A 55,539-nucleotide genomic window follows, 5' to 3' on the forward strand; every position below is an offset into this window, starting at 1 on the left:
TTACTGGCGAGCAGCTTGAGCAACTGCTGGGCGTGAAGAAATTCCGCTACGGCCTCGCCGAGCAGCAGGACCAGATCGGCCAGGTCACCGGCCTTGCCTGGACCCAGGTGGGTGGTGAGCTGCTGACCATCGAAGCTGTGGTCATTCCCGGCAAGGGCCAGCTGATCAAGACCGGCTCGCTGGGCGACGTCATGGTCGAGTCGATCACCGCTGCGCAAACCGTGGTGCGAAGCCGTGCCGCAAGCCTGGGGATCGCTGCAGACTTCCATGAAAAGCGCGACGTTCACATCCATATGCCTGAAGGTGCTACACCCAAGGATGGCCCGAGCGCAGGCATCGGCATGTGCACCGCATTGGTCTCGGCGTTGACCCAGATCCCCGTGCGCGCAGATGTCGCGATGACCGGCGAGATCACCCTGCGTGGTCAGGTTCTGGCCATTGGTGGCCTCAAGGAAAAACTGCTGGCGGCACACCGTGGCGGGATCAAGACGGTGATCATTCCCGAGGAGAATGTTCGCGACTTGAAGGAAATTCCAGAAAATATCAAACAGGATCTTCAGATCAAACCGGTCAAATGGATTGACGAAGTCCTCCAAATTGCGCTGCAATACGCCCCGGAGCCCTTGCCAGATGTGGCTCCGGAGATTGTCGCCAAAGATGACAAGCGCGACAGCGATGCTAAGGAAAGAATCAGCACGCATTAGTAAGTATTTCGCTGGGGGGCTTTGGTTGACAGCTTTTTCGGGCCCTTGCTATAAAGCGGCACGCCATTTTCAACAGGCCACCCAGCGCTCGTTACACACGCTTTTCATTACATACTTAGAAACAAACTCAATAGAGAAATAAGGGGACTTAGAGTGAACAAGTCGGAACTGATTGACGCTATCGCCGCATCCGCTGACATCCCGAAAGCTGTTGCCGGCCGTGCGCTGGACGCAGTAATTGACTCCGTGACCGGTGCCCTGAAAGCAGGCGACGACGTCGTTCTGGTTGGCTTCGGTACCTTCTCGGTCAAAGAGCGCGCCGAGCGCACCGGCCGTAACCCGCAAACCGGCAAGGCGATCAAGATCGCTGCCGCCAAGGTTCCAGGTTTCAAGGCTGGTAAAGGCCTGAAAGACGCCGTCAACTAAGTCGTCTCTTTCAGCCGGCCCAGGTTTCGGCCAGGGTCGACCGCGTGACGGGCGGGTTCGCAAACGTTCCCGCTGGTACGCAAGCTTCGAAAAGGGCGCATCCACTGGATGCGCCTTTTTTCTATCAGGATTCTACCCACGCTCCGCGGTTGTCGACGCAGTGGTACAGCCGTTTCTGGGGGACGCATGCTGCAGAATATCAGGGACAATTCACAAGGTTGGATTGCCAAGACCATTATCGGCCTCATCGTCGTGCTGATGGCATTGACCGGTTTCGAGGCCATCTTCCAGGCCGCAACCCACAGCCAGGACGCCGCCAAGGTAAACGGCCAGACCATCAGCCAGAACGAGCTGAGCCAGGCCGTGGACATGCAGCGCCGCCAGCTGATGCAACAGCTGGGCAAGGACTTCGACCCTGCGCTGCTGGACGAAAAGATGCTGCGCGAGGCTGCGCTCAAGGGGCTGATCGATCGCAAACTGCTGTTGCAGGGCGCCGAGGATGCCAAGTTCGCTTTCTCCGAAGCTGCACTGGACCAACTGATCCTGCAGACGCCTGAGTTCCAGGTCGATGGCAAGTTCAGTGCCGAGCGTTTCGATTCGGTCATCCGCCAGATGGGCTACGGTCGCATGCAGTTCCGCGAGATGCTCGCCCAGGAAATGCTCATCGGCCAGTTGCGCACCGGCCTTGCCGGCAGCAGCTTCGTCACCGACAAGCAGGTTGAGGCGTTCGCCCGCCTGGAGAAGCAGACCCGTGATTTCGCCGCCCTGACCTTCAAGGCCGACCCGGCTGCGGTCAAGGTCAGCGACGACGAGGTGAAGGCTCACTACGACCAGCACGCCAAGGAATTCATGACCCCCGATCAGGTGGTCATTGATTACATCGAGCTGAAGAAGTCGGCCTTCTTCGACCAGGTCAAGGTCAACGACGACGAACTCAAGGCGTTGTACGACAAGGAAATCGCCAACCTGGGTGAGCAGCGCCATGCTGCGCACATCCTCATCGAAGTCAACGACAAGGCCAACGATGCCCAGGCCAAGGCCCGCATCGAAGAAATCCAGCAGCGCCTGAACAAGGGCGAGGATTTTGCCAAGCTGGCCAAGGAGTTCTCTCAGGACCCAGGCTCTGCCAACACCGGCGGTGACCTTGGCTTTGCAGGCCCGGGCGTGTACGACCCGGCCTTCGAGGACGCGCTGTACAAGCTGAACAAGGATCAGGTTTCCGCCCCGGTGCGTACCGAGTTTGGTTACCACCTGATCAAGCTGCTCGGCGTCGAAGCGCCGGATGTACCTAGCTTCGCCAGCCTGAAGGACAAGCTGACCCACGAGCTGAAAACCCAGCAAGTGGAGCAGCGCTTCGTCGAGGCCACCAAGCAGCTTGAAGATGCCGCGTTCGAAGCCTCCGACCTGGGTCAGCCGGCTCAGGACCTTGGCCTGAAAGTGCAGACCTCTGCGGCCTTCGGCCGTGAAGGTGGCGAGGGCATTACCGCCAACCGTGCGGTGATCCAGGCTGCCTTCAGTGAAGAAGTGCTGGAGGAGGGCGCCAACAGCAACGGCGTCGAGCTGGACCCGGAGACCGTGGTCGTGCTGCGCGTCAAGGAACATCGCAAGCCTGAGCAATTGCCGCTGGAAGCCGTGGCCAAGAACATCAGCGCGCATCTGGCCAAAGAGAAGGCGACTGCCGAGCTCAAGGGCAAGGCTGACAAGCTGATTGCCGGCCTGCGTGACGGCTCGATCAAGGCAGCAAGCCAGAGCTGGAAGGTCCAGGAAGCCGCTACCCGTGGCCAGGACGGCATCGACCCTGCCGAGCTGCAGGCGGTGTTCCGCCTGGGCAAGCCGGCGTCCAAGGACCAGCCGGTGTACGGCAGTGTGGTGCTGGGCGACGGTAGCCTGGTGGTGTTGCAGCTCAAGGGTGTCAACGAGGGCGCTGCCGCCACCGACGAAGAGAAGGCGCAGATCCGTCGCTACCTCGCTTCGCGTGCCGGTTCGCAAGACTTCGCGGCCTACCGCAAATGGCTGGAAAGCAGTGCCGACATCACCCGCTACTGAGTGATGCAGCAATGACGAAACAGGCCGCGTATGCGGCCTGTTTCGTTTCTGCTGCACAGGCCCCTAACGGCGCACCCCCTCATGGCTGTCCAGCGTATCCCTGGCGACTTCGCGCCCCAGTGCGATCAGTTCAGGCGCCTTGTAGAACTCGAAGAACCGGCATACCCGCTTGGGTACGTTGATCAGCACATCCGGCGGATAACCGGCGATCTTGTATTGCGCCAGTGAGGTCTGCATCACCTCGAAGCTCTGGTTGATCAGGTCGAGCAGCGAAGCAGGGCCGACGTTATCGATGATGAACGAGCCGGTCGCGGACTTTGGCGCGCCTTCGGTCTCGGGCGCCGCGGCAGGCTGCTGGCCCTGTGGCCCGGCGCTTTCGCCCAGCCAGGGGTTGGACGTGGTCAGGCCGTCAGCGGTGATTTCCTGTTCGATGCGCATCAGCTCCTCGGCGGGTTTGCGGCGAAACGGCAGGTGCGAGCCGAGCGAGCTGATCAGTGAGTCGAAGCGCATCTTGAAGGCCGCCGGGCGTTCGATCACCGGCAACTGGTACTGCTTCTGGTTGGTGGCGTTGAGGTTGACCGCAATGATCAGGTCGCAGTGGCTGGACACCACCGGCACGATCGGCAGCGGGTTGAGGATGCCGCCATCGACCAGCATGCGATTGCCTTGCATGACCGGGGTGAACAGGCTGGGGATCGCCGCCGAGGCGCGCATCGCCTGATGCAGGCAGCCTTCCTGGAACCAGATCTCTTGCTGGTTGGTAAGGTCGGTGGCCACCGCCGTGTAGGGGATGCGCAGCTGCTCGATGTTGATTTCGCCAACGATCTTGCGGATCTGCCCGAACACCTTGTCGCCACGGATTGCCCCCAGGCGAAAGCTGACATCCACCAGTCTCAGCACGTCCAGGTAGTCCAGGCTTTCGATCCAGCTGCGATATTCGTCGAGCTTGCCGGCCGCGTAGATGCCCCCGATCACCGCGCCCATGGAGCACCCTGCAATGCAGGCGATTTCATAGCCACGACGCTCGATTTCTTCGATCACGCCGATGTGCGCGTACCCCCGGGCACCGCCCGAGCCGAGCACCAATGCCACGCGTTTGCTCATGGTCTTCCCCCTGCGTATTGTGCAACCACGGCCCTACAATGCGCCCATTGTTGCCTGTGCTTCAATGTAGTCCGCACTGGGCTACGCTGAGCAGGCAACTTTCTGCTCGCTGTGCCGTCGAACGACCACTTTTTCACCTTTGAGGTAACACCGATGAAAGCCTGGATCACCCTTCCTCTTATTGTCCTGGCCTTGGCCGGTTGCGCGGGCAAGACGGCCTATCGCGACAGTTGCGGGACCCAGCTCGATGCTGCGTGGAAGGAACTGGACCTGGCCAAGGCCGAAGGCTTCGCCGGTACTGTCAGTTATTCCAAGGCACTGTCACTGCTGACCGGGGCCAAGACCCAGCAGCAGTTCGAAGCGTTCGAAGGCTGTACCCACAAAGCCGAGAAGGCGCGCTTCTATATTCGTGAGTCCCGCGCCGGGCGTTGACCGAGGAGCGCGCCATGTCCGCCATGCTCGACCATGTGGTTTTTCAGGTACTGACGCTGCAGGTAAGGTTGCTGGCCTGTCGTGAGCGGCTGGCGGCCGATACCGACAGCGAGGCGCTGCATGACCTGCGTATCGCCCTGCGGCGTCTGCGCAGCCTCATGCGCCCGCTGCGTGGCTTGCCGGGGGTGGAGCAACTGGAGGACGCGGCGCAGGCGCTGGGTACCTTGACCACGCCGCTGCGTGACCGCGAGGTGCTGGCGGCGCAGCTCATCCAGCGCGGGCACCTGCAGGCCGGTCAGCGCCGCCTGGAGGGCAGGGCGCGTACGTTCGCCAGCGTGGCGCGTAGCCCTCAGCTTGCCCGCGTACTGGCGATTCTCGACGTGTTCCCGCTGTTCCTGCGTGCGGCCGACCGTGAAGGGTTGGTGCCGCGGCTGGAGCGGCGTGTCGACAGGCGCCTGGTCAAGCAGTGGCATACCTTGGCGCAGGCGCTGGAGGATCCGGCCCACGACCGGCATCGCTTGCGCTTGTTGATCAAGCGCGTGCGCTATGGTGACGAGGCTTACCCGCAGCTCGATCACGCCGGCAAGCAGCTGCAAAGGCTGTTGAAGAAAGCCCAGGGAGACCTGGGCGACTGGCATGACCGTTTTCAATGGTTGCTGCAAGTGCGTGAGCACAGCGACCTGGCAGGCTGCAAGGTGGCCTGGGAGCACGAACTGCATGCCGCCGAACGCACCTCCGATATCACCCTCGAGGTGTTGCGCAAGGCCGTGGCGCGTCGATAGCCCGGCAAATGACCGATATGCGGGCTGCCGCACCTGCGGGGGCTGGTTAAGATCGGGACTTTTGCGCAGGAGCCAGGGCACATGAACTTCACCGAATTGTTGGCGGCAGCACGCCTGCACCCTGAAGCGGTCAGTGTGCCGCCCAGCTGGGCGCAGGGGCGGGCGGTGTTCGGCGGCCTTATGGCCGCGATGGTGCACGAGGCGATGCGGCAGAAACTGGCTGACGACCGCCCGGTGCGTTCGCTGGCGATCACCTTTGTCGGCCCGGCGGCGCCGGATGTGCCTATCAGCCTGGAAGTGGAGGTGCTGCGCGAGGGCAAGGCGGTCTGTACCCTGCTCGGTCGTGCCGTGCAGGGCGGCCAGGTGGTGACGCTGGTGCAGGGCAGTTTCGGCGCCGGCAGGCCTTCGGTGGTCGCGGTCGATGCGCAACCCCCGATGGCGATCAAGCCATTGCAGCAGGCAGCGCCAGAGTTGCCGTACATCAAAGGGGTGACCCCGGAGTTCATGCGTCACGTGGCGCTGCGTTGGGCTATCGGTGGGCTGCCGTTCAGCGGCAACGATTCACGCCACATGGGCGGCTGGGTGCGTCTGCGTGACGTGCCCGATGCTCCCCTGGAAGTGGCGCATCTGCTGGCCCTGGTCGATGCCTGGCCGCCCAGCCTGTTGCCTTACCTGAAGCAGCCAGCCGCCGGTAGCACCCTGACCTGGACCATCGAATTCGTCCAGCCCACACCACGGCTTTCGACGCAGGACTGGTGCGGCTATTGCGTGGAGACCGAGTATGCGCGGGATGGTTATGGGCATGCCGCAGCCCGCCTGTGGACGGCTGACGGCGAGCTGTTGGCATTGAGTCGGCAGACGGTGACCGTGTTCGCTTGAGGCTGCTGGGGCGCGTGAAGCGTGCGGTCAATGCCGATGCTTGTGCCGCTCGCGCCAGGCGCGCCACCAGGCGCCGCTCAGCACGAACCGCGGGAAGGTGATGAATTGCTCGGTGAGCAGGCGTTGCACGGCGTCCTTGCGGTTGGCGAAGGGTTCCGGTTGTTCGGCCTCCAGCCGATGCCCCTGGCGTTGCAGGCCAAGGCCGGCGATCAGGGCGATGATGCCGACGGCGATCTGCGACAGGTCCAGGGCGAACAGCCCCGACAGCACCAAAAGCGCACCCAGGATGAACAGCGGCACGGCAATCAGGTGCAACACCAGGTTGGCGGGGTGGCGGTGATTATGGTGGTAGCCGCGCCATTGCCAGGCGGGCAGGTTGGGCAGTCGCTTGCTCATGGGCAGTTCCTCATGGAGATGCCCAAAGTCTAGTGCGGCCCCCGGGAGGGGGCCAATCGAGGCTGGCTATGCCGGCAATAGCTAGAGCTTGAGCTGGCCGATGGCTTTGCTCAATTCCCCAGCCAGGGTCGCCAGCTCGCTGCTGGTGGTGGCTGACCCCACAGTTTGCTGCACGGTCTGCTCGGTGACGTCACGGATGCTCACCACTGCGCGGTTCATCTCTTCGGCCACTTGGCTCTGTTGCTCGGCAGCCACCGCTATCTGGGTATTGTTCTCGCGCATCTGTGCCACGGCACGGGTGATCTCGGCAAGGGCCTCGCCAGCTTCCTGGGCCTGCTTGACACAGTCGTCGGCCTTGTACGAACTCTCCTGCATGAAGTCCACGGCATCACGGGTGCCGGCCTGCAGGTCAGCGACCATCGTGGTGATTTCGTCGGTGGAGGTTTGCACGCGCTTGGCGAGGTTGCGCACTTCGTCGGCGACCACCGCGAAGCCGCGGCCCAGGTCGCCGGCGCGGGCGGCCTCGATGGCGGCATTGAGGGCGAGCAGGTTGGTCTGTTCGGCGATGCTGTGGATCACCCCGACCACCCCGTTGATCTTCTGGCTGTCATCGGCCAATTGGCGGATCATCTCGGCGGTCTGCTGCACGCCGCTGGACAGCCCGGCAATCGAGTCCTGGACCCGGCTGACCACGGCCTGGCCGCTGCCGGCGAGGCCGTCGGCACTCTGCGACAAGTCACGGGTGGCACCGGCATGCTCGGCGATGTGGTGCACGGTGGCGGTCATCTCGTTGATCGCAGTGGCGGCCTGGTCGGTCTCGCTCTGCTGGCCGATCATGCCGTGGCGCACTTCGTCCATGCTCCCAGCCAGGCGAGCAGCACCCGAGTCGAGCTGCGCAGCGGTGCGCGCGACAGTGCTGACCACACGGTGGTAGGTGGTCTGCATGGCGTTGAACGCGCCGGCCATCTGCCCGACTTCGTCGCCACAGGCCAGCGGCACCCGGGCCGAGAGGTCGCCAGTTTTTTCCACGTGCAGCATCACGTCCTTCAACGTATTGAGCTGGCTGAGCAGGAAGCGGATCAACAACTGCGAAGCGCAGAGCATGGCCAGCATCAGCACCAGCACGCACACCGCATAGTTGCCGAAACGGTCGAAGAACACCTGGCGCAGGCTAGGCGCCTGGGCCAGCACGGCCAGGTGTCGATCGCCCTGGCGGAACACCTGGGCCCCCAGCACAGGGTTGTTACCTGCGATCCAGGCGCCGGGCAGCTCGACCCAGCCCTGGGCATCACGCAAGGCTTCGAGGGGTTCGCCTGCAAATTCAGGAGTCTGTCCGCTGCCCCAGGTAATCAGCCCAGGCTGGTCCGGAAGGTCTTTTTCGGCGGGCCAGGCGGCCAGCAATTCGGCCTGGCGCTGGGCCAGGGCCTGCGCGCCCGAAGCGCGCGCCTGCTGCTCCAGTGACACTGCATACAGCACCAGCAGCAGGGTGGTGACGAAGGCCACTGCGTTGACGGCCCAGAACTTGTACTTCAGGGAAATATTGCTAAGCCAGGCACCCATGGTAGGTCTTCTCTGAGTTGGCGGAAACATTGTTGGCAAGGTGCCATCATTGTGCCCGCCAAGGCCAGGACCCTCCTTGATATGCGTCAAGAAACCACAGGCAGCCCGAAGAACGCCTGCGCGCAGGCGGTGGTGTGGGCTGCGGTGGACTCGACGGTTTCGCCGCGATGCAGAGCCACCTCGCGCAGTACTTCGGGTAGATACGCCGGCTCGTTGCGGCCGTTTTTCGGTTTTGGCCGCAGGCTGCGCGGCAGCAGGTAGGGCGCGTCGCTCTCCAGCATCAGGCGGCCTGTCGGGATGTTGCCGACCAGCGGATGCAGATGAGTACCGCGGCGCTCGTCGCAGATCCAGCCAGTGATGCCGATGTGCAGGTCGAGGTCGAGGTAGGCGAACAGCGCCTCGCGCTCGCCGGTAAAGCAATGCACCACGGCGGCGCTCAGTTGGTCGCGGTAGCCCTTGAGGATTGCCAGCAGGCGCTCGCTGGCGTCGCGTTCGTGGAGGAACACCGGCAGGCGCAGCTCGACGGCCAGGGCCAGTTGGGCTTCCAGGGCTTTTTCCTGCTCCGGGCGAGGGGAGAAGTCGCGGTTGAAGTCCAGCCCGCATTCGCCGACGGCGCGCACCCGCGGTTGTTCGAGCAAGTGGCGCAACTGGCGCTCGCTGTCGCTGGTCCAGCTCTTGGCATCATGGGGGTGTACACCGGCGGTGCTGAACAGGCGCTGGCCTTGCTCATCCAGGCGCTGGCACAGTTCAAGGGCTTCTTCACTGACGCTCAGGCTGGTGCCGGTCAGCACCATCTGCGCCACGCCGGCCTGCACGGCGCGCTCGACCACAGCCGCCTGCTGGTCATGGAAACTGCTGTTGGTCAGGTTGACGCCGATATCGATCAATTGCATGGTGCTACCTCGTGCCGCGGGGCGGCCAGCATAGCAAAAACCGGGAAATCACGAAAAAACCAAGAACTTCAAACGTTTGCCGTGGTCTTTTGCCGTCAGTCATCACGGATCGATCATTGCACATGGTGCCCGCCAACCGCCCTCGGACCTCTTCCTCCATGCTGCGAACCCTGCTGACGACCTTGATGATGTTCGGGCTGCTGGCCGCCGGGCCGGCCACTGCGCGCGAGCCGGGGCCCCAGCAGCATGTGCCCGCCGGCCAGGCCCGCGACTTGGCGCAGATCCGCTCCAGCCAGGTGCTGCGGGTGCTGGTCAACCAGAGCCGCAACAGCTCCGGCGAGGTCAAGGGCGAACCGGTGGGCGTCGAGTACTACCGGCTGCGCGCCCTCGAGCACGCGCTCAATGCCCGGTTCGCCGACAATCAGCAAGTCACCTTGAAAATCATCCCGCGGGCCAAGGAGCAATTGCTCGGTGCCTTGCAGCGGGGTGAAGGCGACCTGGCCGCGCCAGGCGAGCTGCTCGATCCTGCCGGGGTGCGTGGCGTCGAGGCGAGTGCCCCGGTGCTTGACCAGGTGCCGCTGCTGCTGGTCGGGCGCAAGGGCGAGCGCAGCTACAGCCGGGCCGAGCAGTTGTCCGGGCGTACCATCGCCCTGACCAGTGCCAGCGCTGCCGGGGCCGCGATCGAGGCGATCAACCAACGCCTGGCGCTGCGCAAGCAAGCCCCGATCAAGGTGGAGTGGGTTGACCCGACCCTGGCGGTGGAGGATGTGCTGGAGATGGTCCAGGCCGGTATTTATCCGCTGACCGTGGTGGAGCGGCCCATCGCCCAACGCTGGGCGCGGGTGATGCCGCGCCTGCGCCTGGACAGCAAGCTGCAGCTGGCCCAACCGCAAGCACTGCGCTGGTATGTGCGCCCTGATGCGCCGATGCTGCGGGCGGCAGTGGATCGCTTCCTCGCCACTTACCGTGCCCCGGACAACCAGGATGCCGCCTTCGAACGCATCTACCGGCGCCAGTACCGGGTCCACAATCCGCTGGCGCGCCAGGACCGGCAACGCCTGGAGTCGTTGCGCCCGGTCCTGCAGAAGCATGCCGGTGACCAGCAGTTCGACTGGCTGAACCTGGCGGCCCTGGCATTCAAGGAGTCCACCCTCGACCCCAAGGCGCGTGGCACGGGCGGGGCCCATGGGTTGATGCAGATCACTCCGTCGGCGGCGCAGAGGGTGGGGGTGAGTAACACCGCCACGGTTGATGGCAATGTCCAGGCCAGTGCCCGCTATCTGGCGTTGATCCGCCGCAAGTTCTTCGCCAGCCCGCAACTCAACGAGCGCGAGCGCATGGCGTTCATCCTGGCGGCCTACAACCTCGGCCCGGAGCGGGTTCAGGCCATGCGCGCCGAAGCGCGGCGGCGCGGGCTCAACGGCAATCAGTGGTTCTTCCAGACCGAGCGCATCGCCATGGAACAAGTGGGGATGGGGCCGGTGAACTTCGTCAACAGTGTCAACAAGTACTACCTGGCGTTCAATCGTGAACGCGCTTCCCTGGAGCGGCTGGCCAGGCGCTGACAAATCTAAATAATCGATAGTTATTACACGATTATTGCGATTTTCTTATTCGATCAATCGATTAAGATGGCGCTCATCCAACACCTACCCGCTTAAACAAGGAAGCAACAACATGAACAACACCCTCAAAGCCCTGTTCGTTACCCGTGCCGGCTTCGGCCTGAGCGTCGTGCGCATCCTGGTCGGCGTCATCTTCATGGCCCATGGCGCACAGAAACTGTTCGGTCTGTTTGGTGGCTACGGCCTCGAAGGCACCGGCCAGTGGATGGAGAGCATCGGCCTGGCGCCTGGCTACCTGATGGCCTTGCTGTCGGGCAGCGCCGAGTTCTTCGGCGGCCTGGCCCTGGTGGTCGGCCTGCTGGCCCGCCCGGCGGCACTAGCGCTGAGTGTGACCCTGGTGGTGGCGATCTTCTCGGTGCACATCAACAACGGCCTGTTCATGTCCAACAACGGCTATGAGTTCGCCCTGGCGCTGCTGGCAGGCAGTGTGGCGGTGCTGATCGAAGGTGCGGGTCGCTTCTCGCTGGATCGTCTGATCGCACGTTGACTCAAGCTGCAAGCTCCCAGCCGCAAGGTGCAAGTTGATCGCATTCATCAACTTGCACCTTGCGGCTTGAAACTTGGAGCTCATCCCTCTAGCATACCGACTGCGCCGATTTAAACAGCTACTTGCGGGGCGCAGGACAACCCTCCCAGGTCATCCGAAATACCGCTAAAGCGCTGGTTCGGTGACGCCTCCCACCGCTGCCCAGCGGGATCAGCGAGGCGGAGAAAAACTCCATGAGTTGTCCACGTACCAGTGTTTGTTTGACCCCCCTGGCCAAAGACCAGGCGTCCCGCACCCCGCGCATTCTGCTCGGTGGCCAGCATCAGCCTACGCTCCTGCGCAACCTTGACGGTTTTTCCCGTCGCAAGGGCCAGGCCCGGGCTTTCCTCATCCAGTTCTTCGAAACCTGCACCCAGCTTGGCGAGTACGCCAACGACCGTTTCGATCTGGCCGTGATCCAGGCGCCGGCCGCCGAGGATGCCGCCGAGGTTATCGGCCAGCTCACGCGCATCGCCCGCCAGGGGCTGATCACGCGCGCCTGATCGGCGTGCAAAACCCGCAGGTTTTTCGCTAAGCTCGGTCACTCGGTGGGCGCCTGGCGCCCGCTGCAGATGCACTGAGGAGACAGCCGCTTGAGTACCAACATCATCACCACCGAAGGTCATGCCGCCCTGAAGCAGGAGCTTGATCATCTGTGGCGGGTCTATCGCCCGGAGATTACCCAGAAGGTCGCCTGGGCGGCGTCGCTGGGCGATCGCAGCGAGAACGCCGACTACCAGTACAACAAGAAGCTGCTGCGCGAGATCGATCGGCGCGTGCGCTACCTGCGCAAGCGCCTGGAAGACGTCAAGGTCGTGGCCTATTCACCCGAGCAGGAAGGCAAGGTGTTCTTCGGTGCCTGGGTGGAGATCGAGAACGACGACAGCGAGCAGTTGACCTTCCGTGTCGTCGGCTATGACGAGATCCATGGGCGTAACGACTACATCTCCATTGACTCGCCCATGGCCCGCGCCCTGCTCAAGAAGCAGGAAGGTGACGAGGTGCTGGTGCAGACGCCTACCGGCGAGGCGACCTGGTACATCAATCGCATCAGCTACAGGCCGTAGCCGTCTCATCAGAAGCCGGGGGCTGCGTGGCAGGCCCCAGGCCCCTCAGAGCATTCAGCCTTCCCGCAGTACCGCCAGCGGGCTGGCGTTGAGCGCACGCCGCGTGCCGATCACCCCGGCGCCCCCCACCAGCACCGCGCCTGCCAGTGGCAGCCCCAGCAGCCAAAGGTGCGGCGCCCAGTGCAGATCGAAGGCATAGCGGTACAGCGCCCAGGTGATCAGCTCGCAACCCACTGCGGCGAGCAGGCCGCTGACGGCACCCAGCAATCCGAACTCGATACGCCGGGCCTTGACCAGCAGCGGTCTTGCCGCCCCCAGGGCGCGTAGCAGGGCGCCCTGGCGGATGCGTTCGTCGAGGGTTGCCTGCAGGCCTGCGAACAGCACCGCCAGCCCCGCTGCCAGCACGAACAACAGCACATACTCCACCGCCAGCGTCACCTGGGCGAGGATGCTGCGCAGCTGGCCGAGCAGGGCGTCGACCTGGAGGATGGTCGCTGCCGGGAATGCCCGTGACAGTGCGACGACTTCCTGATCATGGCCTGGGGCAAGGTAGAAGCTGGTCAGGTAAGTGGCGGGCAAGCCCTGCAGTGTCCCGGGCTGGAAGATCATGTAGAAGTTGGGCTGAAAACTGTCCCAGTGCACCGTGCGCAGGCTGCTGACCCTGGCCTGACGCTGCTGGCCACCGATGTCGAAGGTCAGCAGGTCGCCCAGTTGCAGGTTGAGGCTCTGCGCCAGCTCCGCCTCTACCGAAACGCCAGGTATGGCAGCGTCTTGCGGCGCCTGTTGCCACCAGTTGCCGGCGCTCAGCGCGTTGCCCTGCGGCAGCTCGGCAGCCCAGGTCAGGCTGAGGTCGCGCTGGATCGCCCGCTCGCCGGTGGACTCCTTGCTCACCAACTGGCGTACCGGCTGCTCGTTGATGTGGGTGAGGCGGCCGGGGATTACCGGATACAGCGGTGCGGAGGTCGCGTTGATCTGCGCCAGACGCTCAATGAATGGCTGGCGTTCATCAGGCAGGATGTTCAGGGCGAAATGGTTGGGGGCATCCTTGGGCAGTTGTGCCTGCCAGTTGTCGAGCAGCTCCGCGCGCAGCAGCGCCACCAGGCCCATGGCCAGCAGGATCAGGCCGAAGGCCAGGGCCTGGCCGGCAGCTGCCAGTGGATGACGCAACAGCTGGCCCAGCCCCAGGCGCCAGGCCAGCGGCGCACCGGCCAAGAGCTGGCGCAGGCTGCGCAAGCCGAGCAGCAGCAGGCCGCCGAGCAGCAGTGCGGCGATCAAACCACCCCCCAGCAGGGCGAAGGTGAGCAGCAGATCGAGGCTCAGGCGCCACATGATCAGGCCCAGGGCGAGCAGGGCTGCGCCATACACCAGCCAGCTACTGGTTGGCGTGGGCAGCAGGTCGCGGCGCAGCACCCGCAAGGGCGGCACGCGGCCGAGGGCGGCCAGTGGTGGCAGGGCGAAACCGGCCAGCGCCACCAGCCCGGTGCCGATCCCGGCCAGCGCGGGCGCGAGGCCGCCGGGGGGTAGTTGGCTGGGTAACAGGCCTTCGAGCAGGCGGAACAGGCCCAGTTGGGCGAGCCAGCCGAGCAGGGCTCCGCCGAGGGCCGCGACCGTGCCGAGCATGGCCAGTTGCAGGCAGTACAGCCCCAGTGCCTGGTGCCGCGACAGGCCGAGGCAGCGCAGCAATGCGCTGGCGTCCAGGCGTCGGGCGGCGTAACGGCTGGCCGACAGGGCCACGGCGACACCGGCCAGCAGCACAGCTACCAGGCTGGCCATGTTCAGGTAGCGCTCGGCCTTGCCCAGCGCCCCGCCGATCTGACGGTTGCCATCACGGGTGTCGAGCAGGCGCTGATTGGCCGCCAGGCTGGCTTCGGCGGTTTTGCGGTACTGGGCCAGGGCATCGATGTCGCCTCGCCACAGCTCCCGGTAGCTGACCCGGCTGCCAGGCTGGATCACCCCGGTGGCTTCGAGGTCGGCAAGATTCATCAGCACGCGCGGGGTGAGGCTGTAGAAGTTGTTGGCGCGGTCTGGCTCGTAGGTCAGTACGCGGCTCATGCGCAGGGTCTTCATGCCCACATCGATGCTGTCGCCCACCGACAGCCCGAGCGCCGCCAGCAGGCGTGGCTCGACCCAGGCTTCGCCGGGTGCCGGGCCACCACCGGGCGTTTCTGCGGCATAGGGCGCGGCGGCGCTGCGCAATTGGCCGCGCAAGGGGTAGGCGGCGTCGGCGGCCTTGATGCTCGACAGCTGAATGCCGTTGTCGCCGCCGACCACGCTGGTGAACTCCACCACCTGGGCGTGGCGCAGGCCCAGTACGGTGCCATCGGCTATTTGCTGCGCCGTTGCCGGCGCGCTGCCTTGCAGCACCAGGTCGGCGCCGAGAAATTCACTGGCGCGCAACTGCATCGCGCCATTGAGGCGGCTGCCGAAGTAGCCGATGGCGGTACTCGCCGCCACTGCCACCAGCAAGGCGAAGAACAACACGCGCACTTCGCTGGCGCGGGCATCGCGTAGCAACTGGCGCAGCGAGAGTGCGCACAGGCGCAGGAAGGGCAGGCGGGTCATCAGGGCTCCAGGGGCGCGACCAGGCGGCCGGCATCCAGGCGGATCAGGCGGCGGCAGCGGCTGGCCAGCCGCTCGTCGTGGGTGACCAGTACCAGCGTGGTGCCGCGCTCCTGGTTCAGTTCGAACAGCAGGTCGCTGATGCGCTCGCCGGTGTGGCTGTCGAGGTTGCCGGTGGGTTCATCGGCAAACAACACCGCAGGTTGCGCGGCGAACGCGCGGGCGATCGCCACCCGTTGCTGTTCGCCGCCGGAAAGCTGGCGTGGGGTGTGGCTCAAGCGTTTGCCCAGGCCGACCCGCTCGAGCAGGCTGCGGGCGTGCTCGCGGGCATCGCGACGGCCATCGAGCTCCAGCGGCAGCATCACGTTCTCCAGGGCATTAAGGCTGTCGAGCAACTGGAATGACTGAAAGACAAAGCCGACGTGTTCGGCGCGTACCCGGGCGCGCTGGTCTTCATCGAGCGGGCCGAGGTCGTGGCCGGCCAGGATGACCTTGCCGGCGCTGGGGCGATCGAGCCCGGCGAGCAGGCCGAGCAGGGTGGATTTGCCGGAGCCGGAAGCGCCGACGATGGCCAGGCTGTCGCCTTGGGCAAGGTCGAGGGAGAGTGAGTGGAGGATGGTCAGGTCGCCTTCCGCGCTGGGGACCACTTTGCTAAGGTTCTGCGCAACGAGAATGCTGGGGCCCATGGAGAATCCGATGCGAATGTGGTGGTTGAGTGCCGGCCTGGCCCTGTGTTGCCTGGCCCAGGGCGCGGTGGCGGGAACGGTGCTGGTCGTCGGCGATAGTATCAGCGCCGGTTTTGGCCTGGATACCCGCCAGGGGTGGGTCGCACTCCTGCAGCAGCGTCTGCGGCACGAAGGTTTTGACGATCAGGTGGTCAATGCTTCGATCAGCGGCGACACCAGTGCCGGTGGCCAGGCGCGGTTGCCGGCGCTGCTTGCAGCGCACAAGCCGGGGCTGGTGGTGCTGGAGCTGGGGGGTAATGACGGCCTGCGCGGGCAGCCTCCCCAGCAATTGCAACAAAATCTTGCCTCGATGATCGATGATGCCCGTGAGGCGGGTGCAAAGGTCGTATTGCTGGGCATGCGCCTGCCGCCCAATTATGGCGTGCGCTACACGACGGCCTTCGCCCAGGTGTACGAGAAACTGGCCGGCGAGAAAAACGTGGCGCTGGTACCGTTCTTCCTCGAGGGGATCGGTGGGGTGCCTGAGATGATGCAGGCCGATGGTATTCATCCCACCCAGGGGGCCCAGCAGCGGTTGCTGGAAAATGCCTGGCCGACGATAAAACCCTTGCTGTGACGCTTTTATCGGGGGCCGCTTTCGGCTAATGTTGCGCCCCCCGATTCGAGTGTCCCCGATGCCCCGCCCCGCCTGGTCCCTGTACGCCTATCAACTGATCGAGCCTGACGAGCAGCTCGACCTGTTCGCCTGCCAGGAGATCCGCGTGCACCTGGCGGCCCGCCAGCTGGAGCTGGGTGTGCCGGCCGACCGTACCCTGTGCGGCGGATTGTTGCCGGCGCAACCACGCTGGTCGGTGGTGGAACGCGCCATCTACCGCGACGAGCGCCTGTGCGCGCTGTGCAAGGCCATCCTTGATGCCCAGCGCCACGGCATGCGCCCGGTCTGGCCGGAACTCTGAGCACCTTTCATCATCTGAAACGCTTGCCCGCCGCCAGTGCCTCCCGCTCGCCGGTGCACAGGTGTACAATCGACTCCCTTGACTGACCTTTCGAAGGATTTACCGGATGTTGCCGCGCTTTCCCGCCGTCACCCGTAGCCTGTCCCTGGCCGCCCTGCTGGTAGCCGGCCCCGCCGTTGCGTTGGAACTGCCGTTGCCCCCTCCTGGTGAAGACGTCGTCGGCCAGGTTCGGGTGATCAAGGCCAAGTACGAAGACACCTTCGCCGACATCGGTACTGCCAACGACCTGGGCTACCTCGAAATGATCGCCGCCAACCCGGGCGTCGACCCCTGGTTGCCGGGCGCCGGTACCGAGATCATCCTGCCCACGCGCTACATCCTGCCGCCCGGGCCGCGTGAAGGCATTGTCATCAACCTCGCCGAGTACCGCCTCTACTACTACCCGAAAGGGCAAAACGTGGTGCACACCTTCCCGCTGGGTATCGGCCGCGAAGGTTGGGGTTCGCCGATTGCCAATACCCGCATCACCGCCAAGACTCCTAATCCGACCTGGACGCCACCTGCCTCCATTCGCAAGGAGCACGCTGCCGATGGCGATATCCTGCCCGCAGTGGTCCCGGCCGGCCCGGACAACCCGCTGGGGCCGTTCAAGTTCACCTTGGGCGTGCCGGGCTACCTGATCCACGGTTCGAACAAGAAGTTCGGTATTGGCATGCGCACCAGTCACGGTTGCTTCCGCATGCTCAATAACAACGTGTTGACACTGTCGAAGATGGTCCCGGTAAACACGTCGGTTCGCATCATCAACGAGCCTTACAAGTTCGGCGTCAGTGGCGGCAAAGTCTATCTCGAGGCGCACACGCCGCTGGATGACCAAGGCAACCCGTCGGTGGTCGACAAGCACACAGCAGTCATCAATGCGCTGCTCAAGCGTGAGGACCTGGCCAACAACTTGCGCATGAACTGGGACATGGTGCGTGATGTGGTTGCCGCCGAAGATGGCATGCCGGTTGAAATCGCCGTACCGGTCAATGGTGGTGCCGCACCGGTGGTCTCGAGCATTCCAGCCGAACTGCAGTAAGCCATTCGCGACTCGTGTAGAGGCCTGCCTTAGTGCAGGCCTTTTCGTTTGTGCGCAGTGCCTTTCATCAGGCAATAAAAAAGCCGACCCACAAGTGGGTCGGCTTCTTAACAATCCGTGAGGATTATTACTTGCGGCTGGCTTTGTCCAGCATACGCAGAGCGCGCTCGTTGGCTTCGTCAGCGGTTTGCTGAGCCTTCTGAGCAGCTGCCAGAGCGTCGTCAGCTTTGCGGTAGGCTTCGTCTGCACGAGCCTGGGCGCGAGCTGCTGCGTCTTCGGTAGCGGTCAGGCGAGCTTCAGTTTCTTTGGAGACGCTGCTGCAACCGGTAGCCAGAACTGCGGCCAGGGCCAGAGCAGAGAATTTCAGAACGTTGTTCATCGTGTTCCCCTTCAAGGACTTTCTATTTAAATAGCCATCTCTCGGAAAAGAGAAACTGGCCGGCGTACATAGTACCCATTACTTGTAGTAAGTAAACTGACAGAGCGCAAGAACTGCAAAAAAAATGTCGCGAGCGGGCAGCAGTGACGGGTTCTGCAGGCCATCTGTGAAAATTGTGTGAGACGCACGCAAGCGATTGTAGGGCGGGAACTTTTTTGTTGAACTAAGGGTGACTTCAACTGTCGGTGAGCGTCTTAGCCCAAAGAGCATTCGGCGCGTATCATGCTACCAGGCCATTGTGGCAAAACCGCGCTGTTGGATTTTCAGTCCGGCCGCTTGAGCAACCCCGCATGTGCCGCCTACTATTTGTAGGTGCCCAGGGTCAGAACGATCAAGGTCGTGCAACTGTCCAAGAGGCCAGAGGTGGCGCAGAGGTTCCCCGCCGGAAACAAACACATCGGTAAGGTATGGGTCTGCCGACAAGACCTGCGAGGAGTAGTGATGAGCGAGACGCTGACCATCCACCATGACCAGGCGGGTCATCAATTCGAGACCAATGTGGACGGTCACCGGGCGTACCTCACGTACATGGACCTGGGCAAGCAGACGCTGGACATCTACCGCACCTTCGTGCCCAACGCCCTGCGCGGGCGCGGCATCGCCGCCGCCTTGACCGAAAAGGCACTGGAGTACGCCGAGCAGATGGGTTACACCGTCATCCCGTCCTGTTCGTACGTCGAGCGTTACATGGAGCGTCAGCAGCGTCACTCGAGCAAGGCCTGAAAACCTCACCGTACACATGAAAACGCCGGGCATTGCCCGGCGTTTTCATGTGCGCAAGGTTTAGCCGCGCTGGCGCTGCGGCAGCACATCCTTGAGCTTGGCGTGCATGCTGCGCAGGGTTTTTTCGGTAGCCGCCCAGTCAATGCAGGCGTCGGTCACGGAAACGCCATACTGCAGCTCGTCCAGGTTCTTCGGAATAGCCTGGCAGCCCCAGTTCAGGTGGCTCTCGACCATCAGGCCGATGATCGACTGGTTGCCTTCGAGGATCTGGTTGGCCACGTTCTCCATGACCAGCGGCTGCAGGGCCGGGTCCTTGTTGGAGTTGGCGTGGCTGCAGTCGACCATGATGTTGGCCTTGATCTTCGCCTTGGCCAGGTCCTGCTCGCACAGGGCGACGCTGACCGAATCGTAGTTGGGCTTGCCGTTGCCGCCGCGCAGTACCACGTGGCCATAGGCGTTGCCTTTGGTGGTGACGATCGACACGCCACCCTCCTGGTTGATCCCCAGGAAGCGGTGCGGCTTGGAGACCGACTGCAAGGCGTTGATCGCCACGGTCAGGCCGCCGTCGGTGCCGTTCTTGAAGCCGACCGCCGAAGACAGGCCCGAAGCCATTTCGCGGTGAGTCTGCGATTCGGTGGTGCGTGCGCCGATAGCCGACCAGCTGATCAGGTCCTGCAGGTACTGCGGGGAGATCGGGTCCAGTGCTTCGGTGGCGGTGGGCAGGCCCATTTCGGCGAGATCGAGCAGCAGCTTGCGGCCGATGTGCAGGCCGTCCTGGATCTTGAACGAGTCGTCCAGGTACGGGTCGTTGATCAGGCCTTTCCAGCCTACGGTGGTGCGCGGCTTCTCGAAGTACACGCGCATCACCAGGTACAGGGTGTCCGAGACTTCCTCGGCCAGTACTTTCAGGCGCTCGGCATATTCATGGGCAGCCTTGATGTCATGGATGGAGCACGGGCCTACCACTACGAACAGGCGGTGGTCCTTGCCGTCGAGGATATTGCGCACCACTTCGCGGCCGGCAGTCACGGTCTGCAGGGCTTTGGCGCTGAGAGGGATTTCCTTCTTGAGCTGATCAGGGGTGATCAAGGTCTCGTTGGAGGCAACGTTCAAGTCATCGATCGGTAAATCAGCCATCGTGTTACTCGTCAGGTCACGGGTGCCGGCCGCCAGCAATCCCCGTGCGGCCCAGCAGCAGATTGTTCGCAGCGGGGAGGCCGAACCTTAACGCGTTAGCGGGGGCGGGACAATGGGCTGGGGCCCGTCGATACTGGGTTTTTGCGGGTGGAACGGTGATTCAGGGGGATGTGGCGCCCAGGCTGGCCTCGGAAAAGGCCTCGGCATGCAGGCTGATCCACTGCGCGGCCAACTGTTGCGCCGCGCTGCTGTCAAGGTCGGCCTGGGCGTGCTCCAGGCAATAGTGCTGGATCTGGCAGGCCTGCTCGCCCATGCGTGCACCGAACAGCGCCTGGCTGTCGGTGAAGGCCACGCCCACTCGATAGCCCTGATCAAGCCGTTGGCACCAGGCGACATAGCCGGGGTAATGTGCATCCAGTCCCAGTGACGGGATCAGCACCTCGACGGCGGTGCCGCGGCGGTAAGCGCGTGGCTGGTTGCAGGCGATGCCGCCGAGGCCCTGGGTATAGAGGTGGCGACGAAACAGGCTGGATGTGGGGCGAAGGGTGAGTTCGACCGGTATGTCATCCGGATGAGGCAGGTATCCGCACATGCTCGACTCCGTGTCGATTATTTGACCTTCTTTGCCCCAGTATAGTGAGGGATCGAAAACCGGCTGATTTACGTGCTAAAAACCGACGAACACACACGAAGGAGAAAGGGCATGCAGGTTCGCAATACTCGCATCGGCATCATTGGCAGTGGGGCCATTGGTGGCTTTTATGGCCTGATGCTGGCCCGTGCCGGCTTCGATGTGCATTTCTTGCTGCGCAGCGAGTACGCCGCGGTGCGTGAGCACGGGCTGACACTCGACAGCGCGCTGCACGGCCAGTTGCATGAGCAGGTCCAGGCTTACGCCAGCGCTGCCGACATGCCGCCGTGCGATTGGCTGCTGGTGGGCGCCAAGGCCACCAGCAATGCGGAGCTGGCCCCTTCGATCGTGCAGGCGGCGGCACCCGGCGCCAAGGTGGTATTGCTGCAGAACGGCCTGGGGGTGGAAGAGCAGCTGCGCCCGGCACTGCGCACGGACATGCACTTGCTCGGTGGCCTGTGCTTCATCTGCGTGAATCGCGAACGCCCTGGGGTAATCCGCCATCAGGCGCTGGGTGCGGTCAACCTCGGCTACCACAGCGGACCGGCGGAAGATGCCGGGCTGGCGGTGGTGGGAGAGGGCGCCGAGCTGTTCCGCGCAGCCGGTATCGACTCACAGGCCATGCTCGACCTCAACCAGGCGCGCTGGCAGAAACTGGTGTGGAACGTGCCGTACAACGGTCTTTCGGTGCTGCTCAAGGCCAGCACCACGCCGCTGATGAGCGACCCTGACAGTCGGGTGTTGATCCAGGCCTTGATGGCTGAAGTGGTCGAAGGTGCCCGTGCTTGCGGGCAGGTGTTGCCGGACGGCTACGCCGAGCATCTGTTCCGGGTCACCGAGCAGATGCCGGACTACTGGCCGAGCATGTATCACGAGCACGCCGCACAGCGGCCGCTGGAGTTGCAGGCTATCTATGCCGAGCCGCTGGCAAGGGCGCATGCCGCCGGTTGCCGACTGCCGCGGATCGAGGCATTGCATCAGGCGCTGGCCTTCATCGACCGACGTAACCGGCAAGCTTGAGCAGCCCTGCAGCCCGCGCCGGACGGCAAAGCGGCGCCCGGTGGCGCTGCTAAGCTCAACCTTGCTCTGCCGTAGCGGCAGTCGAGGAGGCCGAATGATCCGCACCATGCTGTACGCCACCGACCTCGGTGTGTACGCACCTTTCGTCATGCAGCACGCCCTGGCCCTGGCGCGCACCTTCAACGCGGAGCTTTACGTGATCCACGCGGTCGAGCCCATGGGACAGTTTGCCGAATCCCTGCTACAGAGCTACCTCGATGAGCAAACCCTGGACGCGCTGCACAGCGAAGGGGTCAACACGGTGATGGCCACTATCGAACAGCGGGTACTGGAGAATTTTCGTGACGAACTGGGCGAGGAAGCCGACCTGGCCCTGATAAAGGCGGTGCGGGTACGCCAGGGCGACCCGGCACAGGTCATTCTTGAGCAGGCGCATCGCCTGAGTGTCGACCTGCTGATTTTCGGCAGCCACAGTGCCGGGGCGGGCGCTGGGGTGCCCATTGGTCGCACGGCGGTACGCCTGCTGCAATTGTCGTCGGTGCCCGTGTACATGGTGCCGCTGGCACAGCACCTTGGGCGTAGGAAAACGGAAGGTAGAGAGTAGGTAGATTCGGGCGAAGGTAACAAAATAGTTCTAGATTTATTTCCCAAGCCACTAATATAGTTATAACTCGTCGCTGCCAGTGCGCCGGTGGCCTACCGTCTTTGAGGGATATCTATGAAGCTTCAACAACTGCGCTACATCTGGGAAGTGGCGCACCATGACCTCAACGTTTCCGCGACGGCGCAAAGCCTGTACACCTCCCAGCCCGGTATCAGCAAGCAGATCCGCCTGCTCGAGGACGAGCTGGGTGTCGAAGTCTTCGCCCGCAGCGGCAAGCACCTGACCCGCGTCACGCCCGCCGGTGAGCGCATCATCAATACCGCCGGCGAAATCCTGCGCAAGGTCGAGAGCATCAAGCAGATCGCCCAGGAGTTCTCCAACGAGAAGAAGGGCACCTTGTCGATCGCCACTACCCACACGCAAGCGCGTTACGCGCTGCCGCCGGTGATCAGCAATTTCATCAAGCAGTACCCAGAAGTTGCCCTGCACATGCATCAGGGCTCGCCGATGCAGATCGCCGAGATGGCCGCCGACGGCACCGTCGATTTCGCCATCGCCACCGAGGCGCTTGAGCTGTTCGGCGATCTGATCATGATGCCGTGCTACAAGTGGAACCGCTGTGTGGTGGTGCCTCAGGGGCACCCGCTGACCAAGTTGCCGAAGCTCACCCTGGAAGCGGTGGCCGAGTATCCGATCGTTACCTATGTATTCGGCTTCACTGGCCGCTCCAAGCTCGACGAAGCCTTCAACCACCGCGGCCTCACGCCCAAAGTGGTGTTCACCGCCGCCGACGCCGACGTGATCAAGACCTATGTGCGCCTGGGGCTGGGCGTAGGTATCGTGGCCAAGATGGCGGTCGACCCCAAGCTCGACAGCGACCTGGTGTGCCTGGATGCCAGCGAGCTGTTCGAAGCCAGCATTACCAAGATCGGCTTCCGCCGCGGCACCTTCCTGCGCGGCTTCATGTGCGACTTCATCGAGAAGTTCGCCCCGCACCTGACCCGCGAAGTCATGGCCAAGGCCATCCAGTGCCACAACAAGCAGGAACTCGAAGAGCTGTTCGAGGGCGTTGAGCTGCCGGTGCACTGACAGCAGCCGGAAGCTTCAAGCTGCAAGCTACAAGAAAGAGCAGTCCGTACGCGGTCTGCTCTTTTTTCTTGTCGCTTGCAGCTTGAGACTTGCCGCTCTTTTCAAGCCTTGCTGATCAGGTTGCCTGCGTGCAGCCCGCATTCTTTCTGGGTCGACTCCTCCCACCACCAGCGCCCCTCGCGCTCGTGCTGGTTGGGCAATACCGGGCGGGTGCACGGCTCACAGCCGATGCTGATGAAGCCGCGCTCATGCAGGCTGTTGTACGGCAGCTCGAGCATGCGGATATAGCCCCAGACTTCCTCGCTGCTCATCTGCGCCAGCGGGTTGAACTTGTACAGCGTGCGTTCCGGGGTTGAGAAGGCGCCGTCGATCTCCAGGGCTGCCACCTGGCTGCGGGTGCCTGGGCTCTGGTCGCGGCGCTGGCCGGTGGCCCAGGCGCTGACCGTGGCCAGCTTGCGGCGCAGCGGCTCGATCTTGCGGATACCGCAGCATTCGCCGTGGCCGTCCTTGTAGAAGCTGAACAGGCCCTTTTGCTTGACGAAGGGGTCGAGCTTGTCGCGGTCCGGGCTGAGGATTTCGATCGGCAGGTTGTAGTGCTCGCGCACCTGGTCGATGAAGCGGTAGGTTTCCGGGTGCAGGCGCCCGGTGTCGAGGCTGAATACCTTGACCTGCTTGTTCAGTTTCCAGGCCATGTCCACCAGCACCACGTCTTCGGCGCCGCTGAACGAGATCCACAGGTCGTCGCCGAAGTGTTCGAAGGCGAGCTTGAGGATCTCCTGCGGGGACTTGCTGGCATAGGTCGCGGCCAGGGCGGCGACGTCGAAGGGTTGGCTCATCAGGCGGTTTCCATCGGGTGAGTGGCGCTGTGCGCTCGTAGTGCACTGATGGTAACAAAAAATGGCGAGGTAGACCTGTCGCGCCGCGATGCTTTACAGGCCCTGCAAGGTCTCCATCAGCACCCGCACCTTGGCGATCGACTCTTCGTACTCGGCCTGCCAGTCGGAGTCTGCCACCACCGCGCCGCCGCCCCAGCAACTGACCTGGCCGTCCTTGACCAGCAGGCTGCGAATGGCGATGGAGCTGTCCATCTCGCCGCGCACGTCGATGTACAGCAGCGAGCCGCAATACAGCGCCCGGCGGGCGGGCTCCAGCTCATCGATGATCTGCATCGCCCGGATCTTCGGTGCGCCGGTGATCGAGCCGCCCGGGAAGCTGCCGCCGATCAGGTCGAGTGCGTCGTTGCCGGGGGCCAGGCGCCCGGTGACGCTGCTGACCAGGTGATGGACATTGGGGTAGCTCTCCAGGCTGAACAGCTCCGGCACCTTCACCGAGCCAATCTGGCAGGTGCGGCCGATGTCGTTGCGCAGCAGGTCGACGATCATCAGGTTCTCTGAGCGATCCTTGGGGCTGGCCAGCAGCTCGGCAGCGTTGCGCGTATCTGCCTCAGGGTCGGCGCTGCGCGGCCGGGTACCCTTGATCGGGCGGGTTTCGACATCGCCCTGGCTTACGCGCACGAAGCGCTCCGGGGAAAAGCTCAGCAGTGCCGTGCCGGCGTCCAGCTGCTGATAGCCGGAAAACGGCGTCGGGCAGGCGGCGCGCAGGGCCTGGTAGGCGTGCCACGGGTCGCCCTGGCAGGGCGCGCGGAAGCGTTGGGTAAGGTTGATCTGGTAGCAGTCGCCCGCCTGGATGTACTGCTGGACCTTGTCGAAGGCCGAGCGGTATTGCCCAGGTGACAGGTCGCCCGCCATGGGCGCGAGCAGCTTGAATTCGCCGCTGCCGGTCTGGGCGGGTGCTTCGAACAGCTGGATCAGGCGCTGCCGTTCAGCTGTTTGCAGGCTAGGGTGAAACACCACTTGGCTGGTACGCGCATGATGGTCGCTGACCAGTGCCCAGGCATACAGGCCGAGCTGCGCGTCCGGCAGCCCCAGGTCATCGGCCGCCTGTGTGGGCAGTTGCTCCAGGCGGCGACCGAAGTCGTAGCTGAGGTAGCCGATCAGGCCGCCGGCGAAGGGCAGCTCCACGCCATCGGGCAATTGCGCCGTTCCCAGTTCCGCCAAGGCACTGCGCAGGCGCTGCAGGTACGCCTGGCCCGACTCTGCCGTTTGCGCTTGCAGTTGCTGCACTGGCCAGGCACTGAGCAGGTCGAAGCGTCCACGTTCGGCGTTGGGGCGGGCACTGTCGAGCAAGATCGCGCCGGGCGCTGCGCGCAGGCGTGCGAAATAGTGCGCGGGGTCGGGCTGGTAGGGCAGGGGATGGAGCGTACAGGTCGGCATCAGAATGGACGGCGATGAAAAAGCGAGGAGGGCGATTGTAGACCTGTGTAGGAAATGCGCCTAGCACTGGTGGCGACATTCACATGTTGTGCAGAGGCGTTGGTTGGCATCGTGGGAGCGGGCTTGCCCCGCGATTGGGGCCTTGCCTGGCTGTGCTAGCGCGGGGCAAGCCCGCTCCCTCGGTTCAACCTGTGTGCACGTGCCCGAACAGGCCTTGTGCCACTTTTACCCGTTCTTCGGCGGTCTCGGTGCGGCCTTCCTTGGCCAACGCCTCGATGTGCGCCTCGATGGCATGGGTGCGCTGGGTGAGGCCGCAGTCGTTGGCGATCTGGATGTTCAGGCCAGGGCGGGCGTTGAGCTCGAGGATCAGCGGGCCCTTGTCCTGGTCCAGCACCATGTCCACGCCGATGTAGCCCAGGCCGCACAGCTCGTAGCAGCTGGCGGCAAGCTTCATGAAACCGTCCCAGTTCGGCAGCTGCACACCGTCAACCGCGTTGGTGGTGTCCGGGTGCTTGCTGATGATCTTGTTCAGCCAGGTGCCGCGCAGCGTCATCCCCGTGGTCAGGTCGACGCCCACGCCGATGGCGCCCTGGTGCAGGTTGGCCTTGCCGCCGGACTGGCGGGTGGGCAGACGCAGCATGGCCATCACCGGGTAGCCCATCAGCACGATGATGCGGATGTCCGGCACGCCCTCGTAGCTGATGCTCTTGAAGATCTGGTCCGGGGTGACCCGGTACTCGATCAGCGCGCGGTCACGGTGCCCACCCAACGAGTACAGCCCGGTGAGGATGCTGGAGATCTGATGCTCGATCTCTTCGTGGCTGATGATCTTGCCGGAAACCGTGCGGTAGCGTTCCTCGAAGCGGTCGGCGATCACCAGGATACCGTCACCGCCGGCACCCTGCGCCGGCTTGATGACGAAGTCGGTGCGCTCGCCGATGATCTCGTGGAGCTTCTCGATCTGCTTCTCGGTCTCGATGATGCCGTACATCTCCGGCACATGGATGCCGGCCGCCAGCGCGCGCTCCTTGGTGATGATCTTGTCGTCGACGATCGGGTACAGGCTGCGCTTGTTGTACTTGAGTACGTAGTCCGCGTTACGCCGGTTGATACCCATGATGCCCCGGGCCTCCAGGGCTTTCCACGTCTTGATCAGGCCGAACATCAGGCGTCAGCCTTCTTCAGGAAAGCCTTGAAACGCACGAGCTCGGTCAGGCGGTAGCCGCGGTAGCGACCCATCGCCAGCATGAAGCCCACCAGGATCAGCAGTACCGCCGGGAAGGTGAAGACGAAGTAGGTCAGCTCCGGCACGGTCATCAGCAAGTGCGCCAGGGAGGCGGCGAACAGGGTGCCGATGGCCACTTTCATGGCATGGCCGCCGCCGCGCTCTTCCCAGGTGATCGACAGGCGCTCGATGGTCATGGTCAGGATCACCATCGGGAACAGCGCTACCGACAGGCCGCGCTCCAGGCCCAGCTTGTGGCTGAACAGGCTGATGGCGGCGATCAGCACCACGACGAAGGTCAGCACCACCGACAGGCGCGGCAGCATCTGCAGCTTCAGGTGTTCAAGATAGGAGCGCAGCGACAGGCCCAGGGCGGTGATCACCGTGAACAGCATGATGCCGAAGCCCAGCTGTGTTTCGCGGAAGGCCAGGGCGATCAGCACCGGCGTGAAGGTGCCCAGGGTCTGGATGCCGATCAGGTTGCGCAGCACCAGGATCACCAGCACACCGATCGGGATCATCACCATGATCATGAAGGTCTGCTGGGTCTGCAGCGGCAGGCCGTACAGCGAGTACTCGAGGAAGTCGGCGTCGGTATTCTCGTCGGTCAGCTTGGCCAGGCGGATGGCGTTCATCTCGCTATTGTTCATGCTGAAGGTGACGTTGGCCTTCTTGCCGCCATCGACGGTGATCAGGTTGTCGTCACCGGTCCACCACAGCAGGCGGTCGCTGGGCAGGCCCTGTTCGCCGGTGTCCGGGTTGAAGTAAAGCCAGTCGTTGCCGTTGAAGCTGCGCAGCCACAGTTCAGGGGTTTGCGGGGTATCGGCCACCAGACGGATGGTGTGCACTTTCTCCAGCGGCACATGGGCGATGGACAGCAGCAGGTCGATGATCTGCGCCTTTTTCATCGTCGAGGTGTCGCCGGCCAGCAGCAGCTTGACGTTGTCGTCGTTGAGATTGTTGACACGTTTGATGGTCTCGCCGACGAAGGTCTCGACGTCGGCCGAGTGCTGGCGGATCGGCGCCATCAGCGCCTCGGCGGCCAGCTTCTCAGGGCCTTCGATGGCCAGGCTGTCACGGAAGGTCGGGCCTTTGATCTTGGTCTTCTCGGCGCTGTAGCGCTTGGTCAGTACCAGGCGGTAGTACAGCGTCTGGTTGCCGCTGGCGCGGCGTGCCGACCAGGTCACCTTGCGGTTGCCATCGACCCGGTTGACGCTCACCCCGTAGTTGTTGGAGATGAAGCTCTCGTTGAGGCTGACATAGTCACGGTTGAGCGGGGGCACGAACATCTGCACCTTGACCGGGTCCTTGGTGCTGGCGACGAATTCGACCTTGGCGTCGATGTTCCACAGGTCGTCGGTCTCGTCTTCGGTCACCGGGATGCCGAGGAAGAAGATCTGGTAGGCCGTGACCGCAACGCCCAACAACACCAGGACGGTGATCAGGACTTTCAGGTGGAGGGTAAGAGAGCGCATCGGAATTACTCTGCTTTGGTAACTTCGGTGGCACAGGCAGGTTTGCCGGCCGCGTATTTAAGGCTTGGGTCGACCAGCGCATCGAGGTGCTTGAGGGCCTCGGAACCGATCAGCAGCGGGAACTGGAACGCGCTGCGGTCGGTGAGGTTGACCTCGATGGTGCGTTGGGTCTGGCCCATGCAGATATCGAGCTCGATGACCGGGCGGGCCGTGTAGGCCTTGCCGGACTCGGCGTCATAGTCCCCGGCGCGGCGCTTGATCTTGCTGACGCGGGCCAGGGGGCGTTCGATGGGGTGCTTGTGGGCGGCGTCGATCGCCAGATAGAAGCGCACCCAGCTCTCGCCGTTGCGCTTGAAACGCTTGATGTCGCGGGCACTGAGCGAGGCGGTCTTGGCGCCGGTGTCGAGTTTGGCCGCCACTTCCAGGTCGAGGTCGCCCAGGCGCGCGTATTCGTTCAGGCCATAGACGGTTTTCTCCGCCGCAGGCGCAAGGGCCGGCAGCAGAGTCAGGCAGAGCAGCAATAAAGCGGGTATGGGTCTCATAATCCTGGCGCGGTGCTGTGCGTGGTTCAGGGCAAGGCGACTGGCCAAGCGTCCCTATTGGCCTGCCATCAGCATGAAATGATGACAGGCAGCGTATCCATGCTCCCGAAGGAGCGCGGCATTCTATCACGCCGATGTGTTGACGCCAGCGCACCCGCGATCAGACCCCAGGGTGGTGCGGTAAGTTCGTTATTAGACAATTGTCGACAATGTTCTTTTTGTCTTTGACTCTTCTAGTCTGTTTAGCTAGTTTTGCCGTCATTGAATGTGAAGGTGTCGACAATCATGCTGGACACAGCCCAAGCCACCCCAATCCTGCAGGACGAGACCGAGACCCTCTCGGAAAACGTCTTCCGGCGCATCCAGGCGGCCATCGTCAAAGGTGAAATCGCGCCTGGCAGCAAGATCTCCGAGCCGGAACTGGCACGCACCTATGGCATCAGCCGCGGCCCGCTGCGCGAGGCGATTCACCGGCTGGAGGGCCAGCGCCTGCTGGTGCGGGTGCCGCACGTCGGTGCGCGGGTGGTGTCGCTCGGCCATGCCGAGCTGATCGAGCTCTACGAAATCCGCGAGTCGCTCGAAGGCATGGCCTGCCGGCTGGCCGCCGAGCGCATGAGCCAGGCCGCCATCGACGAACTGCGCGAAGTGCTCGACACCCATGAGCGCGACGCCGCGTTTCAGGCCGGGCAGGGCTACTACCAGCAGGAAGGCGATCACGACTTCCACTACCGGATCATCCAGGGCAGCGGCAACCAGACCCTCTACAAGATGCTCTGCGGCGAGCTCTATCAACTGGTGCGCATGTACCGCCTGCAGTTCTCGACCACGCCCAATCGGCCACGCCAGGCCTTTGCCGAGCACCACCGCATTCTCGACGCCATCGAAGCCCGCGACGGCGAACTCGCAGAACTCCTGATGCGTCGCCACATCGGCGCGTCCAAACGCAATATCGAGCGTCACTACCAAGGCGCCGACAACAATAGCCCACGAGGTGAGTCATGACAGTGAAGAGCACGCCCGGTCAGCGTTTCCGTGACGCGGTTGCCGCCGAACATCCGCTGCAGGTGGTCGGGACCATCAACGCCAACCACGCTCTGCTGGCCAAGCGCGCCGGCTTCAAGGCCATCTACCTGTCCGGTGGCGGTGTCGCCGCCGGGTCCCTGGGCCTTCCGGACCTGGGCATCAGCAACCTGGACGATGTGCTCACCGACGTGCGCCGCATCACCGACGTGTGCGACCTGCCGCTGCTGGTGGATGTCGACACCGGTTTCGGTGCCTCCGCCTTCAACGTTGCCCGCACCGTCAAGTCGATGAGCAAGTTCGGCGCCGCCGCCATCCATATCGAAGACCAGGTCGGCGCCAAGCGCTGCGGCCACCGCCCGAACAAGGAGATTGTCTCCCAGCAGGAGATGGTCGACCGCATCAAGGCCGCGGTGGATGCCCGCACCGACGACAGCTTCGTGATCATGGCGCGTACCGACGCCCTGGCGGTGGAAGGCCTGAACGCCGCCCTGGACCGTGCCGCCGCCTGCATCGAGGCCGGCGCCGACATGATCTTCCCGGAAGCCATCACTGAACTGTCGATGTACAAGACCTTCGCCGACCGAGTGAAAGCCCCGATCCTGGCCAACATCACCGAATTCGGCGCGACGCCGTTGTACACCACCGAAGAGCTGGCCTCGGTGGACGTGTCGCTGGTGCTGTACCCGCTGTCGGCCTTCCGTGCCATGAACAAGGCTGCCGAGAACGTCTACACCGCCCTGCGCCGCGACGGTACGCAGAAGAACGTGGTCGACACCATGCAGACCCGCATGGAGCTCTACGATGCCATCGGCTACCACGCCTTCGAGCAGAGCCTCGATGCGTTGTTCGCCCAGAAAAAAGGATAAGTGAATGCCTGCACCGGCCTCTTCGCGGGTGAACCCGCTCCCACAGATGAGGCGCTGTATCTGAAGCTGTGCGATCCCTGTGGGAGCGGGTTTACCCGCGAAGAGGCCGGCACAGGCAAACCGATTAGCCAGAAAGACCTCGATAACAAATTCAAGAAAGGAGAAACACCATGGCCGAAGCAAAAGTACTCAGTGGCGCAGGCCTGCGTGGTCAGGTGGCCGGGCAGACCGCCCTGTCGACCGTCGGCCAGGCCGGCGCCGGCCTGACCTACCGCGGCTATGACGTGCGCGACCTGGCCGCCGGCGCCGAGTTCGAGGAAGTCGCCTACCTGCTGCTGTACGGCGAGCTGCCGAGCAAAGCCGAACTGGCCGACTACAAGCGCAAGCTCAAGGGCCTGCGCGACCTGCCACAGGCGCTCAAGGAAGTGCTCGAACGCATTCCGCGCGACGCCCACCCGATGGACGTGATGCGCACCGGCTGCTCGCTGCTCGGTACCCTGGAGCCGGAGCTGACCTTCGACGCCCAGCACGACAAGACCGACCGCCTGCTGGCGCTGTTCCCGGCAGTGATGTGCTACTGGTACCGCTTCACCCATCACGGTGTGCGCATCGACTGCAGCAGCGACGAAGACACCATTGGCGGCCACTTCCTGCACCTGCTGCACGGCAAGAAGCCAAGCGCGCTGCACGTCAAGGTGATGAACGTCTCGCTGATCCTGTACGCCGAGCACGAGTTCAACGCCTCGACCTTCACCGCCCGGGTCTGTGCCTCGACCCTGTCGGACCTGTATTCCTGCATCACTGCCGCCATCGGCTCGCTGCGTGGCCCGCTGCACGGTGGCGCCAACGAGGCGGCAATGGAGCTGATCGAGCGCTTCCAGAGCCCGCAGGAAGCTACCGCCGAGCTGCTGCGCATGCTCGAGCGCAAGGACAAGATCATGGGCTTCGGCCACGCCATCTACAAAGAGTCCGACCCGCGCAACGAGGTGATCAAGGGCTGGTCGAAGCAGTTGGCCGACGAAGTGGGTGACACGGTGCTGTACCCGGTGTCCGAAGCGATCGACAAGACCATGTGGGAGCAGAAGCGCCTGTTCCCCAACGCCGACTTCTACCATGCCTCGGCGTACCACTTCATGGGCATCCCGACCAAGCTGTTCACCCCGATCTTCGTCTGCTCGCGCCTGACCGGCTGGGCCGCGCACGTGTTCGAGCAGCGCGCCAATAACCGCATCATCCGCCCGAGCGCCGAATACACCGGCGTCGAGCAGCGCCAGTTCGTGCCGATCGAACAGCGTTGATAAGCAGGTGACGAGCTCTTGTGGGAGCGGGCTTGCCCCGCGATGGCGGCAGCGCTGGCAACGGCGCTTGACCTGTCGATGCCATCGCGGGGCAAGTCGCAGCGGCGAACCGCCGCTCCCACGGGATCGCCGTCTGCCCAGGTAAACCGTGACCGAGCCAGATAACGATATGAACAGCGCATTCCGCAAGAACCTGCCAGGCACCGCCCTGGACTACTACGACGCCCGCGCCGCGGTCGAGGCAATCAAGCCAGGTGCCTACGACGGCCTGCCGTATACCTCCCGCGTACTGGCCGAAAACCTCGTGCGCCGCTGCGATCCGGCCACCCTCGATGCGTCGCTCGAGCAGCTGATCGAACGCAAGCGCGACCTCGACTTCCCCTGGTTCCCGGCCCGCGTGGTGTGCCACGACATCCTCGGCCAGACCGCGCTGGTGGACCTGGCCGGCCTGCGCGACGCCATCGCCGACAAGGGCGGCGACCCCGCCGCAGTCAACCCGGTGGTGCCGGTACAGCTGATCGTCGACCACTCGCTGGCGGTGGAGTGCGGCGGCTTCGACCCGCAGGCCTTCGAGAAGAACCGCGCCATCGAAGACCGTCGCAACGAAGACCGCTTCCACTTCATCAACTGGACCAAGAAGGCGTTCAAGAACGTCGACGTGATCCAGCCGGGCAACGGCATCATGCACCAGATCAACCTGGAGAAGATGTCGCCGGTGATCCACAGCGAACGTGGCGTGGCCTACCCGGACACCTGCGTCGGCACCGACAGCCACACCCCGCACGTCGACGCCCTGGGCGTGATCGCCATCGGCGTAGGTGGCCTGGAGGCCGAGAACGTGATGCTCGGCCGCGCCTCGTGGATGCGCCTGCCGGAAATCGTCGGCGTCGAGCTGACCGGTCGCCTGGCGCCGAATATCACTGCCACCGACCTGGTGCTGGCGCTGACCGAGTTCCTGCGCAAGCAGAAGGTGGTGGGTGCCTACCTCGAGTTCCATGGTGTGGGTGCCAGCGCGCTGACCCTGGGCGACCGTGCCACCATCTCCAACATGGCCCCGGAATACGGCGCCACCGCGGCGATGTTCGCCATCGACCAGCAGACCATCGACTACCTCAAGCTCACCGGCCGCGATGAGCAGCAGGTGCAGTTGGTCGAAACCTACGCCAAGGCCGCCGGCCTGTGGGCCGACAGCCTGGCCAAGGCCGAGTACGAGCGCACCCTGAGCTTCGACCTGTCGAGCGTGGTGCGCAACATGGCCGGCCCGTCCAACCCGCACGCCCGGGTAGCCACCAGCGACCTGGCGGCCAAGGGCATTGCCGGGCAGTGGCAGGAGGTGCCAGGGCAGATGCCGGACGGCGCGGTGATCATCGCCGCCATCACCAGCTGCACCAACACCAGCAACCCGCGCAACGTGATCGCCGCGGGCCTGCTGGCGCGCAACGCCAACAAGCTCGGCCTGGCCCGCAAACCATGGGTCAAGTCGTCGCTGGCGCCGGGCTCCAAGACCGTGCAGCTGTACCTCAAGGAGGCCGGTCTCGAGCAGGAGCTGGAGCAGCTGGGCTTTGGTGTCGTCGCCTTCGCCTGCACCACCTGCAACGGCATGTCCGGTGCACTGGACCCGGTGATCCAGCAGGAGATCATCGACCGCGACCTGTACGCCACCGCCGTGCTGTCGGGCAACCGCAACTTCGACGGGCGTATCCACCCGTACGCCAAGCAGGCTTTCCTCGCCTCGCCGCCGCTGGTGGTGGCCTATGCCATCGCCGGCACCATCCGCTTCGATATCGAGAAGGATGTGCTGGGCGTGGTGGACGGCAAGGAAATCCGCCTGAAGGACATCTGGCCGAGCGACGAGGAAATCGACGCCGTAGTACGTGCTTCGGTCAAGCCGGAGCAGTTCCGCCAGGTGTACATCCCGATGTTCACCATCGAGGAGGACAAGGGGCCGAAGGTCGCGCCGCTGTACGACTGGCGCCCGATGAGCACCTACATTCGCCGCCCGCCTTACTGGGAAGGCGCCCTGGCCGGTGAGCGCACCCTGCGCGGCATGCGCCCGCTGGCGGTGCTGCCGGACAACATCACCACCGACCACCTGTCGCCGTCCAACGCCATCATGCTCGACAGCGCCGCGGGTGAGTACCTGGCGAAGATGGGCCTGCCGGAAGAAGACTTCAACTCCTACGCCACCCACCGTGGCGACCACCTGACCGCCCAGCGCGCCACCTTCGCCAACCCCAAGCTATTCAACGAGATGGTGCGCAAGGACGACGGCAGCGTGAAGCAGGGTTCGCTGGCGCGCATCGAGCCGGAAGGCAAGGTGACCCGTATGTGGGAAGCCATCGAAACCTACATGCAGCGCAAGCAGCCGTTGATCATCGTCGCCGGTGCCGACTACGGCCAGGGTTCGTCCCGTGACTGGGCGGCCAAGGGCGTGCGCCTGGCGGGGGTCGAGGCGATCGTCGCCGAAGGCTTCGAGCGTATCCACCGCACCAACCTGGTGGGCATGGGTGTGCTGCCGTTGGAGTTCAAGCCAGGCACCGACCGCAAGACCCTGGGGCTCGATGGTAGCGAGGTCTATGACGTGCTCGGTGAGCGCAAGCCACGCGCCACGCTGACCCTGGTGGTCACGCGGCGCAATGGTGAGCGTGTCGAGGTGCCGGTGACCTGCCGCCTGGATACCGCCGAAGAAGTGTCGATCTACGAGGCGGGCGGGGTGCTGCAGCGCTTTGCCCAGGACTTCCTGGAAGGCACGGCCTAACAGGAGCAGCATGGCCCCTGTGGGAGCGGGTTTACCCGCGAATGCGTCGGCAGGATCAACATCATTGCTTGATCAAACGCCTTCGCGGGTAAACCCGCTCCCACAGGGTGTCGTGCAAGACAGGAATTGACCATGACACATGTACCGCAAATCAGAATCCCCGCCACCTACATCCGTGGCGGCACCAGCAAAGGCGTGTTCTTCCGCCTGCAGGACCTGCCCGAACAGGCGCAGATCCCAGGCCCCGCCCGCGATGCCCTGCTGCTGCGGGTGATCGGCAGCCCCGACCCCTACGGCAAGCAGATCGACGGCATGGGCGGCGCGACGTCCAGCACCAGCAAGAGCGTGATCCTGTCGAAAAGCATCAAGCCCGACCATGATGTCGACTACCTGTTCGGCCAGGTGTCGATCGACAAGGCCTTCGTCGACTGGAGCGGCAACTGCGGCAACCTCTCGGCTGCGGTCGGTTCGTTCGCCATCAGCGGCGGCCTGGTCGACCCCGCGCGTGTGCCACGCAACGGTGTCGCCACCGTGCGCATCTGGCAGGCCAACATCGGCAAGACCATCATCGCCCATGTGCCGATCACCGAGGGTGAGGTACAGGAAACCGGCGATTTCGAACTCGACGGCGTGACCTTCCCGGCCGCCGAGGTGCAGCTGGAGTTCCTCGACCCGGCCGCCGACGAGGACGGTGACGGCGGGGCGATGTTCCCCACCGGCAATCTGGTCGACGACCTTGAAGTACCGGGTGTCGGCACCTTCAAGGCAACCCTGATCAACGCCGGCATCCCGACCATCTTCATCAATGCCGCCGACCTCGATTACACCGGCACCGAACTTCAGGACGCGATCAACGGTGACGTCGCTGCACTGGCGCGGTTCGAGACCATTCGCGCCCACGGCGCGGTGCGCATGGGGCTGATCGAGCATATCGACCAGGCTGCCGGGCGTCAGCACACCCCCAAGGTCGCGTTCGTCGCGCCGCCAACCACCTACACTGCTTCCAGCGGCAAAGTGGTCAATGCGGGCGATGTCGATTTGCTGGTGCGCGCCCTGTCCATGGGCAAGTTGCACCACGCCATGATGGGCACCGCGGCGGTTGCCATTGGCACGGCAGCGGCGATCCCCGGGACCCTGGTCAACCTTGCCGCAGGCGGTGGCGAACGAAGTGCGGTGCGCTTCGGTCATCCGTCCGGGACATTGCGCGTGGGAGCACAAGCCCGCCAGGTGGACGGGCAATGGACCGTGACCAAAGCAATCATGAGCCGCAGTGCTCGGGTGCTGATGGAGGGCTGGGTGCGCGTGCCTGGCGACAGCTTCTAACGCACCAATGGCGCTCGGCTTTCGTTGAGCGGGGCCGCGTTGCGGCCCATCGCCGGCAAGCCGGCTCCCACAGAGACTGAATTCTCCTGTGGGAGCCGGCTTGCCGGCGATGGGCTGCAAAGCAGCCCCAGTTCCAAAGGAGCCGCAAATGAGCGCCAACGCTGATCTGAACACCCGCCCCGACTACGACCAGGTCCTGCAGACCCTCGCCGACTACGTGCTCGGTTACCGCGTCGAATCCCCCGAAGCCCTGGATACCGCCCGCCACTGCCTGATGGACACCCTTGGCTGCGGCCTGCTGGCGCTGCGTTTCCCCGAATGCACCAAGCTGCTCGGCCCGCTGGTCGAAGGCACGGTGGTGCCCAATGGCGCCCGCGTGCCCGGCACCGCCTACCGCCTCGACCCGGTCAAAGCCGCCTGGGACATTGGCTGCATTGTCCGCTGGCTGGACTACAACGACACCTGGCTGGCCGCCGAATGGGCCCATCCCTCGGACAACCTGGGCGGCATTCTCGCGGTCACCGATCATCTGTCGCAGAAGCGCGTGGCCGGTGGCGAAGCACCGCTGACCATGCGCGAGGTACTCGAGGCCATGGTCATGGCCCACGAGATCCAGGGCGTGCTGGCGCTGGAAAACGCCTTCAACCGGGTCGGCCTGGATCATGTGCTGCTGGTCAAGGTCGCCTCGACGGCAGTGTGCGCCAAGCTGATGGGCGCCAACCGCGATCAACTGCTGTCGGCCTTGTCCCATGCCTTCGTCGATGGTCAGGCCCTGCGCACTTACCGCCATGCGCCTAACGCCGGCTCGCGCAAGTCGTGGGCGGCGGGTGATGCCTCCAGTCGGGGCGTGCGACTGGCCGATATCGCCCTGCGCGGTGAAATGGGCATTCCCGGTGTGCTCAGTGCTGCGCAGTGGGGCTTTTATGATGTTTCGTTCAGCCACAGCAACAAGGACCTGGCCCTCAAGCAAGAGGCCCAGCGCGAATTGCGCCTGCCGCAGCCCTTTGGCAGTTACGTCATGGAAAATATCCTGTTCAAGGTCAGCTTCCCCGCCGAGTTCCATGCCCAGACTGCCTGCGAGGCGGCGGTGATGCTGCATCGGCAGGTGCGCAACCGCCTGCACGAAGTCGACCGCATCGTCATCGCCACCAACGAGTCGGCGATCCGCATCATTTCCAAGGAAGGCCCGCTGGCCAACGCCGCCGATCGTGACCATTGCCTGCAATACATGACCGCTGTGCCGCTGATCTTCGGCGACCTGGTGGCCGAGCACTATGAAGACAGCTTCCACGCCGCCCACCCGAGCATCGACCGCTTGCGCGAGAAGATGGAGGTGGTCGAGGAGCCGCGCTTCAGCCGCGAGTACCTGGAGGCGGACAAGCGCTCGATCGCCAATGCCGTGCAGGTGTTCTTCAAGGACGGCACCCACACCGAGCAGGTGGTGGTGGAGTACCCGATCGGCCATCGGCGCCGGCGGGAGGAGGGGTTGCCGTTGCTGGAGGCCAAGTTCAGGGCCAACCTGGCGACGCGGTTCGTGCGCCAGCGCTGTGAGGAGATTGTGGCGTTGTGCAAGGACCAGGTGAGGCTGGAGGCCATGCCCGTGCACAGGTTTGTCGATCTGTTTGTGATTTGATGTTGCCTGTCCTGGCCTCTTCGCGGGTAAACCCGCTCCCACAGGGTTGGCGCAGAACCTAGGCACTGCGCGATCCTGTGGGAGCGGGTTTACCCGCGAAGAGGCCAGAACAAGGCCAACAAAAAAGCCCCGGCATCGCTGCCGGGGCTTCTTCTTACCGCTTGTAACTTACCACTTGCAGCTGCTTACGCCTGAACCACCGGGATCTTGGCGTTGGCGGCCGCTTCGCGGAACTCGGCGATCTGGTCGAAGCTCAGGTAGCGGTAGACGTCGGCAGCCATGCTGTCGATGTCCTTGGCGTACTGCATGTACTCTTCGACGGTCGGCAGCTTGCCGATGATCGAAGCGACAGCAGCCAGCTCGGCTGAGGCCAGGTACACGTTGGTGGCGTCGCCCAGACGGTTCGGGAAGTTACGGGTCGAGGTGGAGACCACGGTCGAACCGGTCTGCACACGTGCCTGGTTACCCATGCACAGCGAGCAGCCTGGCATTTCCATGCGCGCACCGGCCTTGCCGTAGATGCCGTAGTAGCCTTCTTCGGTCAGCTGGTGAGCGTCCATCTTGGTTGGCGGAGCCAGCCACAGACGGGTAGGGATACCGCCCTTGACCTTGTCCAGCAGCTTGCCGGCAGCGCGGAAGTGACCGATGTTGGTCATGCACGAACCGATGAACACTTCGTCGATCTTCTCGCCCTGTACCGAAGACAGCAGGCGGGCATCGTCCGGGTCGTTCGGCGCGCAGAGCACAGGCTCTTTGACGTCGGCCAGGTCGATCTCGATGATCTCGGCGTACTCTGCGTCTTTGTCAGCCGACAGCAGCTCAGGCTTGGCCAGCCAGGCTTCCATGGCCTGGGCGCGACGCTCCAGGGTGCGGGCATCGCCGTAGCCTTCGCCGATCATCCAGCGCAGCAGGGTGATGTTGGACTGCAGGTACTCGGCAACGGCCTTCTCTGGCAGCTTGATGGTGCAGCCGGCAGCGGAACGCTCGGCCGAGGCGTCGGACAGTTCGAACGCTTGCTCGACGGTCAGTTCGTCCAGGCCTTCGATTTCCAGGATGCGGCCGGAGAAGGCGTTTTTCTTGCCCTTCTTCTCGACGGTCAGCAGGCCTTTCTGGATGGCGTAGTAAGGGATGGCATGGACCAGGTCACGCAGGGTGATGCCAGGCTGCAGCTTGCCCTTGAAGCGCACCAGAATCGACTCTGGCATGTCCAGCGGCATGACGCCGGTGGCAGCGGCGAAGGCCACCAGGCCGGAACCGGCCGGGAACGAGATGCCGATCGGGAAGCGGGTGTGCGAGTCGCCACCGGTGCCGACGGTGTCAGGCATCAGCATGCGGTTCAGCCAGCTGTGGATGATGCCGTCGCCTGGGCGCAGCGACACGCCGCCACGGGTGCGGATGAAGTCTGGCAGGGTGTGGTGGGTGGTGACGTCGATCGGCTTCGGATACGCGGCGGTGTGGCAGAACGACTGCATGACCAGGTCGGCGGAGAAGCCCAGGCACGCCAGGTCTTTCAGCTCGTCGCGGGTCATCGGGCCAGTGGTGTCCTGGGAACCGACGGTGGTCATCTTCGGCTCGCAGTAGGCACCTGGGCGCACGCCCTGGCCTTCCGGCAGACCGCAGGCACGGCCGACCATCTTCTGCGCCAGGGTGAAGCCCTTGGTCGAAGCGGCAGGTTGCTCTGGCTTCTTGAACAGGTCGGAAGCACCCAGGCCCAGTTCGGCGCGGGCTTTCTCGGTCAGGCCACGGCCGACGATCAGCGGGATACGGCCGCCAGCGCGGACTTCATCGAGCAGCACTTCGGTTTTCAGCTCGAAGCTGGTGACCAGCTCGTCGCTGCCGTTGCGGCGCACTTCGCCCTTGAACGGGTAGACGTCGATGACGTCGCCCATGGCCAGGTTGGTGCAGTCGAATTCGATCGGCAGGGCGCCGGCGTCTTCCATGGTGTTGTAGAAGATCGGGGCGATCTTGGTGCCGAAGCAGAAGCCGCCAGCGCGCTTGTTCGGAACGTACGGGATGTCGTCGCCGAAGAACCACAGCACCGAGTTGGTGGCGGATTTACGCGAGGAACCGGTACCGACCACGTCACCGACGTAGGCAACCGGGTGGCCTTTGGCCTTGACCGCTTCGATCTGGGCCAGCGGGCCGACCGAACCAGGCTGTTTGGGCTCGATGCCGTCGCGGGCCATCTTCAGCATGGCCAGGGCGTGCAGCGGGATGTCAGGGCGCGACCAGGCGTCCGGGGCAGGGGACAGGTCATCGGTGTTGGTTTCGCCAGGCACCTTGAACACGGTCAGGGTGTACTTGTCGGCGATGGCCGGACGCGAGGTGAACCACTCGCCGGCAGCCCAGGATTCCAGCACGGCCTTGGCGTGGACGTTGCCCGCCTTGGCTTTTTCGGCCACGTCGTGGAAGGCGTCGAACATCAGCAGGGTGTGCTTGAGCTGTTCGGCCGCGACGGCGCCCAGTTCGGCGTCATCCAGCAGCGCTACCAGCGTTTCGATGTTGTAGCCGCCCTGCATGGTGCCCAGCAGCTCGACAGCGCGCTTGCGGTCGAGCAGTGGCGACTTGGCTTCGCCCTTGGCGATGGCGGAGAGGAAAGCGGCCTTGACGTAGGCGGCTTCGTCCACCCCTGGCGGAACGCGGTTGGTGATCAGGTCTACGAGGAAGGCTTCTTCGCCGGCCGGCGGGTTTTTCAGCAGCTCGACCAGGCCTGCGGTTTGTTCGGCGTTCAGCGGCTGGGGCACGATACCCAGAGCGGCACGCTCTTCGATGTGTTTGCGGTAGGCTTCAAGCACAGTTATTACCCTCATCAGTGGTCCCTAAAGGGAGTCCGGGACGCTCATCCAGCATTCAATGCACCCATGCGCAGCGCCGACTTTTTGAGTCGCACCGCCAGGGTCGCAAAGAATCCTTACAGAAGCTGCTTTCAAAGTTTTACGCCTGTAGAACGGGAGGCTGATGAGGGCTGGCACGGGCATGCGAGGGGTGCATGGCCCGGGCCAACGCCGTTCTACCGGATCAACTGTGCTCGTGACGCTTTGAAAACAGCTTCCAACGGACATTGTTGCCTTGAAAAGGCGGAGTGATTCTACGGCAAAAAATGCCCGAAGGTAAGGCGGCAAAGATGACTTTAACCAGTGACCCTGGTTAGACAAAGGGCTAACATGAGCCGGTGTTCCGCCCTCAAGCTGTTGTTTTCCAATGACCAACCAGTCCATCAAGACCCCTTGCGTCGGCCTCTGCTCCACGGTGTATGGAGATCTGGTATGCCGTGGCTGCAAGCGTTTCCATCACGAAGTGATCCACTGGAACGGCTACGACGACGAGCAGAAGCGCGCCGTGTGGCTGCGCCTGGAGCAACTGCTGGTGCAGGTGATGATGGCCAAGCTGGAAGTGTTCGACAAAGGCCTGCTGCGCCAGCAACTGGAGCAGCGTTCGATCCGCTTTGTCGTGCAGCAGTCGGAATATTGCTGGGCTTACCAGTTGATCGCCCGGGGCGCGCGGATGATCCGCGACCTGGAAGCGTACGGGATGGCGTTGTTGCCGGAGTTCCGCGATTGGGACTTGCCGCAACTGCGTGATGCCATCGATCGGGAGTTCTTCTTGCTGTCCGAGGCGCATTACCAGCGCTACATCGCGCCGAGTTTTCTGCGTGATGCCCTGGATCGCGGTCAGGGCTAAAGCTCTCGGGTGATGCTGCTGGCCTCTTCGCGGGTAAACCCGCTCCCACAGATGCACCACAGCCTTTGAAATCTGTGTCGAACCTGTGGGAGCGGGTTTACCCGCGAAGGGGCTGGCGAAGATTGCGGATCAGTCGCCGGTGTACTCGCAGCCGCTGGTGCAGGTCTCGTGAATACGCACCTTCGACAACTCCGGCAGCAGCGGCTTGACCTGCTCCCAGATCCACTTGGCGAGCACTTCGCTGGTGGGGTTTTCCAGGCCGGGGATGTCGTTCAGGTAGTTGTGGTCCAGTTGCTCGTAGATCGGCTTGAAGATCGCCTTGATCTCGGAAAAATCGCGGATCCAGCCGGTGTGCGGATCGAGCGGGCCGGTCAGGTGCAGGCCGACCTTGAACGAGTGACCATGCAGACGGCCGCATTTGTGCCCGGCGGGAACGTTGGGCAGGCGGTGGGCCGATTCGAATGTGAACTCTTTGAAAATTTCCACGCTGTCAGGACTCTGTGTGTATCGATAATGCGCGCAGTCTACCAGCATGCCCGCTACAAGGCTTGCAGCTGATCCTGCAACCGCCCGGTGGCGATCAGCTCCAGCAGCTCATCCCCCAGCCGTTGGCTTTCGGCAATGGCCTTGTACCAGTAGCGCTTGCGCGTCGGCGCATCCCCCATGAAGCGCTTGAAGTCGTTGCGGTCCGGCAGCTTGCCGTAGGGCAGGGCGGCCAGGTACTGCGGCGACGGGGTCATCAGCAGCACGTTCTGCAGGCGCGTGGCGTCGCCCCTGCGCCAGGGCAGGGTCTTGTCGAACCAGCCGGGCACCACTTTGTCGGTGAAATGCGGGTAGAGCACCAGGTCGTCGCCCCGGTAGGGCAGGTCCAGGTGATAGTCGAGCAGGCCGCCGTCGCGGTAGGTGCCGGCGCCGGCACCGGGGATGTCGCGCACGCCCTCCATGACCATGGGGATCGAGCCCGAGGCGAGCAGCGCCTGGCGCAGGTTGGCCAGGTCCAGCGGCAAGCAGCGCGAAGGGAAGTCGGTGAGCGCGTCCAGCGGTGGCGCGGCGCGCTGGTCATGCAGGATCACCCGTTCGAAATGCCGGCCCAGGCGTGCGCGCCCCAGCAGGTTGCTGGCGATCACCGAAGACAACCCCAGGCCCAGGCGGCCACGGTGGTCGTGGGCGAGCTGGCCGTGGCTCTTCACCACCAGGATGTTCAGGCGGTAGTGCGGGTTGCCGAGAATCTGCCCGTCGCGGCCCTGCAGCAGGTCGTCGAGCATGCGCTGGCTGCTCTGGCTGATCTGCCTGGGGGTGACGCCTTTGGCGAAATCCTGCTCGGTGTACAGCTCGCCCAGGCGGCGGATGCCGGCCACCGGGTCGTCGAGGCAGGCGCTGGCGAAGCGCCAGGAACCGATCGAGGCGCCGATCAGCGCGCGCTGGCGTGGGGCGGTGGGTAGCCATTCACCGAACAGCGCCAGGTCCAGGCCCTGGATGCCCAAAGGCTTGGGCCCGCCGGCGGCGCCGGGCAGCACACCGACATCGGCCGCCTGCAGGCCGCGTTCGCGGATCTGCCGCAGGGCGCGTTGGCCGGCCTTGAAGGTCAGGGCGGGGTACTTGATGTGGATGGCGGTCATGGTGGGCCCTTTGGGTAGCGCAGGCCAGGCAGTATAAAGGCAGATGGCCCCATCGCGGGGCAAGCCCGCTCCCACGCGCAGTGACGTGGGAGCGGGCTTGCCCCGCGATGGGGCCGGTACAGGCTGCCTTCCCATCTGCGCTATCATGCGGCCAGCTGTTTTCAGGTTGGATTAAGGACCCCCGGTTAGTCTTGTTTGCGTAGACAACTTGCTCATCCCCAAGGAGAGACCCCCATGAAAACCCTGACTGCCCTGTTCACCGCCGCCGCCCTTGCATTGGGTGCCAACGCCGCCTTCGCCAAGGACGTGCAGCCCGATGAAGTGGTCAAGCTGGTGAACGCCAAGACCATCAAGTCGCTGGACGAACTCAAGGCCGCCGCCGTGGCCAAGCACCCCGGCGCCACCGTCACCGACTCCGAGCTCGAAGACGAATACGGCCGCTACATCTACAAGGTCGAACTGCGTGATGCGCAGAACGTCGAATGGGACGTCGACCTGGACGCCAAGACCGGTGAAGTGCTGAAGGACGCGCGGGACAATTGATGAACGCATTACCGCAGGCGGCGCGCTGCCTGGCCCTGGCCTTGCTCGGCATGTGCTCGCTGGCCGCCGCCCGCGACCTGGATCAGGACGAGGCCCTGGCGCTGCGCCAGCAGGGCATCATCCTGCCTTTCGAGCGATTGCTCGAGACCGCCCTGGGGCGTTACCCCGGGGCGCGTCTGCTGGAGGCGGAGCTGGAAGAGAAGCACGGCCGCTACGAATACGAAGTCGAGTTGCTGACCCCCCAGGGCGTGGTGCGCGAGATCAAGCTCGATGCCCGCTCCGGCGAGCTGCTCAAAGACGAGGAAGATGACTGAATGCGCCTGTTGCTGGTCGAAGACAACGTGCCCCTGGCCGATGAACTGATTGCCGCCCTGCAGCGCCAGGGTTATGCGGTGGACTGGCTGGCCGATGGCCGCGACGCGGTGTACCAGGGTCAGAGCGAGCCCTACGACCTGATCATCCTTGACCTCGGCTTGCCGGGGTTGCCTGGGCTTGACGTGCTGGCGCAATGGCGCGGGGCCAACCTCGCCACCCCGGTGCTGATCCTCACGGCGCGCGGCTCCTGGGCCGAGCGAATCGAAGGCCTCAAGGCCGGTGCCGACGACTATCTGAGCAAACCCTTCCATCCCGAGGAGCTGCAACTGCGCATCCAGGCGCTGCTGCGCCGCGCCAAGGGCCTGGCCAACCAGCCGAAGCTGGAAGCCGCCGGCCTGCACCTGGATGAATCGCGCCAGTGCGTCAGCCGTGAAGGTGTCGACGTCCAGCTGACCGCCGCCGAGTTCCGCCTGCTGCGCTATTTCATGCTGCACCCGGGCCAGGTGCTGTCCAAGAGCCACCTGGCCGAGCACCTCTACGACGGCGAGACCGAGCGTGATTCCAACGTCCTTGAAGTGCACGTCAACCACTTGCGCCGCAAGCTCGGGCGCAGCGTGATCGAGACCCGCCGTGGCCAGGGTTATGTGTACGCCGGGAGTGGCGCGTGAAGTCGATCCAGGCGCGCTTGAGCCTGGGGCTGGTGGCGGTGCTGGTGGTGGTGGGCCTGGCGTTTGCGCAACTCACGCTGTGGCTGTTCGAGGCCGGCCTGCAGCGTTACCTGGAAACCGGCCTGCGCAAAGAAAGCGAGAACCTGCTGGTGGCGCTGGTGCGTGGGCCGTCCGGCCTGCAACTGGACGAGCGGCGCATATCGGCGGCCTACCAGCGCCCCTTCTCGGGCTACTACTTCCGTATCGATTTCGACCAGGGCACCTGGCGCTCGCGCTCGCTCTGGGACCTGGACATGCCCAAGCCGGCCAGGCCCGGGCTGGACGACGGCCATGAACTGGGCCCCGAGGGCCAGCAACTGCTGGCCTATCGCGGCGACTACCGGCGCCTGGGCCAGGACATCTCGATCAGTGTGGCCCAGGACTATTCGCCCGTGCGCGAGGGTTTTCGCCGCATGCAGCAGATCGGCCTGGGCATGGGCCTGGTGGCGTTGTTGCTGGTGCTGGTGTTGCAGCGCATCACCGTGACCCGCTCGCTGCGCCCGCTGGAGCGCGCCCGCCAGCAGATCGCCCAGTTGCAGCAGGGCCAGCGCTCGCAGCTGGATGCCCAGGTGCCCAGCGAATTGCAGCCCTTGGTGGATCAGATCAACCACCTGCTCAATCACACCGAAGACAGCCTGCGCCGCTCGCGCAATGCCCTGGGCAACCTGGGGCATGCGCTGAAGACGCCGCTGGCGGTGCTGCTCAGCCTGGCCGCCAGCGAGCGCCTGCAGGCACTGCCCGAGGTGCGGGCGCAGATGCGCGAGCAACTGCAGCAGATCCAGCAGCGCCTGGCCCGGGAGCTCAACCGTGCGCGCCTGGCCGGGGATGCGCTGCCCGGCGCGCAGTTCGACTGCGATGCCGAGCTGCCGGGGTTGCTGGCAACCTTGGCGATGATCCATGGCGAAGGGCTGTTGCTGGAACGCGACGTACCGCCCGGCCTGTTGTTGCCGTGGGATCGCGAAGACCTGCTGGAGCTGCTCGGCAACTTGCTCGACAACGCCTGCAAATGGGCTGACAGCGAGGTGCGCGTGGGCATGGCGGCGACCGCAGAGGGTTATCAGCTGTGGGTCGACGACGATGGCCCCGGCATTCCCGAGTCGCAGCGCCTGCAAGTGCTCGAGCGCGGCTCGCGGCTGGACGAGCAGGTCGATGGGCACGGCCTGGGGCTGGGTATCGTGCGCGATATCGTCGACGCCTGGGGCGGGCGCATCGCCTTGCTGCAAAGCCCGCAGGGCGGGTTGCGGGTGAGTATCGAGTTGCCGCGCAAAAGTCGTTGATCGCCATCGCGGGGTGTCCCGCGATAGGCGTGGGAGCGGGCTTGCCCCGCGATGAGGACCAGATCAACCCTGCAAAAAAATTGCAGTACAGCCGCAGTTTTTTGAATTGGCAGGCTTACCTGACCTCCCGGCACAATCCCCCCACGAAACCCTCCGGTTTCCATCTCTCCACGGACGGAGCCCCTTGCGTTATTGCCTTTGCAATACCGGGCCCAGGTGCGTTTGCGCTGGGCTTTCTTTTCCAATCAAAAAAATACGACGCCACTACTTCGATGCCTGCCTCTCGCCCCGAAACCCGTCTGCGGCGCCTGCTCCCGGCGCCCCTGAACATCCCCCCCAAAGAATGGCTGCGTGCAGGCCTTGGCGCGCTGCTCGGCCTGTTCCTCGCCGGCTACCTGTGCAGCCTGGCCTACGGCCCATTGATTGCCTTGCACCTGCTCGGCCCGTTGGCGGCCTCGGCGGTGCTGGTGTTCGCCGTGCATTCCGGGCCGCTGGCCCAGCCGTGGCCGGTGCTGGGCAGCTACGCGCTGGCCGGCGCCGTGGGCCTGGCCATGCGCCACGGCTTCGGCGACGGGTTGTGGGTGGCGGCAGCCGCGCTGGCGGTTGCCACCCTGGTGATGTGCCTGCTGCGCTGCCTGCACCCGCCGGGTGGCGGCGTGGCGGTCAGTGCGGTGCTGGCCGATCCGGGGCTGGTGGCGATGGGCGACCACCTGCTCGAACCGGTGCTGCTCAATGCGCTGGTCCTGGTCGCTGTCGCGGTGCTCTACAACCGCCTCACCGGCGTGCGATACCCCAAGGGCGCCGCGCCGCGCAAAGACCTGCACCACACCCATGACCCGCTGCCCGGCGCGCGCGTAGGCATCAACGCCGACGACCTGGACCAGGCCCTGGAAGACATCGGCGAGTTCGTCGACGTGACCCGCGACGAGCTGGAGCGGATCATCCTGGCCACAGAGCAGCATGCCTTGCAACGCAGCCTTGGCGGTATCACCGCAGGCTCGGTGATGTCCCGCGATGTGCAGTCGGCCACGCCGCGCACCAGCCTCGAACAGGCCTGGAAGATGCTCGCCAGCCACCACCTGAAAACCTTGCCGGTGCTGGACAACGGCCGCCTGGTGGGCATCGTCAGCCTCAGCGACCTGGTCGGCCCGGCCATGGCGCGCGGGCGTTTCAGTTGGCGTGGCATGTTCCGTCGCAACACGGTGCGCCTGGAGCAGGTAATGAGCCGGCGAGTGGTCAGTGTGAGCAGTCAGCACCCGTTGGAGCGCCTGTTGCCACTGCTCAGCGAGCAGGGCCTGCACTGCCTGCCGGTGCTCGACGGCGACAGCCTGGTGGGGGTGATCACCCAGACTGACCTGATCGCCGGCCTCAAGCGGCACCTGCTGACGGCGGCCGCCCAGGGCTCAGATCACCGGGTCCCAGCGCTGTGACCAGTCGCTTTCGCCGGCGGCCACCAGCCGGCGCAGCACCGCGAAGGACTGCTGCAGGGCCTCGCTGTCGCGTTCGCGGGCGTACACCAGGAAGGTCGGGTAGGTGAACTCCGGCGCTTCGGGCACCCGCTCGAACACGCCGCTTTGCAGGTAGGCCTGCACCACCCGGGTGCGGAAGTAGCCGCTGCCGCCCTGGTCGAGGATGAACTGCAGGGCCAGCGGCCCAAGGTTGAAGCTCAGCGCCGGGCGTGACAGCTCGGGCAGGGCGGCGTCGTGCTGGCGGCGGAAGGCCTCGCCCCAGTCGATGTAGATGTACGGCTCGGGCCGGTCCACCCGGCGTACGCGGATCAGTTTCTCCTCCATCAACTGCTCCACCTGCAGGCCTGGGCCGTAGGTCGGCTGGTACACCAGCGCGGCGTCCAGCAGGCCCATCTCCACCTTGCGCAACAGCGACTCACCGTCGCTGACTTCGCTGCGGATTGCGTGGCCTTGCAGTTCGCGGTGCAGCGCGCTGACCCAGTCGAGCATCATCGGGTTGCCCAGGCTCACCTCGCCGCCCACATGCAGCACCTGCTGGCAGCCCTGGGGCAGCGGCAGGTCGCGGCGCGCGGCTTCCCAGGTCTGCACCAGCTGGTTGGCATAGCTGACGAAGGCCTCGCCGTCACTGGTCAGGCTGGCGCCGTTGCGGCTGCGCACGAACAACTGGCAGCCCAGTAGCCGTTCCAGCCGTTGCACGCGCGCGGTGATGGCCGTCTGCGAAACGAACAGGCGCTCGGCGGCGGCGACCAGGCTGCCGCAACGCACGATTTCCAGGAAGGTTCGGGCCTGATCGATGTCCATGTTGCTGCTCTGTGGCGGAAAGGGCGCCTAGTCTAGAGGCTTTGCACCGAAATAGGGCGTTATAGGGCCCGGCGAGTAACATCAGCCTTCGGGAATCGCCACCCGCGTGCTGGCCTTCACCTCGCGCAGCGCCAGGCTCGACTGGATCGAGGCGATTCCCAGCTGGCGGCGCAGCACCTGTTCGATGAATTCACTGTAGCTGTCCAGGTCCTCGGCCAGCACTTGCAGCAGGTAATCGGCATCACCAGTGATCTTGTGGCAGGCGACCACCTCGGGCAGCGCGCGCACCACCGCCTCGAAGTCGTCCGGTGCCTTGTCGCCGTGGCTGGCGAAACGTACCTGGACGAAGGCAAGGATCTCCAGGCCCAGCAGGCGGCGGTCGAGGTTGGCCTGGTAGTCGCGGATCACGCCTTCTTCTTCCAGGCGTCGGCGCCTGCGCCAGCAGGGCGTGACGCTGAGCGACAGGCGTTCGCTCAGCTCGGCGTTGGACAGGCTGGCGTCGGCCTGCAACAGGGCGAGCAGGGCACGGTCGGTATCGTCGAGGGCGACGTGCTTGGATAATTTTTTCGCCACGGGTGCCAGTCCTGAAATAACAGACTCGAAAAACTAACATTGCGAGTCGATAAAGCAAAGAACGCCCAGCGTTGACGCAATAGCCTAGTGGTCAATCAACCACCACACAGGCTTCGCCAGCATGTTGACCGTCTTCAGCGCCAACCACCGCCTGCACCATGGCACCGAACTCAAGGATGGCGTGCTCAAGCCATCGTTCGAACAACCCAGCCGCGCCGACACCGTGCACGACCGGGTGCGCACGGTCGGCCTGGGCGATATCGTCTCGCCGCAGGCGTTCAGCCGCGCCTGCTACGTCAAGGCCCACAGCGAGCGTTACGTGCACTTCCTGGAAACGGCCTGGCAGCAGTGGACCGCCCTGGGCCGCAGCCACGACGCGTTGCCATTGGTGTGGCCGGTGCGCGACCTGGCCGGCGAGCGGGTGCCTCGGCATATCGATGGCCAGCTCGGCTTTTACGCCATGGACGCCGGCGCGCCGATCACCGCCACCACCTGGCAGGCGGTGAAGACCAGCGCCGACCTGGCCCTGACGGGGCTTGAACTGCTTGACCAGGGCCAGCAGGCCGCCTTCGCCCTGTGCCGCCCGCCGGGGCATCACGCCGCCCGCGAGTACATGGGCGGTTACTGCTACCTGAACAACGCCGCCATTGCCGCCGAGCATGCCTTGACCCGCGGGGCGGCAAAGGTGGCGGTACTGGACGTCGACTTCCACCACGGCAACGGCACCCAGACCATCTTCTACGACCGCCCGGACGTGCTGTTCGTCTCGCTGCACGGCGAGCCGGCGGACTCCTATCCCTACTTCAGCGGTTACGCCGACGAGCTTGGCGCAGGCGCGGGCGAGGGCTTCAACCTCAATCTGCCGCTGCCCAAGGGCACGCGCTGGGCGGCCTACCAGCAGGCCCTGGAGCAGGCCTGTGCGCGCCTGCGCCGCCATGCGCCTGAGGTGCTGGTGGTATCGCTGGGCGTGGACACCTTCAAGGACGACCCGATCAGCCACTTCCAGCTCGACAGCCCGGACTACCTGGCCATGGGCCGGATGATCGCCGCCGTGGGCGTGCCGACCCTGTTCGTCATGGAGGGCGGCTACATGGTCGATGAGATCGGCATCAATGCGGTGAACGTGCTGACCGGGTTCGAAGAAGCCCGCGGCTAAGGCTGTGTAGGGCCAATCGCTGGCAAGCCAGCTCCCACAGCTTTTTGTGGGAGCCGGCTTGCCGGCGATAGGGCCAACACCGCCACACAAGTTTCAAAACTGCCTCGAAAACACCAACAACAATCCCAGAGGTTTCCCCATGCAGCCTGATTCCTCGGCAGCCCCAAGCGGCCGCCACCTGCAACGCACCCTGAGCAACCGCCATATCCAGCTGATCGCCCTCGGTGGTGCCATCGGCACCGGCCTGTTCATGGGGTCGGGCAAGGTCATCGCCTTGTCCGGCACCTCGATCCTGCTGGTCTACATGATCATCGGTTTCTTCCTGTTCTTCGTCATGCGCGCCATGGGCGAGCTGCTGCTGTCAGACCTCAACTTCAAGTCGTTCGCCGACTTCGCCGGCGCCTACATCGGCCCGCGCGCGGCGTTTTTCCTCGGCTGGTCGTACTGGCTCAGCTGGAGCGTGGCAGTGGTCGGCGATGCGGTGGTGGTCGGTGGCTTCTTCCAGTACTGGTTCCCCGGGGCGCCGGCCTGGGCGCCGGCACTGGCGATGCTGGTCACCCTGTTCACCCTCAATGTGCTGACGGTGAAAGCCTTCGGCGAGGTCGAGTTCTGGTTCGCGATCATCAAGATCATCGCCGTACTGGCTCTGATCGCCGTGAGCCTGGTGCTGATTGCCACGGCGTTCGTGTCGCCCACCGGGGTGACCGCTTCGCTGTCGCACCTGGTGCAGCCGGAAGCGGCGTTTCCCCATGGGCTCAGTGGCTTCTTCGCGGGCTTCCAGATCGCCATCTTCTCGTTCGCCGGCACCGAGCTGATCGGCACCACCGCCGCCGAAACCCGCGACCCGCGGCGCAGCCTGCCCAAGGCGATCAACGCGATCCCGCTGCGCATCATCCTGTTCTATGTGGTGGCCCTGGCCTGCATCATTGCCGTGACCTCGTGGGCCAAGGTCGCGCCCAACCGCAGCCCGTTCGTCGAGCTGTTCCTGCTGGCCGGCTTCCCGGCGGCGGCGGGCATCGTCAATTTCGTGGTGCTGACCTCGGCCGCCTCGTCGGCCAACAGCGGCGTGTTTTCCACCAGCCGCATGCTGTTCGGCCTGGCCGAACGCAGCCAGGCGCCCGGTGTGTTCCGGCGCCTGTCGGGCAACAGCGTGCCGCTGGCCAGCCTGGGCTTCTCGTGCCTGTTGATGCTGCTGGGGGTGCTGCTGCTGTTCATCTTCCCCGAGGTGATGACGGTGTTCACCCTGGTGTCGAGCCTGTCGGCGGTGCTGGTGATCTACACCTGGTCGACCATCCTGGTGGCCTACCTGGGCTACCGCCGGCGCCACCCCGAGCGCCACGCCCGGGCCAGCTTCCGCCTGCCCGGCGGGGTGCCGATGGCCTGGCTGAGCCTGGCGTTTTTGCTGTTCGTGCTGGTGCTGCTGGCACTGCAGCCGGACACCCGCATGGCGCTGTACGCGATGCCGCTGTGGTTCGCCGGCCTGGCCATCGCCTACCGGCGCCTGGCCGGGCGCGGGCAGGGCCTGCCAGCCGCCCAGTCAACCCTCTGAACCCTGGCGCCACGTGCCGGCGTAGCCTGCTGCAAATCTGCATAAGGGTTGCGACTTTAGTCCGGTGGCGGGCACGTGGCGCCGGTCCATACTCAAGGTTCGCCCTTCAATAACAACAAGTACCGGGTTGCGAACCAATGACCTATCAGCACAGTTACGCCCACTCCATCGCCGACCCCGCGGCCTTCTGGCAGGCCCAGGCCGACCAGCTGGCCTGGCAGCGCAAGCCAACCCTGACCCTGCAGCAGAACCCCGACGGTACCCACCGCTGGTTCGCCGACGGCCGCCTGAACAGCTGCCATCTGGCCCTCGACCATCAGATCGAGCTGGGCCGGGGCGAGCAGTTGGCGCTGATCTACGACTCGCCGGTGACCGGCGTGCAGCAGACCTACACCTACCTGCAACTGCGCGACGAAGTGGCGCGCCTGGCCGGCCTGCTGCGCACGCTTGGGGTGGGTAAGGGCGACGGGGTGATCATCTACATGCCGATGGTGCCGCAGGCGGCCATGGCCATGCTCGCCTGCGCACGCATTGGCGCGGTGCATTCGGTGGTGTTCGGCGGCTTTGCCGCCAACGAACTGGCGCTGCGTATCGATGATGCCCGGCCGGTGCTGTTGCTCACCGCTTCCTGCGGGCTGGAGTTCGACCGGGTGATCGAATACAAGCCGCTGGTCGACCGTGCCCTGCAACTGGCCAAGCACCAGCCCAAGCAGGTGCTGGTGCTGCAGCGCCAGCAGGCGCGTGCCGAGCTGCAGCCAGGGCGCGACCTGGACTGGCAGCAAGCGCTGGCCGGCGCAGAGCCGGTGGCCCCGGTCGAGCTGGACGCAGGCGATCCGCTGTACATCATGTATACCTCCGGCACCACCGGCAAACCCAAGGGCATCGTCCGGGAAAACGGCGGCAACGCCGTGGCCCTGTGCTATGCCATGCGCCACATCTATGGCATGCAGGCGGGCGATGTGTGGTGGGGCATTTCCGATGTGGGTTGGGTGGTCGGCCATTCGCTGATCGTCTACGGGCCCTTGATGAGTGGCTGCACCACGGTGTTCTACGAAGGTAAGCCGATCCGCACGCCCGATGCCTCGGCATACTGGCGCATCGTCGAGCAGTACAAGGTCAATGCACTGTTCTGCGCACCTACCGCCATGCGCGCGATTCGCAAGGAGGATCCGGAGGGCGAGCTGATCCGCCGCCACGACCTGGGTTCGTTGCGGCAACTGTTCCTGGCGGGTGAAAAGCTCGATTCCAGCACCCATGAATGGCTGGAGCGGGTCAGTGGCAAACCGGTGCACGACCACTGGTGGCAGACCGAGACCGGTTGGCCGGTCACCGCCCCCTGCGTGGGCCTTGAGGGCAGTGCGGCCCGGCCAGGCTCGAGCAACCGCGCGGTGCCGGGTTACCACGTGCAGGTGCTGGACGACGACGGCAAGCTACTGGGGCCGAACCAGCAGGGCGCCATCGTCATCGCCTTGCCATTGCCGCCTGGCTGCAGCCAGACGCTGTGGGGCGACCACGAGCGCTACCTGCAGGCCTACTTGCACAACTACCCGGGGTATTACCACACCGGTGACGGTGGCTACCTGGATGACGACGGTTTCGTCTACATCATGGGCCGCACCGACGATGTGATTAACGTCTCGGGCCATCGCCTGTCGACCGGCGAGATGGAGGACCTAGTGGCCCGCCACCCGGCGGTGGCCGAATGCGCCGTGATCGGTGTGCACGACGAGATCAAGGGCCAGGTACCGCTGGCGCTGGTGGTGCTCAAGGACGGGCAGGGCATCGGCGAGCTGCAGTTGCAGGGCGAACTGGTGGCCAGTGTGCGCGAGCATATCGGTGCGCTGGCCTGTTTCAACCGGGTGCGCCTGGTCAAGCGCCTGCCCAAGACCCGCTCGGGCAAGATCCTGCGTGCGGTGCTGCGCAAGATTGCCGATGGGCAGGACTATGTGCCGCCTTCGACCCTGGATGATCCGGCGGTGCTGGGGGAGATCGAGGGGGTATTGGCGGATTTGCCAAGGGCGGGGTGACGCCATCGCCGGCAAGCCGGCTCCCACACTGTGGCGTGCAATTGCCTGATTTTGTGGGAGCTGGCTTGCCAGCGATGACGCCGTTTCAGGATGCGCTGTCTGGCGGCCCCACCTGATGCAACTGCCCCAGCCGGCTGCGAGTACGCATCAGGTCGGCAATCGCGCCACCCAGGCTTTCCTGCAAGGCCCGCTGGCCGATCACCGTCAGTTGGCGGTCCTGGTCATACAGCACATCCACCAGGTTGACGAAGCGTTGCTGCGCCGCCAGCGAGCATTCGGCCAGGTCGTCCAGGCCGTCGATGATCCATTGATCGTACTGCTCGGCCAGCGCCAGGTAGTCGATCACTGCGGTGGGCTGCTCGCACAACCCGTTGAAGCTGAACATCACCCGCCGGCCATCCACCGCCAGCGCACGCAATGGCCGGTTGTTGACCTGCAGCGTGGTCGGCTGCCGGGCGGGCAGGTCTAGGCCCAGACGTTGCTCCGCATTCCCTGGCCAGACGTAACGCCCCTGGGTGAAGCACTGATGCTCGCGGTTGGCCGGCAGGCTGCGAAAATCGGTATTGCCACCCACTTCCAGCACCTGCATGCGGCTATTGATCAGGCGAATCACCGGCAGGAAGCGTTCGTGGTACAGCGGGTTGGGCAGCAGCCCCTCGGGCGCGTAGTTGGAGGTCACCAGCAGGAAGATGCCGCGTTCGAACAGGGCGTTGAACAGCCGGGTCAGCAGCATGGCGTCGCCGATGTCGTGCACGTGGAATTCATCGAAGCACAGTACCTGCACGTCACCCAGCAATTCGTCGAGGGTCGCCCCCATGGCATCGTCCAGTGCCCGATGGCGGTGCATGCCCTGGTGCAGGCGGGCGAAGAAGTCGTGAAAGTGCAGGCGCCGCTTCTGCGCCACCGGCACCGCCGCGAAGAAATTGTCGAGCAGCCAGCTCTTGCCGCGGCCAACCGAGCCATGCAGGTACAGGCTGCGCGGCTGTCCGTCGCCCTGGGCCGTCAACTGCGTGGCCATGGCCTCGATCACCCGGCACTGGCCGTCGCTCAGGGTGTAGCCGCGCTCGGCGGCCTTGTCCTGAAAGTGGGTCATCAATGCGCTGGACTGACGCTTGGCGGCGCGCAGGTACTGGTTCAGCTGCCGCATGGGTGTGGGAAGCCAGCTGGGCAATGGTCAAGTTCCTTGGGGAGTGAAGATCGGCAAGCAGCTTGCACGAGAGCGGGGATAACAGACAATCGCGATGATGAATTTGCACCCTGTTGGAGAAGAGCATCTGGCGTAATGTGAACGTTGTAAAGCTGCCTGAGTAGAAACCGGAGAAACTGTTCGAACTCAGGCAGATGCCAATGACACTATGATGTGTGAGGGTGACGGGCAATCAACCCACGGCCTCTCAGTTCGATGACGGGCTGCATGTTGTAATCCAGTGTCAACAGCGTCTTGCAGTTGGGCATGGGGGGAGTCAGCAAGCTGCCGCCGCTTCCAAATGCGGTATCAATCTGTCCGTTCGCATCCAATCGAATGATGACGGTGGGTGCATCTTGTACAGGAGACGAATGCTGAACACCTACCAGCACTCCTTGGTTGTCGGGCGTGACTGCGAACGCGACCGCACGGTCAAACTCAGAATGGTCGAACAGTCTCGCATTACCGCCGTTGAACGTTTGATCGACGGTGCCGTTCAGGTTCAGACGGAGCAAGAACCCGCTGTCTGCAATACTTCCTACGATGTAGATTGCATCGTGGGCCTGAACTGCGGAGTGGACGACGATATGAGCCTTGTCGGGATGGCCCGGCAGGCGCGTTGCCATCCATACACCCTGATCACCAAAATCGGAAATCACATTACCGTTTTTGTCCGTCGCGCCAACCCACCCTTGCACATCGTCGCCAAGGTAGCGGTACATTCCACAGTAATAGAAACCAGTATGTTCGGCGCTATTAAACCGAGCGACCACTGAGAGTGTCGACAGCAAACGACCGTCCTTTACGAAGAATCTGCGCATGCCTACTTCGTTGAACGTAGTGTCAAGGTTGCCA

Annotated in this window: 53 protein-coding genes (2 of these 53 running past the window's edge); 32 read left to right on the forward strand and 21 right to left on the reverse strand. The window is 64.3% G+C overall.

The genetic code is table 11. From position 1 onward, the window contains the following. From lon to EJA05_RS10020, 3 genes are all read left to right on the forward strand, one after another. On the forward strand, positions 1–704 hold the end of the coding sequence (gene lon / locus EJA05_RS10010) for an endopeptidase La (protein WP_125858119.1). Its footprint begins 1,693 nt before the window's first position; the window shows 704 of its 2,397 coding nt (coding positions 1,694–2,397); the start codon falls outside the window, past its left edge; its stop codon occupies positions 702–704. Between the two features lie 153 nt (positions 705–857). Then, positions 858–1,130 (forward strand): nucleoid-associated protein HU-beta, encoded by a 273-nt coding sequence (gene hupB, locus EJA05_RS10015; protein WP_054892387.1) that lies wholly within the window; start codon positions 858–860, stop codon positions 1,128–1,130. A gap of 186 nt (positions 1,131–1,316) precedes the next feature. Further along, positions 1,317–3,176 carry a SurA N-terminal domain-containing protein gene (locus tag EJA05_RS10020; RefSeq protein ID WP_125858120.1) on the forward strand — a complete coding sequence of 620 codons (1,860 nt, stop codon included), beginning with the start codon at positions 1,317–1,319 and terminating at the stop codon, positions 3,174–3,176. A gap of 63 nt (positions 3,177–3,239) precedes the next feature. On the opposite strand, the gene EJA05_RS10025 is transcribed toward EJA05_RS10020, so the two are convergent. After that, positions 3,240–4,280 (reverse strand): patatin-like phospholipase family protein, encoded by a 1,041-nt coding sequence (locus tag EJA05_RS10025; protein WP_125858121.1) that lies wholly within the window; start codon positions 4,278–4,280, stop codon positions 3,240–3,242. A 153-nt stretch (positions 4,281–4,433) separates the two neighbouring features. Between EJA05_RS10025 and EJA05_RS10030 the strand changes: the two genes are divergently transcribed. The 3 genes from EJA05_RS10030 to EJA05_RS10040 all read left to right on the forward strand — a co-directional run bounded on the left by EJA05_RS10030 (position 4,434) and on the right by EJA05_RS10040 (position 6,373). Beyond that, positions 4,434–4,712, forward strand: a complete 279-nt coding sequence (locus tag EJA05_RS10030) for a hypothetical protein (protein WP_110994350.1) — start codon at positions 4,434–4,436, stop codon at positions 4,710–4,712. A gap of 14 nt (positions 4,713–4,726) precedes the next feature. Continuing rightward, a complete protein-coding gene (locus tag EJA05_RS10035; protein WP_125858122.1) occupies positions 4,727–5,494 on the forward strand; it encodes a CHAD domain-containing protein in 768 nt (255 codons plus the stop codon). Positions 5,495–5,575: 81 nt separating this feature from the next. Continuing rightward, positions 5,576–6,373, forward strand: coding sequence for an acyl-CoA thioesterase (locus EJA05_RS10040; RefSeq protein WP_125858123.1), 798 nt, complete (start codon positions 5,576–5,578; stop codon positions 6,371–6,373). 27 nt (positions 6,374–6,400) lie between these two features. Here the strand turns inward: EJA05_RS10040 and EJA05_RS10045 are convergent, their stop codons facing one another. The 3 genes from EJA05_RS10045 to EJA05_RS10055 all read right to left on the reverse strand — a co-directional run bounded on the left by EJA05_RS10045 (position 6,401) and on the right by EJA05_RS10055 (position 9,222). Next, positions 6,401–6,769 carry an Mpo1-like protein gene (locus EJA05_RS10045; RefSeq protein ID WP_125858124.1) on the reverse strand — a complete coding sequence of 123 codons (369 nt, stop codon included), beginning with the start codon at positions 6,767–6,769 and terminating at the stop codon, positions 6,401–6,403. An 81-nt stretch (positions 6,770–6,850) separates the two neighbouring features. Beyond that, positions 6,851–8,329, reverse strand: coding sequence for a methyl-accepting chemotaxis protein (locus EJA05_RS10050; protein ID WP_125858125.1), 1,479 nt, complete (start codon positions 8,327–8,329; stop codon positions 6,851–6,853). A gap of 86 nt (positions 8,330–8,415) precedes the next feature. After that, the gene (locus EJA05_RS10055; RefSeq protein ID WP_125858126.1) at positions 8,416–9,222 is read right to left on the reverse strand and encodes a TatD family hydrolase; all 807 of its coding nucleotides are present in this window, start codon (positions 9,220–9,222) and stop codon (positions 8,416–8,418) included. A 158-nt stretch (positions 9,223–9,380) separates the two neighbouring features. Between EJA05_RS10055 and EJA05_RS10060 the strand changes: the two genes are divergently transcribed. From EJA05_RS10060 to greB, 4 genes are all read left to right on the forward strand, one after another. Beyond that, positions 9,381–10,787: an MltF family protein gene (locus EJA05_RS10060; RefSeq protein WP_125858127.1), complete on the forward strand. Its 1,407-nt coding sequence runs from the start codon at positions 9,381–9,383 to the stop codon at positions 10,785–10,787. A gap of 112 nt (positions 10,788–10,899) precedes the next feature. Next, complete coding sequence (locus EJA05_RS10065) at positions 10,900–11,334, forward strand: DoxX family protein (protein ID WP_110994343.1); 435 nt, start codon at positions 10,900–10,902, stop codon at positions 11,332–11,334. A gap of 233 nt (positions 11,335–11,567) precedes the next feature. Then, complete coding sequence (locus tag EJA05_RS10070) at positions 11,568–11,876, forward strand: hypothetical protein (RefSeq protein ID WP_110994342.1); 309 nt, start codon at positions 11,568–11,570, stop codon at positions 11,874–11,876. Between the two features lie 90 nt (positions 11,877–11,966). Continuing rightward, positions 11,967–12,440 carry a transcription elongation factor GreB gene (greB, locus tag EJA05_RS10075; RefSeq protein ID WP_125463476.1) on the forward strand — a complete coding sequence of 158 codons (474 nt, stop codon included), beginning with the start codon at positions 11,967–11,969 and terminating at the stop codon, positions 12,438–12,440. A gap of 54 nt (positions 12,441–12,494) precedes the next feature. Here the strand turns inward: greB and EJA05_RS10080 are convergent, their stop codons facing one another. Both EJA05_RS10080 and EJA05_RS10085 read right to left on the reverse strand, forming a co-directional pair. Beyond that, complete coding sequence (locus EJA05_RS10080) at positions 12,495–15,002, reverse strand: ABC transporter permease (RefSeq protein ID WP_125858128.1); 2,508 nt, start codon at positions 15,000–15,002, stop codon at positions 12,495–12,497. Next, positions 15,002–15,685: an ABC transporter ATP-binding protein gene (locus tag EJA05_RS10085; protein ID WP_125858129.1), complete on the reverse strand. Its 684-nt coding sequence runs from the start codon at positions 15,683–15,685 to the stop codon at positions 15,002–15,004. The genes EJA05_RS10080 and EJA05_RS10085 overlap by 1 nt, the downstream gene beginning before the upstream one ends. Before the next feature lie 10 nt (positions 15,686–15,695). On the opposite strand from EJA05_RS10085, the gene EJA05_RS10090 reads away from it, so the two are divergent. The 3 genes from EJA05_RS10090 to EJA05_RS10100 all read left to right on the forward strand — a co-directional run bounded on the left by EJA05_RS10090 (position 15,696) and on the right by EJA05_RS10100 (position 17,722). Next, complete coding sequence (locus EJA05_RS10090) at positions 15,696–16,301, forward strand: arylesterase (RefSeq protein WP_125858130.1); 606 nt, start codon at positions 15,696–15,698, stop codon at positions 16,299–16,301. 58 nt (positions 16,302–16,359) lie between these two features. Then, the gene (locus EJA05_RS10095) at positions 16,360–16,641 is read left to right on the forward strand and encodes a hypothetical protein (RefSeq protein WP_125463480.1); all 282 of its coding nucleotides are present in this window, start codon (positions 16,360–16,362) and stop codon (positions 16,639–16,641) included. 106 nt (positions 16,642–16,747) lie between these two features. Then, entirely contained in the window at positions 16,748–17,722 is a 975-nt protein-coding gene (locus tag EJA05_RS10100; protein ID WP_125858131.1) for a L,D-transpeptidase family protein, read from the forward strand. A 127-nt stretch (positions 17,723–17,849) separates the two neighbouring features. On the opposite strand, the gene oprI is transcribed toward EJA05_RS10100, so the two are convergent. Then, positions 17,850–18,101: an outer membrane lipoprotei OprI gene (oprI, locus tag EJA05_RS10105; RefSeq protein ID WP_003259780.1), complete on the reverse strand. Its 252-nt coding sequence runs from the start codon at positions 18,099–18,101 to the stop codon at positions 17,850–17,852. A gap of 501 nt (positions 18,102–18,602) precedes the next feature. Between oprI and EJA05_RS10110 the strand changes: the two genes are divergently transcribed. Further along, complete coding sequence (locus tag EJA05_RS10110; RefSeq protein ID WP_110994199.1) at positions 18,603–18,884, forward strand: GNAT family N-acetyltransferase; 282 nt, start codon at positions 18,603–18,605, stop codon at positions 18,882–18,884. A gap of 60 nt (positions 18,885–18,944) precedes the next feature. Here the strand turns inward: EJA05_RS10110 and EJA05_RS10115 are convergent, their stop codons facing one another. Then, the gene (locus EJA05_RS10115; RefSeq protein WP_125463482.1) at positions 18,945–20,021 is read right to left on the reverse strand and encodes a 3-deoxy-7-phosphoheptulonate synthase; all 1,077 of its coding nucleotides are present in this window, start codon (positions 20,019–20,021) and stop codon (positions 18,945–18,947) included. A 160-nt stretch (positions 20,022–20,181) separates the two neighbouring features. Beyond that, a complete protein-coding gene (locus EJA05_RS10120; RefSeq protein ID WP_125858132.1) occupies positions 20,182–20,613 on the reverse strand; it encodes a PilZ domain-containing protein in 432 nt (143 codons plus the stop codon). Between the two features lie 111 nt (positions 20,614–20,724). On the opposite strand from EJA05_RS10120, the gene EJA05_RS10125 reads away from it, so the two are divergent. From EJA05_RS10125 to cysB, 3 genes are all read left to right on the forward strand, one after another. After that, positions 20,725–21,672 carry a putative 2-dehydropantoate 2-reductase gene (locus tag EJA05_RS10125; protein WP_125858133.1) on the forward strand — a complete coding sequence of 316 codons (948 nt, stop codon included), beginning with the start codon at positions 20,725–20,727 and terminating at the stop codon, positions 21,670–21,672. Between the two features lie 94 nt (positions 21,673–21,766). Then, complete coding sequence (locus EJA05_RS10130; protein WP_125858134.1) at positions 21,767–22,276, forward strand: universal stress protein; 510 nt, start codon at positions 21,767–21,769, stop codon at positions 22,274–22,276. 114 nt (positions 22,277–22,390) lie between these two features. Next, on the forward strand, positions 22,391–23,365 hold the full coding sequence (gene cysB, locus EJA05_RS10135) for an HTH-type transcriptional regulator CysB (RefSeq protein WP_011533140.1): 975 nt from the start codon (positions 22,391–22,393) through the stop codon (positions 23,363–23,365). Positions 23,366–23,466: 101 nt separating this feature from the next. Here cysB and EJA05_RS10140 read toward each other — a convergent pair whose 3' ends face one another. From EJA05_RS10140 to rloA, 5 genes are all read right to left on the reverse strand, one after another. After that, positions 23,467–24,201 carry a phosphoadenylyl-sulfate reductase gene (locus tag EJA05_RS10140; protein WP_110994204.1) on the reverse strand — a complete coding sequence of 245 codons (735 nt, stop codon included), beginning with the start codon at positions 24,199–24,201 and terminating at the stop codon, positions 23,467–23,469. A 93-nt stretch (positions 24,202–24,294) separates the two neighbouring features. Next, entirely contained in the window at positions 24,295–25,638 is a 1,344-nt protein-coding gene (pabB, locus tag EJA05_RS10145) for an aminodeoxychorismate synthase component I (RefSeq protein WP_125858135.1), read from the reverse strand. A gap of 184 nt (positions 25,639–25,822) precedes the next feature. Continuing rightward, complete coding sequence (locus EJA05_RS10150; protein ID WP_125858136.1) at positions 25,823–26,803, reverse strand: alpha-L-glutamate ligase-like protein; 981 nt, start codon at positions 26,801–26,803, stop codon at positions 25,823–25,825. After that, the gene (gene rloB / locus EJA05_RS10155) at positions 26,803–28,338 is read right to left on the reverse strand and encodes an osmotic stress tolerance membrane protein RloB (protein ID WP_125463489.1); all 1,536 of its coding nucleotides are present in this window, start codon (positions 28,336–28,338) and stop codon (positions 26,803–26,805) included. The genes EJA05_RS10150 and rloB overlap by 1 nt, the downstream gene beginning before the upstream one ends. Positions 28,339–28,343: 5 nt before the next feature. Next, positions 28,344–28,880 carry a retropepsin-like aspartic peptidase RloA gene (gene rloA / locus EJA05_RS10160; RefSeq protein WP_125463490.1) on the reverse strand — a complete coding sequence of 179 codons (537 nt, stop codon included), beginning with the start codon at positions 28,878–28,880 and terminating at the stop codon, positions 28,344–28,346. A gap of 285 nt (positions 28,881–29,165) precedes the next feature. Here rloA and EJA05_RS10165 point away from each other — a divergent pair, with 285 nt between their 5' ends. The 6 genes from EJA05_RS10165 (at position 29,166) to prpD (ending at position 37,781) form a co-directional block, all read left to right on the forward strand. Continuing rightward, the gene (locus EJA05_RS10165) at positions 29,166–29,882 is read left to right on the forward strand and encodes a GntR family transcriptional regulator (protein ID WP_125463491.1); all 717 of its coding nucleotides are present in this window, start codon (positions 29,166–29,168) and stop codon (positions 29,880–29,882) included. Further along, a complete protein-coding gene (gene prpB, locus EJA05_RS10170) occupies positions 29,879–30,769 on the forward strand; it encodes a methylisocitrate lyase (protein ID WP_125858137.1) in 891 nt (296 codons plus the stop codon). Before EJA05_RS10165 ends, prpB begins: the two co-directional genes overlap by 4 nt. A gap of 170 nt (positions 30,770–30,939) precedes the next feature. Next, on the forward strand, positions 30,940–32,067 hold the full coding sequence (gene prpC, locus EJA05_RS10175; RefSeq protein WP_125858138.1) for a bifunctional 2-methylcitrate synthase/citrate synthase: 1,128 nt from the start codon (positions 30,940–30,942) through the stop codon (positions 32,065–32,067). Between the two features lie 169 nt (positions 32,068–32,236). Beyond that, positions 32,237–34,825: a Fe/S-dependent 2-methylisocitrate dehydratase AcnD gene (gene acnD / locus EJA05_RS10180; RefSeq protein ID WP_125858139.1), complete on the forward strand. Its 2,589-nt coding sequence runs from the start codon at positions 32,237–32,239 to the stop codon at positions 34,823–34,825. A gap of 132 nt (positions 34,826–34,957) precedes the next feature. Then, positions 34,958–36,148, forward strand: coding sequence for a 2-methylaconitate cis-trans isomerase PrpF (gene prpF / locus EJA05_RS10185; protein WP_125858140.1), 1,191 nt, complete (start codon positions 34,958–34,960; stop codon positions 36,146–36,148). A 148-nt stretch (positions 36,149–36,296) separates the two neighbouring features. Then, positions 36,297–37,781, forward strand: coding sequence for a 2-methylcitrate dehydratase (prpD, locus tag EJA05_RS10190; RefSeq protein ID WP_125463495.1), 1,485 nt, complete (start codon positions 36,297–36,299; stop codon positions 37,779–37,781). Between the two features lie 185 nt (positions 37,782–37,966). On the opposite strand, the gene acnB is transcribed toward prpD, so the two are convergent. After that, positions 37,967–40,576 (reverse strand): bifunctional aconitate hydratase 2/2-methylisocitrate dehydratase, encoded by a 2,610-nt coding sequence (acnB, locus tag EJA05_RS10195; protein WP_125466170.1) that lies wholly within the window; start codon positions 40,574–40,576, stop codon positions 37,967–37,969. A gap of 406 nt (positions 40,577–40,982) precedes the next feature. Here acnB and EJA05_RS10200 point away from each other — a divergent pair, with 406 nt between their 5' ends. Continuing rightward, the gene (locus EJA05_RS10200) at positions 40,983–41,462 is read left to right on the forward strand and encodes a DUF1289 domain-containing protein (protein WP_125858141.1); all 480 of its coding nucleotides are present in this window, start codon (positions 40,983–40,985) and stop codon (positions 41,460–41,462) included. Positions 41,463–41,591: 129 nt separating this feature from the next. On the opposite strand, the gene queD is transcribed toward EJA05_RS10200, so the two are convergent. Next, positions 41,592–41,948 carry a 6-carboxytetrahydropterin synthase QueD gene (queD, locus tag EJA05_RS10205; RefSeq protein ID WP_125463497.1) on the reverse strand — a complete coding sequence of 119 codons (357 nt, stop codon included), beginning with the start codon at positions 41,946–41,948 and terminating at the stop codon, positions 41,592–41,594. A 53-nt stretch (positions 41,949–42,001) separates the two neighbouring features. Then, entirely contained in the window at positions 42,002–43,081 is a 1,080-nt protein-coding gene (locus EJA05_RS10210) for a patatin-like phospholipase domain-containing protein (protein ID WP_125858142.1), read from the reverse strand. A 234-nt stretch (positions 43,082–43,315) separates the two neighbouring features. Here EJA05_RS10210 and EJA05_RS10215 point away from each other — a divergent pair, with 234 nt between their 5' ends. The 5 genes from EJA05_RS10215 to EJA05_RS10235 all read left to right on the forward strand — a co-directional run bounded on the left by EJA05_RS10215 (position 43,316) and on the right by EJA05_RS10235 (position 47,353). Then, positions 43,316–43,624, forward strand: a complete 309-nt coding sequence (locus EJA05_RS10215; protein WP_110994219.1) for a PepSY domain-containing protein — start codon at positions 43,316–43,318, stop codon at positions 43,622–43,624. Further along, a complete protein-coding gene (locus EJA05_RS10220) occupies positions 43,624–43,938 on the forward strand; it encodes a PepSY domain-containing protein (RefSeq protein WP_125463499.1) in 315 nt (104 codons plus the stop codon). The genes EJA05_RS10215 and EJA05_RS10220 overlap by 1 nt, the downstream gene beginning before the upstream one ends. After that, positions 43,939–44,607, forward strand: a complete 669-nt coding sequence (locus EJA05_RS10225; protein WP_125463500.1) for a response regulator transcription factor — start codon at positions 43,939–43,941, stop codon at positions 44,605–44,607. After that, on the forward strand, positions 44,604–45,923 hold the full coding sequence (locus tag EJA05_RS10230; RefSeq protein ID WP_125858143.1) for a sensor histidine kinase: 1,320 nt from the start codon (positions 44,604–44,606) through the stop codon (positions 45,921–45,923). The genes EJA05_RS10225 and EJA05_RS10230 overlap by 4 nt, the downstream gene beginning before the upstream one ends. A 272-nt stretch (positions 45,924–46,195) precedes the next feature. Beyond that, complete coding sequence (locus EJA05_RS10235) at positions 46,196–47,353, forward strand: HPP family protein (protein WP_125858144.1); 1,158 nt, start codon at positions 46,196–46,198, stop codon at positions 47,351–47,353. Here EJA05_RS10235 and EJA05_RS10240 read toward each other — a convergent pair. Together EJA05_RS10240 and EJA05_RS10245 are read right to left on the reverse strand one after the other, a co-directional pair. After that, the gene (locus EJA05_RS10240; RefSeq protein WP_125858145.1) at positions 47,327–48,193 is read right to left on the reverse strand and encodes a LysR family transcriptional regulator; all 867 of its coding nucleotides are present in this window, start codon (positions 48,191–48,193) and stop codon (positions 47,327–47,329) included. The two genes, EJA05_RS10235 and EJA05_RS10240, sit on opposite strands and share 27 nt — an antisense overlap. A gap of 81 nt (positions 48,194–48,274) precedes the next feature. Further along, positions 48,275–48,766 carry an Lrp/AsnC family transcriptional regulator gene (locus EJA05_RS10245; protein WP_125858146.1) on the reverse strand — a complete coding sequence of 164 codons (492 nt, stop codon included), beginning with the start codon at positions 48,764–48,766 and terminating at the stop codon, positions 48,275–48,277. A 121-nt stretch (positions 48,767–48,887) separates the two neighbouring features. On the opposite strand from EJA05_RS10245, the gene EJA05_RS10250 reads away from it, so the two are divergent. The 3 genes from EJA05_RS10250 (at position 48,888) to EJA05_RS10260 (ending at position 53,498) form a co-directional block, all read left to right on the forward strand. Next, complete coding sequence (locus tag EJA05_RS10250; RefSeq protein WP_125858147.1) at positions 48,888–49,922, forward strand: histone deacetylase family protein; 1,035 nt, start codon at positions 48,888–48,890, stop codon at positions 49,920–49,922. A gap of 139 nt (positions 49,923–50,061) precedes the next feature. Continuing rightward, on the forward strand, positions 50,062–51,471 hold the full coding sequence (locus EJA05_RS10255; protein WP_125858148.1) for an amino acid permease: 1,410 nt from the start codon (positions 50,062–50,064) through the stop codon (positions 51,469–51,471). A gap of 137 nt (positions 51,472–51,608) precedes the next feature. Then, positions 51,609–53,498 carry a propionyl-CoA synthetase gene (locus EJA05_RS10260; protein WP_125858149.1) on the forward strand — a complete coding sequence of 630 codons (1,890 nt, stop codon included), beginning with the start codon at positions 51,609–51,611 and terminating at the stop codon, positions 53,496–53,498. Positions 53,499–53,583: 85 nt separating this feature from the next. Here EJA05_RS10260 and zapE read toward each other — a convergent pair whose 3' ends face one another. Continuing rightward, a complete protein-coding gene (zapE, locus tag EJA05_RS10265) occupies positions 53,584–54,669 on the reverse strand; it encodes a cell division protein ZapE (protein WP_125858150.1) in 1,086 nt (361 codons plus the stop codon). A gap of 182 nt (positions 54,670–54,851) precedes the next feature. Then, a protein-coding gene (locus EJA05_RS10270; protein ID WP_125858151.1) for an NHL repeat-containing protein crosses the window boundary here: on the reverse strand, positions 54,852–55,539 show its 3' portion. The gene runs 524 nt beyond the window's last position; the window shows 688 of its 1,212 coding nt (coding positions 525–1,212); its start codon lies beyond the right edge, outside the window; the stop codon is at positions 54,852–54,854.

Source organism: Pseudomonas oryziphila, assembly GCF_003940825.1.
GTDB classification, from domain to species: Bacteria; Pseudomonadota; Gammaproteobacteria; order Pseudomonadales; family Pseudomonadaceae; genus Aquipseudomonas; species Aquipseudomonas sichuanensis.

What these genes read in the sequence shown, in the direction of transcription:
- EJA05_RS10020 (WP_125858120.1), top strand. Translation starts at nt 1,317, where the DNA reads ATGCTGCAGAATATCAGGGACAATTCACAAGGTTGGATTGCCAAGACC.
- EJA05_RS10025 (WP_125858121.1), bottom strand. Translation starts at nt 4,280, where the DNA reads ATGAGCAAACGCGTGGCATTGGTGCTCGGCTCGGGCGGTGCCCGGGGG.
- EJA05_RS10030 (WP_110994350.1), top strand. Translation starts at nt 4,434, where the DNA reads ATGAAAGCCTGGATCACCCTTCCTCTTATTGTCCTGGCCTTGGCCGGT.
- EJA05_RS10035 (WP_125858122.1), top strand. Translation starts at nt 4,727, where the DNA reads ATGTCCGCCATGCTCGACCATGTGGTTTTTCAGGTACTGACGCTGCAG.
- EJA05_RS10040 (WP_125858123.1), top strand. Translation starts at nt 5,576, where the DNA reads ATGAACTTCACCGAATTGTTGGCGGCAGCACGCCTGCACCCTGAAGCG.
- EJA05_RS10045 (WP_125858124.1), bottom strand. Translation starts at nt 6,769, where the DNA reads ATGAGCAAGCGACTGCCCAACCTGCCCGCCTGGCAATGGCGCGGCTAC.
- EJA05_RS10050 (WP_125858125.1), bottom strand. Translation starts at nt 8,329, where the DNA reads ATGGGTGCCTGGCTTAGCAATATTTCCCTGAAGTACAAGTTCTGGGCC.
- EJA05_RS10055 (WP_125858126.1), bottom strand. Translation starts at nt 9,222, where the DNA reads ATGCAATTGATCGATATCGGCGTCAACCTGACCAACAGCAGTTTCCAT.
- EJA05_RS10060 (WP_125858127.1), top strand. Translation starts at nt 9,381, where the DNA reads ATGCTGCGAACCCTGCTGACGACCTTGATGATGTTCGGGCTGCTGGCC.
- EJA05_RS10065 (WP_110994343.1), top strand. Translation starts at nt 10,900, where the DNA reads ATGAACAACACCCTCAAAGCCCTGTTCGTTACCCGTGCCGGCTTCGGC.
- EJA05_RS10070 (WP_110994342.1), top strand. Translation starts at nt 11,568, where the DNA reads ATGAGTTGTCCACGTACCAGTGTTTGTTTGACCCCCCTGGCCAAAGAC.
- EJA05_RS10080 (WP_125858128.1), bottom strand. Translation starts at nt 15,002, where the DNA reads ATGACCCGCCTGCCCTTCCTGCGCCTGTGCGCACTCTCGCTGCGCCAG.
- EJA05_RS10085 (WP_125858129.1), bottom strand. Translation starts at nt 15,685, where the DNA reads ATGGGCCCCAGCATTCTCGTTGCGCAGAACCTTAGCAAAGTGGTCCCC.
- EJA05_RS10090 (WP_125858130.1), top strand. Translation starts at nt 15,696, where the DNA reads ATGCGAATGTGGTGGTTGAGTGCCGGCCTGGCCCTGTGTTGCCTGGCC.
- EJA05_RS10095 (WP_125463480.1), top strand. Translation starts at nt 16,360, where the DNA reads ATGCCCCGCCCCGCCTGGTCCCTGTACGCCTATCAACTGATCGAGCCT.
- EJA05_RS10100 (WP_125858131.1), top strand. Translation starts at nt 16,748, where the DNA reads ATGTTGCCGCGCTTTCCCGCCGTCACCCGTAGCCTGTCCCTGGCCGCC.
- oprI (WP_003259780.1), bottom strand. Translation starts at nt 18,101, where the DNA reads ATGAACAACGTTCTGAAATTCTCTGCTCTGGCCCTGGCCGCAGTTCTG.
- EJA05_RS10110 (WP_110994199.1), top strand. Translation starts at nt 18,603, where the DNA reads ATGAGCGAGACGCTGACCATCCACCATGACCAGGCGGGTCATCAATTC.
- EJA05_RS10115 (WP_125463482.1), bottom strand. Translation starts at nt 20,021, where the DNA reads ATGGCTGATTTACCGATCGATGACTTGAACGTTGCCTCCAACGAGACC.
- EJA05_RS10120 (WP_125858132.1), bottom strand. Translation starts at nt 20,613, where the DNA reads ATGTGCGGATACCTGCCTCATCCGGATGACATACCGGTCGAACTCACC.
- EJA05_RS10125 (WP_125858133.1), top strand. Translation starts at nt 20,725, where the DNA reads ATGCAGGTTCGCAATACTCGCATCGGCATCATTGGCAGTGGGGCCATT.
- EJA05_RS10130 (WP_125858134.1), top strand. Translation starts at nt 21,767, where the DNA reads ATGATCCGCACCATGCTGTACGCCACCGACCTCGGTGTGTACGCACCT.
- cysB (WP_011533140.1), top strand. Translation starts at nt 22,391, where the DNA reads ATGAAGCTTCAACAACTGCGCTACATCTGGGAAGTGGCGCACCATGAC.
- EJA05_RS10140 (WP_110994204.1), bottom strand. Translation starts at nt 24,201, where the DNA reads ATGAGCCAACCCTTCGACGTCGCCGCCCTGGCCGCGACCTATGCCAGC.
- pabB (WP_125858135.1), bottom strand. Translation starts at nt 25,638, where the DNA reads ATGCCGACCTGTACGCTCCATCCCCTGCCCTACCAGCCCGACCCCGCG.
- EJA05_RS10150 (WP_125858136.1), bottom strand. Translation starts at nt 26,803, where the DNA reads ATGTTCGGCCTGATCAAGACGTGGAAAGCCCTGGAGGCCCGGGGCATC.
- rloB (WP_125463489.1), bottom strand. Translation starts at nt 28,338, where the DNA reads ATGCGCTCTCTTACCCTCCACCTGAAAGTCCTGATCACCGTCCTGGTG.
- rloA (WP_125463490.1), bottom strand. Translation starts at nt 28,880, where the DNA reads ATGAGACCCATACCCGCTTTATTGCTGCTCTGCCTGACTCTGCTGCCG.
- EJA05_RS10165 (WP_125463491.1), top strand. Translation starts at nt 29,166, where the DNA reads ATGCTGGACACAGCCCAAGCCACCCCAATCCTGCAGGACGAGACCGAG.
- prpB (WP_125858137.1), top strand. Translation starts at nt 29,879, where the DNA reads ATGACAGTGAAGAGCACGCCCGGTCAGCGTTTCCGTGACGCGGTTGCC.
- prpC (WP_125858138.1), top strand. Translation starts at nt 30,940, where the DNA reads ATGGCCGAAGCAAAAGTACTCAGTGGCGCAGGCCTGCGTGGTCAGGTG.
- acnD (WP_125858139.1), top strand. Translation starts at nt 32,237, where the DNA reads ATGAACAGCGCATTCCGCAAGAACCTGCCAGGCACCGCCCTGGACTAC.
- prpF (WP_125858140.1), top strand. Translation starts at nt 34,958, where the DNA reads ATGACACATGTACCGCAAATCAGAATCCCCGCCACCTACATCCGTGGC.
- prpD (WP_125463495.1), top strand. Translation starts at nt 36,297, where the DNA reads ATGAGCGCCAACGCTGATCTGAACACCCGCCCCGACTACGACCAGGTC.
- EJA05_RS10200 (WP_125858141.1), top strand. Translation starts at nt 40,983, where the DNA reads ATGACCAACCAGTCCATCAAGACCCCTTGCGTCGGCCTCTGCTCCACG.
- EJA05_RS10210 (WP_125858142.1), bottom strand. Translation starts at nt 43,081, where the DNA reads ATGACCGCCATCCACATCAAGTACCCCGCCCTGACCTTCAAGGCCGGC.
- EJA05_RS10215 (WP_110994219.1), top strand. Translation starts at nt 43,316, where the DNA reads ATGAAAACCCTGACTGCCCTGTTCACCGCCGCCGCCCTTGCATTGGGT.
- EJA05_RS10220 (WP_125463499.1), top strand. Translation starts at nt 43,624, where the DNA reads ATGAACGCATTACCGCAGGCGGCGCGCTGCCTGGCCCTGGCCTTGCTC.
- EJA05_RS10225 (WP_125463500.1), top strand. Translation starts at nt 43,939, where the DNA reads ATGCGCCTGTTGCTGGTCGAAGACAACGTGCCCCTGGCCGATGAACTG.
- EJA05_RS10235 (WP_125858144.1), top strand. Translation starts at nt 46,196, where the DNA reads ATGCCTGCCTCTCGCCCCGAAACCCGTCTGCGGCGCCTGCTCCCGGCG.
- EJA05_RS10240 (WP_125858145.1), bottom strand. Translation starts at nt 48,193, where the DNA reads ATGGACATCGATCAGGCCCGAACCTTCCTGGAAATCGTGCGTTGCGGC.
- EJA05_RS10250 (WP_125858147.1), top strand. Translation starts at nt 48,888, where the DNA reads ATGTTGACCGTCTTCAGCGCCAACCACCGCCTGCACCATGGCACCGAA.
- EJA05_RS10255 (WP_125858148.1), top strand. Translation starts at nt 50,062, where the DNA reads ATGCAGCCTGATTCCTCGGCAGCCCCAAGCGGCCGCCACCTGCAACGC.
- EJA05_RS10260 (WP_125858149.1), top strand. Translation starts at nt 51,609, where the DNA reads ATGACCTATCAGCACAGTTACGCCCACTCCATCGCCGACCCCGCGGCC.